General features: G+C 69.0%; 38 protein-coding genes, 1 tRNA gene and 22 pseudogenes. 19 read left to right on the top strand and 42 right to left on the bottom strand.

Annotation, left to right across the window (positions count from 1 at the left end):
* From ABZ919_RS38610 to ABZ919_RS38625, 4 genes and pseudogenes are all read right to left on the bottom strand, one after another.
* A pseudogene (locus ABZ919_RS38610) lies at positions 1 to 260 on the bottom strand (DNA-directed RNA polymerase subunit alpha); the annotation flags it as partial.
* A gap of 464 nt (positions 261 to 724) precedes the next feature.
* Positions 725 to 913: pseudogene (locus ABZ919_RS38615) on the bottom strand (aminoglycoside phosphotransferase); the annotation flags it as partial.
* A gap of 170 nt (positions 914 to 1083) precedes the next feature.
* Entirely contained in the window at positions 1084 to 1995 is a 912-nt protein-coding gene (locus ABZ919_RS38620; protein WP_361258073.1) for a peptidoglycan-binding protein, read from the bottom strand.
* A gap of 142 nt (positions 1996 to 2137) precedes the next feature.
* Positions 2138 to 2522 (bottom strand): annotated as a pseudogene (locus tag ABZ919_RS38625) (transposase); the annotation flags it as partial.
* Between the two features lie 188 nt (positions 2523 to 2710).
* Between ABZ919_RS38625 and ABZ919_RS38630 the strand changes: the two are divergent.
* Positions 2711 to 2782: transfer RNA gene (locus tag ABZ919_RS38630), tRNA-Arg, on the top strand.
* A gap of 1316 nt (positions 2783 to 4098) precedes the next feature.
* On the opposite strand, the gene ABZ919_RS38635 is transcribed toward ABZ919_RS38630, so the two are convergent.
* The 12 genes and pseudogenes from ABZ919_RS38635 to ABZ919_RS38690 form a co-directional block, all read right to left on the bottom strand.
* Positions 4099 to 6099: a hypothetical protein gene (locus tag ABZ919_RS38635; protein WP_361258075.1), complete on the bottom strand. Its 2001-nt coding sequence runs from the start codon at positions 6097 to 6099 to the stop codon at positions 4099 to 4101.
* Positions 6096 to 6293 carry a hypothetical protein gene (locus ABZ919_RS38640; protein ID WP_361258078.1) on the bottom strand — a complete coding sequence of 66 codons (198 nt, stop codon included), beginning with the start codon at positions 6291 to 6293 and terminating at the stop codon, positions 6096 to 6098. The genes ABZ919_RS38635 and ABZ919_RS38640 overlap by 4 nt, the downstream gene beginning before the upstream one ends.
* 942 nt (positions 6294 to 7235) lie before the next feature.
* Complete coding sequence (locus ABZ919_RS38645; RefSeq protein ID WP_361258081.1) at positions 7236 to 7436, bottom strand: hypothetical protein; 201 nt, start codon at positions 7434 to 7436, stop codon at positions 7236 to 7238.
* 134 nt (positions 7437 to 7570) lie between these two features.
* A complete protein-coding gene (locus tag ABZ919_RS38650) occupies positions 7571 to 8551 on the bottom strand; it encodes a cation diffusion facilitator family transporter (protein WP_361258084.1) in 981 nt (326 codons plus the stop codon).
* Between the two features lie 5 nt (positions 8552 to 8556).
* Positions 8557 to 8727, bottom strand: a pseudogene (locus ABZ919_RS38655) (acyl-CoA thioesterase II); the annotation flags it as partial.
* Between the two features lie 180 nt (positions 8728 to 8907).
* Positions 8908 to 9123, bottom strand: a complete 216-nt coding sequence (locus ABZ919_RS38660) for a hypothetical protein (RefSeq protein ID WP_361258087.1) — start codon at positions 9121 to 9123, stop codon at positions 8908 to 8910.
* 111 nt (positions 9124 to 9234) lie between these two features.
* On the bottom strand, positions 9235 to 9414 hold the full coding sequence (locus tag ABZ919_RS38665; RefSeq protein WP_361258089.1) for a hypothetical protein: 180 nt from the start codon (positions 9412 to 9414) through the stop codon (positions 9235 to 9237).
* Between the two features lie 297 nt (positions 9415 to 9711).
* On the bottom strand, positions 9712 to 10605 hold the full coding sequence (locus ABZ919_RS38670; protein ID WP_361258092.1) for a GNAT family N-acetyltransferase: 894 nt from the start codon (positions 10603 to 10605) through the stop codon (positions 9712 to 9714).
* Positions 10606 to 10917: 312 nt separating this feature from the next.
* Positions 10918 to 11214, bottom strand: coding sequence for a hypothetical protein (locus ABZ919_RS38675; protein ID WP_361258095.1), 297 nt, complete (start codon positions 11212 to 11214; stop codon positions 10918 to 10920).
* Positions 11215 to 11328: 114 nt separating this feature from the next.
* Entirely contained in the window at positions 11329 to 12024 is a 696-nt protein-coding gene (locus tag ABZ919_RS38680; protein ID WP_361258098.1) for a DUF4232 domain-containing protein, read from the bottom strand.
* A gap of 199 nt (positions 12025 to 12223) precedes the next feature.
* A pseudogene (locus ABZ919_RS38685) lies at positions 12224 to 12451 on the bottom strand (hypothetical protein); the annotation flags it as partial.
* 6 nt (positions 12452 to 12457) lie between these two features.
* Positions 12458 to 12756: pseudogene (locus ABZ919_RS38690) on the bottom strand (SpoIIE family protein phosphatase); the annotation flags it as partial.
* A gap of 3 nt (positions 12757 to 12759) precedes the next feature.
* Between ABZ919_RS38690 and ABZ919_RS38695 the strand changes: the two are divergent.
* Positions 12760 to 13068 (top strand): annotated as a pseudogene (locus ABZ919_RS38695) (DNA polymerase III subunit alpha); the annotation flags it as partial.
* 404 nt (positions 13069 to 13472) lie between these two features.
* On the opposite strand, the pseudogene ABZ919_RS38700 reads toward ABZ919_RS38695, so the two are convergent.
* Positions 13473 to 13541 (bottom strand): annotated as a pseudogene (locus ABZ919_RS38700) (DUF6233 domain-containing protein); the annotation flags it as partial.
* Positions 13542 to 13597: 56 nt separating this feature from the next.
* Between ABZ919_RS38700 and ABZ919_RS38705 the strand changes: the two are divergent.
* The gene (locus ABZ919_RS38705; protein ID WP_361258101.1) at positions 13598 to 13783 is read left to right on the top strand and encodes a hypothetical protein; all 186 of its coding nucleotides are present in this window, start codon (positions 13598 to 13600) and stop codon (positions 13781 to 13783) included.
* Positions 13784 to 14049: 266 nt separating this feature from the next.
* On the opposite strand, the gene ABZ919_RS38710 is transcribed toward ABZ919_RS38705, so the two are convergent.
* Both ABZ919_RS38710 and ABZ919_RS38715 read right to left on the bottom strand, forming a co-directional pair.
* Complete coding sequence (locus tag ABZ919_RS38710; RefSeq protein ID WP_361258104.1) at positions 14050 to 14445, bottom strand: nuclear transport factor 2 family protein; 396 nt, start codon at positions 14443 to 14445, stop codon at positions 14050 to 14052.
* Positions 14446 to 14768: 323 nt separating this feature from the next.
* Positions 14769 to 14936, bottom strand: coding sequence for a helicase associated domain-containing protein (locus ABZ919_RS38715; RefSeq protein ID WP_361258106.1), 168 nt, complete (start codon positions 14934 to 14936; stop codon positions 14769 to 14771).
* Positions 14937 to 15051: 115 nt separating this feature from the next.
* Between ABZ919_RS38715 and ABZ919_RS38720 the strand changes: the two are divergent.
* A pseudogene (locus ABZ919_RS38720) lies at positions 15052 to 15201 on the top strand (helicase associated domain-containing protein); the annotation flags it as partial.
* 275 nt (positions 15202 to 15476) lie between these two features.
* Here ABZ919_RS38720 and ABZ919_RS38725 read toward each other — a convergent pair.
* The 14 genes and pseudogenes from ABZ919_RS38725 to ABZ919_RS38790 form a co-directional block, all read right to left on the bottom strand.
* Positions 15477 to 16589, bottom strand: coding sequence for a catalase family protein (locus ABZ919_RS38725; protein WP_361258109.1), 1113 nt, complete (start codon positions 16587 to 16589; stop codon positions 15477 to 15479).
* A gap of 284 nt (positions 16590 to 16873) precedes the next feature.
* Entirely contained in the window at positions 16874 to 17119 is a 246-nt protein-coding gene (locus ABZ919_RS38730; protein WP_361258172.1) for an FAD-linked oxidase C-terminal domain-containing protein, read from the bottom strand.
* Positions 17082 to 17261: a hypothetical protein gene (locus tag ABZ919_RS38735; RefSeq protein ID WP_361258175.1), complete on the bottom strand. Its 180-nt coding sequence runs from the start codon at positions 17259 to 17261 to the stop codon at positions 17082 to 17084. The genes ABZ919_RS38730 and ABZ919_RS38735 overlap by 38 nt, the downstream gene beginning before the upstream one ends.
* Positions 17262 to 17490: 229 nt before the next feature.
* Positions 17491 to 17706, bottom strand: a pseudogene (locus tag ABZ919_RS38740) (FAD-binding protein); the annotation flags it as partial.
* A gap of 45 nt (positions 17707 to 17751) precedes the next feature.
* Positions 17752 to 18705 carry a sensor histidine kinase gene (locus ABZ919_RS38745; RefSeq protein WP_361258112.1) on the bottom strand — a complete coding sequence of 318 codons (954 nt, stop codon included), beginning with the start codon at positions 18703 to 18705 and terminating at the stop codon, positions 17752 to 17754.
* The gene (locus tag ABZ919_RS38750) at positions 18702 to 19046 is read right to left on the bottom strand and encodes an STAS domain-containing protein (protein WP_356317783.1); all 345 of its coding nucleotides are present in this window, start codon (positions 19044 to 19046) and stop codon (positions 18702 to 18704) included. The genes ABZ919_RS38745 and ABZ919_RS38750 overlap by 4 nt, the downstream gene beginning before the upstream one ends.
* 142 nt (positions 19047 to 19188) lie before the next feature.
* Complete coding sequence (locus ABZ919_RS38755) at positions 19189 to 21969, bottom strand: BTAD domain-containing putative transcriptional regulator (RefSeq protein ID WP_361258116.1); 2781 nt, start codon at positions 21967 to 21969, stop codon at positions 19189 to 19191.
* A 285-nt stretch (positions 21970 to 22254) separates the two neighbouring features.
* Positions 22255 to 23598 (bottom strand): NAD(P)-binding protein, encoded by a 1344-nt coding sequence (locus ABZ919_RS38760; RefSeq protein WP_361258120.1) that lies wholly within the window; start codon positions 23596 to 23598, stop codon positions 22255 to 22257.
* A 492-nt stretch (positions 23599 to 24090) separates the two neighbouring features.
* Positions 24091 to 24264: pseudogene (locus ABZ919_RS38765) on the bottom strand (DUF397 domain-containing protein); the annotation flags it as partial.
* Positions 24248 to 25396, bottom strand: coding sequence for a helix-turn-helix transcriptional regulator (locus tag ABZ919_RS38770; RefSeq protein ID WP_361258123.1), 1149 nt, complete (start codon positions 25394 to 25396; stop codon positions 24248 to 24250). The gene ABZ919_RS38770 and the pseudogene ABZ919_RS38765, both read right to left, overlap by 17 nt.
* A gap of 236 nt (positions 25397 to 25632) precedes the next feature.
* Entirely contained in the window at positions 25633 to 26115 is a 483-nt protein-coding gene (locus ABZ919_RS38775; RefSeq protein ID WP_361258126.1) for an ATP-binding protein, read from the bottom strand.
* Positions 26116 to 27065: 950 nt separating this feature from the next.
* Positions 27066 to 28475: an NAD(P)/FAD-dependent oxidoreductase gene (locus ABZ919_RS38780; RefSeq protein ID WP_361258129.1), complete on the bottom strand. Its 1410-nt coding sequence runs from the start codon at positions 28473 to 28475 to the stop codon at positions 27066 to 27068.
* Complete coding sequence (locus ABZ919_RS38785) at positions 28472 to 30277, bottom strand: DUF3556 domain-containing protein (protein ID WP_361258132.1); 1806 nt, start codon at positions 30275 to 30277, stop codon at positions 28472 to 28474. The genes ABZ919_RS38780 and ABZ919_RS38785 overlap by 4 nt, the downstream gene beginning before the upstream one ends.
* 3 nt (positions 30278 to 30280) lie before the next feature.
* Positions 30281 to 31750, bottom strand: a complete 1470-nt coding sequence (locus tag ABZ919_RS38790; RefSeq protein WP_361258135.1) for an AMP-binding protein — start codon at positions 31748 to 31750, stop codon at positions 30281 to 30283.
* 148 nt (positions 31751 to 31898) lie between these two features.
* Between ABZ919_RS38790 and ABZ919_RS38795 the strand changes: the two genes are divergently transcribed.
* The 6 genes and pseudogenes from ABZ919_RS38795 (at position 31899) to ABZ919_RS38820 (ending at position 36697) form a co-directional block, all read left to right on the top strand.
* A complete protein-coding gene (locus tag ABZ919_RS38795) occupies positions 31899 to 33170 on the top strand; it encodes a helix-turn-helix domain-containing protein (RefSeq protein ID WP_361258138.1) in 1272 nt (423 codons plus the stop codon).
* Positions 33171 to 33275: 105 nt separating this feature from the next.
* Positions 33276 to 34142 carry a metallophosphoesterase gene (locus ABZ919_RS38800; protein WP_361258141.1) on the top strand — a complete coding sequence of 289 codons (867 nt, stop codon included), beginning with the start codon at positions 33276 to 33278 and terminating at the stop codon, positions 34140 to 34142.
* A gap of 136 nt (positions 34143 to 34278) precedes the next feature.
* A pseudogene (locus tag ABZ919_RS38805) lies at positions 34279 to 34981 on the top strand (helix-turn-helix domain-containing protein); the annotation flags it as partial.
* Positions 34982 to 35472: 491 nt separating this feature from the next.
* Positions 35473 to 35652: pseudogene (locus ABZ919_RS38810) on the top strand (conjugal transfer protein); the annotation flags it as partial.
* 74 nt (positions 35653 to 35726) lie between these two features.
* Positions 35727 to 36008: pseudogene (locus ABZ919_RS38815) on the top strand (transposase); the annotation flags it as partial.
* A gap of 35 nt (positions 36009 to 36043) precedes the next feature.
* On the top strand, positions 36044 to 36697 hold the full coding sequence (locus ABZ919_RS38820; protein ID WP_361258144.1) for a class I SAM-dependent methyltransferase: 654 nt from the start codon (positions 36044 to 36046) through the stop codon (positions 36695 to 36697).
* A gap of 466 nt (positions 36698 to 37163) precedes the next feature.
* Here the strand turns inward: ABZ919_RS38820 and ABZ919_RS38825 are convergent, their stop codons facing one another.
* Positions 37164 to 37958 carry a PIG-L family deacetylase gene (locus tag ABZ919_RS38825; protein ID WP_361258147.1) on the bottom strand — a complete coding sequence of 265 codons (795 nt, stop codon included), beginning with the start codon at positions 37956 to 37958 and terminating at the stop codon, positions 37164 to 37166.
* Between the two features lie 405 nt (positions 37959 to 38363).
* Between ABZ919_RS38825 and ABZ919_RS38830 the strand changes: the two are divergent.
* From ABZ919_RS38830 to nrfD, 4 genes and pseudogenes are all read left to right on the top strand, one after another.
* Positions 38364 to 38837: pseudogene (locus ABZ919_RS38830) on the top strand (transposase); the annotation flags it as partial.
* Positions 38838 to 39065: 228 nt separating this feature from the next.
* Positions 39066 to 42356 carry a formate dehydrogenase gene (gene fdh / locus ABZ919_RS38835; RefSeq protein WP_361258150.1) on the top strand — a complete coding sequence of 1097 codons (3291 nt, stop codon included), beginning with the start codon at positions 39066 to 39068 and terminating at the stop codon, positions 42354 to 42356.
* On the top strand, positions 42353 to 43372 hold the full coding sequence (locus ABZ919_RS38840; RefSeq protein WP_361258153.1) for a 4Fe-4S dicluster domain-containing protein: 1020 nt from the start codon (positions 42353 to 42355) through the stop codon (positions 43370 to 43372). Before fdh ends, ABZ919_RS38840 begins: the two co-directional genes overlap by 4 nt.
* On the top strand, positions 43369 to 44430 hold the full coding sequence (nrfD, locus tag ABZ919_RS38845) for an NrfD/PsrC family molybdoenzyme membrane anchor subunit (protein ID WP_361258156.1): 1062 nt from the start codon (positions 43369 to 43371) through the stop codon (positions 44428 to 44430). The genes ABZ919_RS38840 and nrfD overlap by 4 nt, the downstream gene beginning before the upstream one ends.
* A gap of 125 nt (positions 44431 to 44555) precedes the next feature.
* Here the strand turns inward: nrfD and ABZ919_RS38850 are convergent.
* The 4 genes and pseudogenes from ABZ919_RS38850 to ABZ919_RS38865 all read right to left on the bottom strand — a co-directional run bounded on the left by ABZ919_RS38850 (position 44556) and on the right by ABZ919_RS38865 (position 47551).
* Positions 44556 to 45056: pseudogene (locus tag ABZ919_RS38850) on the bottom strand (YfbM family protein).
* A gap of 289 nt (positions 45057 to 45345) precedes the next feature.
* Positions 45346 to 46200: pseudogene (locus tag ABZ919_RS38855) on the bottom strand (IS256 family transposase); the annotation flags it as partial.
* Positions 46201 to 46255: 55 nt separating this feature from the next.
* Positions 46256 to 47070 (bottom strand): annotated as a pseudogene (locus ABZ919_RS38860) (IS5 family transposase); the annotation flags it as partial.
* A gap of 88 nt (positions 47071 to 47158) precedes the next feature.
* On the bottom strand, positions 47159 to 47551 hold the full coding sequence (locus ABZ919_RS38865) for a hypothetical protein (RefSeq protein ID WP_361258159.1): 393 nt from the start codon (positions 47549 to 47551) through the stop codon (positions 47159 to 47161).
* Between the two features lie 303 nt (positions 47552 to 47854).
* On the opposite strand from ABZ919_RS38865, the gene ABZ919_RS38870 reads away from it, so the two are divergent.
* Positions 47855 to 48226 carry an STAS domain-containing protein gene (locus ABZ919_RS38870; protein ID WP_361258162.1) on the top strand — a complete coding sequence of 124 codons (372 nt, stop codon included), beginning with the start codon at positions 47855 to 47857 and terminating at the stop codon, positions 48224 to 48226.
* Between the two features lie 132 nt (positions 48227 to 48358).
* Here the strand turns inward: ABZ919_RS38870 and ABZ919_RS38875 are convergent, their stop codons facing one another.
* Positions 48359 to 48631, bottom strand: a complete 273-nt coding sequence (locus ABZ919_RS38875) for a hypothetical protein (RefSeq protein ID WP_361258164.1) — start codon at positions 48629 to 48631, stop codon at positions 48359 to 48361.
* Positions 48632 to 49104: 473 nt separating this feature from the next.
* Here ABZ919_RS38875 and ABZ919_RS38880 point away from each other — a divergent pair.
* Positions 49105 to 49329: pseudogene (locus tag ABZ919_RS38880) on the top strand (ATP-binding protein); the annotation flags it as partial.
* A gap of 830 nt (positions 49330 to 50159) precedes the next feature.
* Here the strand turns inward: ABZ919_RS38880 and ABZ919_RS38885 are convergent.
* Positions 50160 to 51680 carry a helix-turn-helix transcriptional regulator gene (locus ABZ919_RS38885; protein WP_361258166.1) on the bottom strand — a complete coding sequence of 507 codons (1521 nt, stop codon included), beginning with the start codon at positions 51678 to 51680 and terminating at the stop codon, positions 50160 to 50162.
* Between the two features lie 1009 nt (positions 51681 to 52689).
* Between ABZ919_RS38885 and ABZ919_RS38890 the strand changes: the two genes are divergently transcribed.
* A complete protein-coding gene (locus ABZ919_RS38890; protein ID WP_361258169.1) occupies positions 52690 to 53214 on the top strand; it encodes a hypothetical protein in 525 nt (174 codons plus the stop codon).
* A 25-nt stretch (positions 53215 to 53239) separates the two neighbouring features.
* Here the strand turns inward: ABZ919_RS38890 and ABZ919_RS38895 are convergent.
* Positions 53240 to 53746 (bottom strand): annotated as a pseudogene (locus ABZ919_RS38895) (hypothetical protein); the annotation flags it as partial.
* A gap of 147 nt (positions 53747 to 53893) precedes the next feature.
* On the opposite strand from ABZ919_RS38895, the pseudogene ABZ919_RS38900 reads away from it, so the two are divergent.
* Both ABZ919_RS38900 and ABZ919_RS38905 read left to right on the top strand, forming a co-directional pair.
* Positions 53894 to 54007 (top strand): annotated as a pseudogene (locus tag ABZ919_RS38900) (transposase); the annotation flags it as partial.
* Between the two features lie 50 nt (positions 54008 to 54057).
* Complete coding sequence (locus ABZ919_RS38905; protein ID WP_361258178.1) at positions 54058 to 54354, top strand: transposase; 297 nt, start codon at positions 54058 to 54060, stop codon at positions 54352 to 54354.
* Here ABZ919_RS38905 and ABZ919_RS38910 read toward each other — a convergent pair.
* Positions 54296 to 54797 (bottom strand): annotated as a pseudogene (locus ABZ919_RS38910) (hypothetical protein); the annotation flags it as partial. The gene ABZ919_RS38905 and the pseudogene ABZ919_RS38910 overlap by 59 nt on opposite strands.
* Between the last annotated feature and the right edge of the window lie 218 nt (positions 54798 to 55015).

The following is a 55015-nucleotide window of genomic DNA, read 5'->3' on the forward strand; positions in this document are numbered from 1 at the left end:
GAGGAGACGACCAGCTGCTTGATGTTGAGGATCAGGTCGGTGACGTCCTCCTTGACGCCCGGCACGGTGGTGAACTCGTGCAGGACACCGTCGATCCGGATCGAGGTGACGGCGGCACCCGGGATCGACGACAGGAGCGTACGACGCAGGGAGTTGCCGAGGGTGTAGCCGAAGCCCGGCTCCAGCGGCTCGATCACGAACCGGGAACGGAACTCGTCGACGACCTCTTCGGTCAACGAAGGACGCTGAGCAATCAGCACGAGGTATTGCCTCCAGTACTCGGCGCCCGCTATCTGACGCCATAGACACCTCAAGGGTACGGGCCTTGCTCCCTTCCGGGGCGCCGAACCGCCAGACCGCACCCATTCGCCAGCCGGTCGGCCGACACAAAAGCGGCGCCACCCGGCTCACTGCTCCTGCGCGCTGGGCAAAGGGGCCCGACGTCACCATTAGCGACATGAACGGCCTATTCGCGCGGTTAGCCAGGGAGACCACCGGCATCCAGGACATCAAGCGCCTGGTCGACGCGCTGCCCTTCCGAACGGATAGCCGCAGACGGACAGCAGGTCACAGTGATCAAGCTACAGGGCGTCTTCGACTTCACCATGATGCCGGAACGTCGTACCGCTCCGCCCAGACGCCCGCTGACCCACAACCTCACGCAGCTGCCCCGGCCCCACACAAGACCGGGCACATCCCCGCGTTGATCGATCGATGCCGGACGTCAAAGGCCCTTCAAAACGCGCTCAAGGGCCGACCGGCCTGCGGGCCCCCAGTTCGGCTTGCCGCCGGGCAGGCCGCGGTCCCCGTTCTGGCCCATCAGCATCAGGAACAGGCTCTTCCTCGCGGTCAGCCCGCGCGCCCGCCGGACCGCCGCCTCGTCCGCCTGTGCGTAGCTGTCGAAGAACCGTGAGGTGGCTGCGGAGGAACGGCCCTTCGGCGCATCGTGTCCGACCTGCGAACCGCAAGTGGCGGCCGGGGCGTGAGGCGCCGCCAGGCGCGGGCGCCGGAAGGCAGTCGGGCACGGCCCCTGAGATTCGACAACGTGACGAGCGGCAATCCCGCCGGCAGGGCTTTCGTGAGCTACTGCGCCTGTTCGTTCCAGTGCAGGAGCGTGGCATGCACGTTCGGATACACCCTTGTGAGGGGCTGATCCCCGTGGGAGTGGGACAGGTACCACGGCAGGTTGGAGGTGTAAGGAGGCGTCGCGCCACCGTTCTGGTCGGACTTGAGAGCAGTGGCCCCGTCCATACCTGTCACCATGACCATGTGGGTACCTCCGTCCCAGCGGATGTAGATCAGATCGCCGGGGCGCGCCATGCTGGCCGAGGTCGGGTTGTTCAGGTCCAGGGGGATTTCCCGCGCCCAGCCCTGCTGGACCCAGTATTCAGCCGACTTTGTAACGTTGGCCCACGGGCCCGACGTCGCGTTGCCGTTGATGTACAGGCTGACCGCGTCGCGCAGGTCGTGTTCGTCGTACCAGTCAACGTTGTGGGGCATGCCTCCGGCGGCCAGCGCGTGCGAGGTGAAATCGGTGCACGGCTCCTTCTTGTATGGCGACTGGTACACGCCGGCGTTGTCGATTGCCCAACGTGCGGCCTTCGACGGGTCGAACGACGGCGGATAGTTCGCGGGCACAGGCTCGGGGATGGGCACAGTGTCGCGACGCGCATCGGAGAGGGTCTGTGCGGTCTTCGAGCCGACGATGCTGTCCCGTTGCAGGCCATACTTTCGCTGGAAGTCGGTGACGGCTTGGCGGGTCAAGGGACCGAACTGCCCGTCTGCGGCCAGTCCTGCCCCGTCGATCTGGTTCAGGTCCTGCTGGAGGGCGACGACGCAGCTTCCGGAGCTCCCCTGTGCGAGATCCGGGCAACCCGGGTAGGAGTCGGCGGCAGCCAACTGCGCTGAGGTGGCGAAGCCGGCTGCCGCGGCCACGCAAACGACCAGCAGGACATTGACCGGACGACGAAGTGCCGGAGTGCGTGAAATGCGCATAGATCCCCCCTTGTCCCTGGGGGTCATATTCCCACGCCGTCCGGAAACCAGGCCCCGGATTGCCGGGGCTCACGGGGGCGTGAGGAGGCGCGAAGAAGGCCACGCAACGGGACGACGTTCTCCCGGGGTTAAAGACGTCGTTTCAGTTGGTGAGTCGGCGGTAGCCGATGAGAGGTGCGGCGATGCCGACGAAGGCCAGGAAGTGCACGGCCTTGCGCTCGTAGCGGCGGTGCAGGCGGCGGCAGCCGGCCAGCCAGGAGACCGTCCTCTCGACGACCCAGCGGTGACGGCCGAGTCGCGTGGAGGACTCGATGCCCTTGCGGGCGATGCGGTGGCGGATGCGACGCTCGCGGAGCCATTTCCGCAGGTGATCGTAGTCGTAGCCCTGGTCGGCATGGAGCTTGGCCGGACGCCGGCGGCGGGGTCCGCGGCGGGGAGCGGATGGGCGGGATCCCCCGCACCAGCGGCTGCAGGCCGAGGCTGTCGTGCAGGTTGGCGCCGCAGATGCCCAGTGACAGCGGGACGCCGTTTCGGTCGGTGATCGTCAGTTTTAGACCGACAAAGCTGGTCTCTTCGCACCACTCCTGCTCCCCGCACCCGCGGGGATGGTCCCACGCTGACGGCCATCGGAGCCGTGTCCGATCGCCGCTCCCCGCACTCGCGGGGATGGTCCCACGCTGGTGTTCGTCGAGCCGTCGGCGTTGCGCTGCTCCCCGCACCCGCGGGGATGGTCCCGTGCTGACGGCCATCGGAGCCGTGTGCGCAGGTTCGAATCCTGCCGGGGGCACCCAGCATGAGGTGCCCAAAGACCCCGTCACCAGCGGAAACGCTGAGGCCGGGGTCTGCGCGTATGCGCAGCCGTATGCAGCGCCGAGCGGCACTGTGACGCCGTCTGTGGCCTATTCGTGGACAGGATCTTGGAGCATCGGCCCAGGTCAGCTCTAGCAAAACGCAAGGCCATCACGGAACCAGAGGCCTGACGCCTTGGGGTACCAGTCCCCCACCCTCTTGTAGAGCCCGCTCCAGGTACCGGCGCAGCCCGCCGACGACCATGAACCGGCTATCGGTCTCGTGGTCCCAGACGAAGACTTCACCCCGCTCCGGACACACCTCCAACTCACGCACGAAGCCGAACAGGCCGGCCCCGCAGACGTGCATCTGAGCCCCGGGCAACACCGCCGCGTCAACGTCGCGACCGCGTGCCGGGTAGTCCCGGCCAGGACCTCCACGACGAGCGCCGACATACTCAATGCCTAGGTCTGGCCTGCAGGAACGGACTACGCCTGCTGCTCTTCGGTTCTGCTGAGAGTGGGCATGCCGGACTTCCGCACCGGCACCCAGCCGTGCAAGGGCTCTGAGGGCAAAAAACAGTCCCCGGTAGTGCTGCACGTGTCCTGAAGCTTCAGTCGTCACTGTCGCATCGGTATCGCGCCGGCTTGCCGGGGGCCTGAACCACATCCTGTCCAGGTCACTAGGCCGGCTAGACGTCCTGACCGACTTTGTAACTCTTTCGGTGTTGTGGCCTACTCATTGGGTAGCGCACCAAATGTCGTGAGTCAATAGCTCTTCGGTAAATTCCAGACGGAACTTCCTGCGATCACCTTCGACTGGCGCGGCGCCGAGGCCGCGCAGAGTGGGGTGCGCCCGATGGATGCAGCGTCGAGGGTGTCGATGACGATGGGCGGTCCTCGGCGCTGGCGGGTTCGTCATGCGTCGCTTCATGGGAGCGCTGCCGATTCGACGCCGACGCCCGCGCCGGCTCGGGATGCCGGGTGGGATCGCTTGTGGCGGGATGTGCTCAGCCGCTGCCCTGACGTGCCCGATCACCGTCACGCTGGCCCGGTAGTCCTCCAGAGACGGCACGGGGCGCAGTGCCGTCCGGCGCGTACGGGCCCTCACCCCTTGCTGTCTTGCCGCGCCGGGCGGTACCGCGGGAGCGGGGGTCCGTGGCTGGCGAAGGCCCCGGCGGCCACTCGCCTCAGCCTGCCGCGCCCTCCTTGAGGCGCGGGACAGCTGCGGCGTGCGAGGACAAGCTGTTCACCACAGAGGGGTGAGGGGCGCCGGATGGTCTTCCGTCCGGCGCCCCTCGCGGCTCGTCGTGGTTCAGCGTGGAAGGGCGTGGCCCAGCTGGTGGACGGTGGTGATGGTGCTTGTGTGGGTGCGGTTTCCGTTGCTGTCGATGCCGAAGCGGCCGGTTGCGCCGGCTATGGCGCCGTTGCGCAGTGCGAAGAGTTCGTTCCTGACGGCGTAGCGGTTGGGCAGGCTGGTGGTGCTGTCGCTGTTCGCGGCGGCGTTGTGCAGGGCGGTCGCCACGGTGAGGACGGCGTCGTGGGCGACGAGGGCCCAGTAGCTGCTGGTGAGGTGGTCTGCAGCGAATTGCTGTCCGTGGTGGGGTGCGGTGAAGTCCTTCGCGAAGGCCTCGTAGAGATCGTGGTCGGGGTTGTCGGGGCTGCGGAACTGCGCCCTGCTGGGGAAGTTCGCGTACAGCACGCTGATCGGGGCGTCGTGTTTGTGGAGCGCCGGCGTGTTGGGGTCGAGGGATGCTGCGTCGGATCCGGTGATGACGGTGATGGGCTGGGCGTGGCAGCTTCTGCTTGCCAGGGCGTCGAGGAAGTCGGGGAGGTATTTGACGCGGGCGGCGTAGTAGACGGTGTCGACCGTCTTGCCGGTGTTGCAGAGGTTCTGGCTGATGGTGGGAAGGATGGCGCCGGGCCCGCCGCGGGGGTCGAAGGTGAAGTCGGAGGTGTTGTCGAGGTACTTCTTGAGGCCTTCGACGGTGTGGAAGCCGTGGTTGAGGGACTCGGTGTAGAGGTCCTTGGTCCCGTTGGGTGTCACCGTTGTGCTGACCAGGGCTGCGGTGCGCTGGGCGGGGCCGAGTTCTTTGCTGACGGCGGTGAGCTGGTCGCTGTTGGTCAGCGCGACGCGGGCCAGGCCGTTGATCGCCCCCTTGCCGTCGACGGCTCCAGTGGCGTCGAAGCCGTCGGCTGTGATCAAGTCACCGACCATGGGCAGGTCGGCCTTGCTCAAAGCTCGGGCGGCGTCGACGGATTCCTGCTGGCTGAGCCCCAGGCCGGTGACCGCCACCAGGCGGCTGTCCTTCTTCAGGGCGGTGAGCCGGCCGACGGCTTGTGCCCATTGCGCCTCAGCACTGCCCATGTTGGCCACGAGCAGCCGGATCTTGGGTCGGCTGTTCTTGCGGTTCTCCTCCTCGAGGGCGGTGTAAGCGCCCTCGAGTTCGGCGACGTACTGGCCGACGGTGAGGTTGTTCGCGCTCTTCGACGTCAGCGCGGTCAGGAACGCCACCGTCACGTAGTCACCGCTCTTGACGACATTGCGGTTTTCCGCGGCGATGGCCGTCATGACGGGCTTGAGATCCTTGCCGAAGACGGCTGAGTCATCGCTGCCGTCGGTGATGCCGGTGCACTCGCCGCCGGCCTGGGTGACCAGGTCCGGGTTGAAGGTCCCGCAGTGGTGCTGCTTGAACCGTTCCCGTTCCCGTTCCCGTTCCTGCACCTGCTGGTCGTGTATCCGTTGATCGTGCACTTCCTGCTGATGATGGTGCCATGTCCCCACCCCGACGGTGAGCGCAGCCGCCACGGCGCAGGCGACCACACCCACGCGCAGGCGCGAGCGTCCGGTCGGCAGCCGCCACCTGCCACGCTTGACGGGCAACAGAGGCGGATCGTCGGATGACGCCACTTCTTCTGGCGTCGGCTCTGCTGGTCCGGCTTGCTCTGGCCCACCTGGTGCACCAGCCGCTGCCGGCTCAACGGGAACGGCGTCTTCCGGTGGCGGATCCGCCGCGGGTGCCGCCTCGTCCAGCAGCCTTTCCCAGCACCTCAACCACCGCTGCCGTTCCACCTCGCTCACACCACAACCCAACAGATACTTGATCACGAAGCTCCTGACGGGTAACGCGTCCCTTCTCAGGGTCGCGTTAATCGTGGTGGTGGTCAGCCTTCCGGAGCCGTCATCACTGGCCTCTGCCACTGCCTTCTGAGTGACGCCCTGGCGCTTCTGCAGCTTTCCCAGCGCCTCGCGGAATTGCTGTTGCGAGCGAATGTGCTCGAAATTGGGCCACGCGTCCTGGCCGTCCGGCGTCATGAGACGACGCCTCCAGGCGCGTCGGCGGCCGGACGCCGCCCGCTCAGCCACAGGCCAATCTGCGCGGCCGCAGCTCCAGCGGCCGTGATCAGCCCGAGCGCGTCGCTGACGGAATGCCCGCTGACCACCAACACCACCAGCACCACAAAGATCACCGACAGGATGATGACGCGGTGGCGGACGGTGAGATCCACCCCGCACACGTGCTCCGGTGACGGCGCCGGCCGGCGCCGCGATCGCATAATGGACACGATTGCTCCCCTTCCTGGACGCGGCGATGGTCGCCGCAGCGATGACGGCCACATCCGGTTACCGGCCGTGATGCGGTCGTCGCTGAGAATTTCACCGTGGCCGTCCAGGCAGGGCAAGCTTCTGAGCGGAATACGACGCAACGGAAACATTCACCGTCATTCAAGGGGCCGCAACTCTCGCTTTCCGTCCGATTCGCAGCCCTTCCCCGGCGTCCCGACGGGGCACCAACCAGCTCAGAAAACCACCACGCTGTCACCGGAAACCGACCGAACGAGGGCTGCCTTGGCGGATCCTCCATGCCTGCCTGGCTCCCCGTGACCCGCCGTGACCTGCGTCTTCGCCGTTCGGAACGATTCCGAAGCTAAAAGATCTTGCAGCGCAGCGGAGACGATGGTGAGCTGGACAAGCGGAACGCCCGCACCCGAAAACCGCTGTGCTCCCCTTCCTGGGCGCGGTAGTGCCTCGTGCGGGCGGAAGAGGGGACTCCTGTTACCGGCTGGAGTCCCCTCGCCGCACCACCCTCGCAGGCAGAGAACACCTATTCCGAACTCCGCAACGAGCACCCCCACGCTGTAGAAAGACATTCGGAACCGCTTGCCGAATTTTCGACTCTGCGACATCCCGCGATAGTTCCTCTGAGCCCTACTGAGTCCTTGTCCCCGTGGCCAGAGTTTCTGCTCCCTTGGGGTGGTGTTCTTCGAGCACCCGGCCCCCACCCCTGGGCTACTCCGGGGCTCGAGACCGCTTCCACCCGCCGGGCCGGTACCCGTGCTCAGCCTGCAGGGTTCCAGCCGTCGCCATGTGCCGCCGCACCATTCCCGGCTTTGGTCTGCGAGCACCGGCATGCCCGGGAGGATCCGGCCGGCGAGTAGCCGCCGCCTGGTCTACCGGCAATCCGGCCAGCCGGCGAGCTCGTCGCCGACGTCCTCGTCGGCCAGGATGACGCGGGCACTGAGGATGCCGCCGTACTCGCCGACCCAGCGCCGGAACTTGTCCCGCGCGGTCTCCTCGCGGCCCCACCAGCCATGCTGCATCGGGCGGCCGCGGACGGTGAGTAGCAGGGGGTAGCGGCCGGAGCTGGTCATGCGAGGCGGATCCCTCTCCACCGGCCCCGCTCGCGGACGATCGCGCGCTTCGACTCCAGCTCGCCCAGCTGGTAGTCCGCGATGACTGTCACGGCCTCATCCCACCGTGCGCGCCTCGCGCTTACAAGCCGTTTTCACGAACCGGGGTTCAGGCCCTCGGAGCGCCGCTGCGCATGCCCGGGCGTCGGGTCCAGATACACCCGGCACACCGCCGGGAACGCCTCGTGCAGTCGCTGCTCGGCCCGCTCGCAGGCCCACTCGACCTCGGCGGCGGTCGACAGGTCACGGAAGTCGACCTTGGCCGCCACCAGGGCCTCCCCCGGCGCCTGCACCAGCGTCGTCAGCTCCAGTACCGCCTCGATGTGCTCCACCTGCAGGAGTTCCGCCCGGATCCGCTCCCGCACCGGCCGGGGCAGCGGCCGCCCGATGAGAAGCTCCACGTTCGACCGGCCGAGCTCCCAGGCGACGTACAGCAGCAGCACGCCGATGGACAGGGAGGCGATGCCGTCCCAGACCCCGGATCCCGTGAGCTGCCCGCCCAGCAGGCCGCCCGCCGCCAGCACCAGGCCGATCAGCGCAGCCGAGTCCTCCAGAACCACCGCCTTCACGGCGGTGTCGGGCGTGTGCCGCAGATAGAGCCGGAAGGGCATCCCGCGGCGGTCCGCGTCACCGCGCGCCTGGCGCACCCCGGTCCGCAGCGAGAAGCCCTCCAGCACGAAGGCGACCGCGAGGACGATGTACGACACCCGCGGGTCACCGAGCGTCTCGCCCCTCGTCAGGGTGTGGATGCCGTCATAGAGGGAGAAGACCGCGCCGCCGACGAAGGTGGCAACTGCGGCGAGCAGCGCCCAGACGTAGCGTTCGGGGCCGTATCCGAGGGGATGGTCCTCGTCGGGGGGTTTCCGGCTGCGCTTGAGCGCCGTCAGCAGCAACACCTCGGTGACCGTGTCGGCGACCGAGTGCGCGGCCTCGGAGAGCATGGCGCTGGAGCCGCTGATGAGGCCGGCCGCCACCTTGGCCATCGCGATGCCGAGGTTGGCGAGGGCGGCGACGACGACCGTGAGGGTAGTTCCGACGCCGGTGTCCCGCCGGTCCGGGTGCAGAGCTTTCGCCATGTCCCTCAGTGTTCCCGCGGAACCCGTACCACGCCCTCCTCGATGACCGAGATGGCCAGGCGCCAGTCCTACTAGATGCGGGCCTGACCGAGGCCGCGGCCGCCGTATGCCGGCGGGGACTTCTGGTCGTACAGCAGCCACTCGTCGGCCCGGAACGGCCGGTGGAACCACATCGCGTCTCTCCGAGCGCGGCAACCCCGGCCGGGTGGTGAGGGGCGGCATCGACAAGCGGGTGTCCCTGGTGCCGCTCGCTGTCCTGGCCCTCGAGGCCTATCTCGCCGAGCGCGGCAACCACGGCCCGAGGAGATCTGTCGCCGGCTGCTGCATCTGGTCGGACAGATGACCCGGAGGTGCAGCTATCCTGCCCGGTCGAGCGTGACTTCGATGTCGGTCGGAACTGACTGCCACATCACGCTGAGGAGCGGGTCCTGGTCGATGTAACGGCGTACGGCCGCGAGCGCGTCCGCGCTGGGCTTGCCGATGGCAGCGTGATCGAAGCCGCTGTTTCCGCCACCGCTGATGTGCAGGTCCGCCCAGGCGTGGTTGTCGGTGAAGCATGCCTGGAACCCCACCTTCCAGTACTGGAGCTGTCAGTACGGATCCTGCCGATCGTCGTCCTCGTTGACGGCCAGCAGTCGTCCAAGAGACTGCGCGGGCCGGTTCCCGGTCCAGTCCCAGACGCCTCACTCAACGATGAAGCCGTCCCCGTCGTCCTCGGGCCCCTCAATGCCCTCGACCGGTACCTGCACGAACTCCACGAAGGCAGCCCACGCCGCCTCCATGGTGCAGGCACCAGCGGCGACGCAAGACCGAACCAGTATCTGCTCGAACGCTGAGGCGCTGGACTGCCAGGAGATGGACATGCCGCCAGGCTTAGGCCGAGCGGGGCCAGCAGGCCCGCGAAAGGACTTCGACAACACAGCCCCGTCGCCCAGGCCGCTCGGCAGATACCCGACCGGGGAGTGCTCCGAGTTCGTGGTCCTACCCCGTCGCCGGGTCGAGGAGAGGTCACCGGACTGGATGATGAACGCCTCGCCGACATACGAGGGACTACGAACGGCTTATCCAGCACTCGGAGTCTGTCATCACGTGAGCCGACGATTACACCGGCTCACCCGCGGCGAGAAGAGAACTCGCCGCTCCGCTCTCACGCAAGCTGCCTAACCCCGCATCCCAGACGGCGTCGGCGGCCTGGTGAAAGTGAGCAGCCGGTCGACCTCGATGAAGTCAGCGAACAGATATGTGCGCAGGGCAGCGGCGGGATCCCACTCCGGGTCATCATGAGACTCATCCAGGTAGACGATCGTCTCGCGAGCACCGAACCCGAGGAGCACGTCCATAGCGTTGCCCAGCAGCCCCAGGCGCAAGTCCAGGCCGCAGGTATCCGGGGCGACCGTGAGGCTGCGGATCACGCCGACCCTGCCGACAGGACGCTCCACGATGGCCTGGGCCAGCACCCGCCCATAGCGGCGGACCTCAAGACGCTTGCCGGGCGGCGAGACGGTGTCCTTCAGGACCACGTCCCCGAGGTGGGGCAAGCCTGCGACGGGAAGCTCAGCATGCAGATACTGGCACCGCCCCAGACCGGTGAAGCCCACAGCCAGGAGGGCTTCGTGCGTAGCCCGGCTACGGCGCTCCGGCAGACCTATCAGGCCCCTGGTGAGGGCGGAGGCGAGCGGGAAGGCGTACACGAGACGGGCGCCGCTCCATTCCAGAGCCCGAGCGATCAAAGCCGTGGCCGTCTCGAAGCTGTCACGGCAGTGCAGCCACAAGATCAGCGACGCGTCGTCGCAGGGGCGCCCGGCACAGCAGACGATGCCGCCGATGCCGCCGTCGGGCGTGCACAGCACCGTAGTGACGAGCCCATCCAGCGCCGCCCACGCAGGCGGATCAGCTACTGAGCGGCCGGCCAGCGCGTCAGCGAGCATCAAAGCGGTGCAGATCGGCTGCCCAGGCAGCCGATCTGCCGCAAGCAACTCAAGCACCGCCGCCTCATCCGCCGACTCATACGGACGCAGACGGGGTGATCCCAACCGGCTCAAGCTGATCACCACGCCATACCTTTCTGGCGCTTTCGGCCTTATCCCAGCTTCCTCCCCACGGCCTAGCGACGCCAGCCTCCACCAGACCACCGTCAGTGTCATAGCCGAAAGATCGACATCATCGGCATACGGAACATTCCCTCACTGATCTTTGTCCGTCAGGACTTTCACTCCCGGGTTTCCCACTCCCCCGCCACCGAGCAGTTCCGCATCCGGCGGGCCGCCCGGAGCGACCTCGAACGCCGGGGTCACCTGAAGGGAGAACCGCCTGGGCGCTGTCCGCCTGCGCGGTCACCTTCACTGGACCCGTCTTCGTCCCCGCCGTCAGGACCGGGGCGGTGGCCAGGCCGGTGGATCGGTCGTCACAGACGCCGACTGGCTGCCGCCGGAGAACACCGCGTCGCCCTGCGTCACGGTGAAGGTGACCGAAGCGCCGGCGATCAGCGTCTTGCCGTCCGACGACCACACCTTCACCGCCAGCCCATCGGTGAAGGGCTCGCCCTGGAAGGCGCTCTGGCCATCCCCGGCCAGCGCCTGCAGCAGTCCCGTCGGCAGCCGCCACTGCAGCACCACCTGGCCCGACTTGTCGTGGACGGCGTAGGCCAGCGGTGGCCAACTCATCGCGGAATGTGCTTTATCAGTGCCTATCGTCCACGATCCGCTCACGGTAACGGAGGCACGCGCACGGTACCGCGGCGTGGCCTGGTGCCGGAGCACCGCCGTTGGTCCGGCGTACTACGAGGCACTTCCCGAGCCGGGCTGGACCGCGCTGACGCTCAGGAGACCGACCGTCCCGGCGCAGGCCGTCGAGTGGTAGGCGACGTAGCTCGGGGTGGTCTGGTCCGGAGGGTAGACCTGCAGGTACTGCACGGCGGTCGGGTGGCATTGCGCCGTAGGGTAGTTGCCGGCGTCCGTGATTCGCAGCAACGCGTTGCCGGTGGCCCCCGGTGCCAGCGTCACCAGTGCGTGGGGGGCCGTGGTGTTCCGTGCGGCGGCCGGGCCGATCTGATGGACCGGGCTGCCGCCGGCGAGTGACACCCCGGGGTAGCCATACAGGGTGCAGGTGGTCTGGGAGATGTTGGTGAAGTCGATCACCTGGTAGACGCTGCCGGCGGTGCCCTGACTGACACCCGCTCTGGCATTCAGATAACGAGTCGGGCAGGAGGCGGTGGGCCTGTGCGTTGTTCCGGCCGGTTGCGCCTGGGTGTTGGTGCCCGTGCTGCCGGCCTGAGCCGTGTTGGTCGCGGCCGGCGTTGTCGCGACCGACGTTGTCGCGGCTGGCACCTTCGTGGCCGACGCCCCAGTGGTCGTGGCTGCAGCGGTGCCACCGGAGGTGGCGGCTGAGCCCGAGCTGCAGCCGGTGGCGAGCACCGCGACGCAGATAAGCGCGGTGGTCGGGAATACTCGCCGGAGCGTGAACGGAGATGACATCGCGGTTGCCCTTCTGTTGCGCACAGCGGCTTGTTTGCCGTGTGACACTCAGGACGCCGCATGTGCCGCGCCGGTTGTACCGGATGCGTCCCAGTGGTTTCACTGTTATGTCACCCCGCTCAGCAGGCTGGACAGCGCAGCAGCTGTGGTGCCGATTGCCTGCGCGCCTCTTTCCCAGGTCCGTCCGGAGGCCTCCCCCGGGCATCACCCTTACGGGCCCTAGGTGGGCCATGTAGACCGCCAGTGGTCCGTGGTCCGTGGCCACTGTTGTGCGCAGCGCTCGGTTCGAGCCCATCTTGATGTCGACGGGCTGGGTGCCCTACAGCAGTGGCTAGGTCCACAGCCCAACCGTGCCCTGCACCATGTGGTGCGGGTACCCCTTCGCCGACTTCCTCTCGTACGTGCCCGTGGCCTGCGGGGTCAACTCCACGCCGTGTAGCAGGCCGGTCAGGGCGTGGATCAGGGCGTGCGGGGGCCGGCGTGTTCGGTGGCGAAGGCGAGCAGGGCATCGTCCCCCGACAGGAGTGGTGAACTTCGGCGATGCCGTCGCAGCAGAGTGTTGCCGGGGGCGAGCACGGTGGTGGCGGTGGCGAAGCGTGCGGAGGGCAGGATGCCGACCAGGAGGCCGCCGGGGGTGGGCAGGAAGTCGGGGGTGCCATCAGTCCGCGCGACGCGGACTGATGGGTGTCCGCCCGAGGCGAGGCGGACGGTGACGTTCCCCGTTGTGGGGTCGGCTACTTCCTGGCCGCGGCGCAGGTGGTTGCTGATGTACGCGCACTGGGCGTCCGGGTCGCCGCCCGCAGCTCGGGCGCTGGCAGCATGACCTGCCACGCTCTGTTCATAGCCACCGTCAGTCCACTCGAACACGGCCTGCTCTTCGAACGGTTCATCTCCGAGAGGCACACGTCGCTGCCGAACATCGGCCTCGATGTGGGGTCCGCGCGCCGACTGGGGGTCTCCGAGTAGATCATCGAACGGCTCGGGCGTGACCGGGCAGCGGTGACGGGCATGCCCGAGACCTACCGTGCCCCGCATGCCCTGCGGCTCCCTGTCAAGTTTTGCTTGTTGTGCCCCACGCTAACCGTCCGAGTGGAGCCCAGCAGGACGTCTCACAGTCACGAGAGCGTAGGAACGCAGTCCGCCGCATGCGGCCCACGAGGACAAACAGGGCACAGCCGGCGGCACTCGCGTGCGGATGAGGGGCTTCGTACTTCCGACGGCACCGCGGGCGCCGCCCTGCACATCTGGGCCGACCTTCAGCTGGCTTTGCAGCCGCTCCGCCGACCTGCGCCGGCTCGGCCACCGGAACTGCGGTTCTCCAGACTGATCGGTGTCTCACGAGACACCGATCCCGCGAGGTCGGCCGCTACCCCGACTTCGCTCACGACCTTGTCAACTGCGACCGAGCGATAGCTGGCCCAGATATCGCTCAGCCCCGCCTGCGACGCCTAGCCCAGGTCGGCCCGTGGTCGGCAGTGTGGGCAGGCGGCGACGCCATCCGCGAGAGCCTGACGCGCGGTGGCCTGATCGACGCCCCGGCGACGCCTGCCCGCGTTCCAGCAGCTACCGACATGTGACCCGTGACCAGTCCCTCACTGATCCCTCCCACGCAGCCGCCGCAAAAGCGGGCCGCGAACAAGCTCGCAAGCGGCCGGTCCCAGCCGACCAGCTCGACGTCGAACAGCGGCCGCTGGACACCTATGACCGGATCTTCGGCGTCATCGACGGCGGTCTGAGCACGGGTGAGGGAGTCGCCTGATGGCCACTACCAAGCAGACCTCGAAAGCCCGCGACGTCTCCTCCGAACTGGTCCGAACCACAGATCACCCCACAACCGGAACCGAAACAGCTGCCGTGACTACACCACCCCGCGGGACATGACCCGGCTCCGCCGTCGTGCGTCCAGCCGGCCACGTCCACTGCGCCCTCATACTCATCTGTTCATAATCCCCAAGGGGACTTCTCTGGCGCCCCAGCTATGGAATATCGCCGTCGGTCACACTGCAACCGACGGCGTTGACGAGCTCAGGGCTCGCTGAAGAAGGCGCTCATGCCTTCGACGTCCGACAGGTAGCTGTCGATGGCGGTGATGCGGCCGCATTGGATGGTCAGCACGGTCGCGAGGTGTTCGTCGAGCCTGCGTCCGTCGGGGGCAGTTGCCGTGTTGCGGAGCGAGAGGGCGGCGCCATGTGCGCCGACGAGCACGTGCAACAACTCGGTGTGCAGTCCCTGCCCAGCGATGTGCCGGGCTCTGCCCACGACCGCATCCTTGCCACGGATAGTGCCCGAGATGGTGCCGGTTCCCGGCATGGTCCAGGTGACGTCGTCGGCCAGCAGGCCGCTCAGCCTCTCCCAGTCCCGGGCCTGGAACTCGGCGAGGAAGCGCTCGGCGACCGTCAGGTCGGCACTGTTCTCGGACATGATCTCCCCTTCTTCAGCGGCCGTCGTCAATCCCCCATCGACCCTAAGCGGTTCGACACCGCAGCACGTGCCAGCAGCCTGGTGCCCTCACTACCCGCACTGTTTATGCGGTCAAGGAACAGGACGGCCCACCACCACATGCTCATCACGACGACGGATGGCACCCCGGCTGTCCGACGCCTCGTCTCTGACCGGGGATTCACATGCGGGCCGGGCGGCGGCCGTCGCCGACGACGACGTGGCGCAGGTAGTAGCGGTACATCTGCCCGGCAGTGATCAGCTCGATATCCATCGTCATGCAGACCACGCCACACGGTCCTGACCTACAAGAAAATCCGCTGCCGGGCCGGCCACTTTCCGATGCCCATGCCGTGGACGGTGATGCCGGGTGTGACGATCGTGGGGTCGCTTTCCTCGCGTACGAGTTCGCGTAGTGCGGCGTAGTGGCGTTGCCAGTCCGCCGGCCATGAGGGGTTCCAGTACTGGTCCACGGCCTCCAGCGCGGTCTTCCCTTCGGGGTGGTCGTGGAGGGCGCTGGGGCGGCGGAGGTTGGACAGCCACTGCCCGATCGGCCTGACCGTCCGTCAAAGCCTGCCAGACGTCGGCGAACGCCGGGAACAGCTCGGCATCACGCCGCTGGCCCCGGAGCCTGCGGAGCCCGCAAAGCCGTCCACGACGCCCGCAGGAGCCTTCGAGCGGGGCGTCGCGGCCCTGGCCCAGTACAAGGCACGCACGGGCTCCCTGACAGTCCCCCGCCTGCGCAGTGGGCGGTACCGCGGTCGCGCTGGTCGCGGCCTGGTGGCGGGAGCGGACACAAGGCGTCGGCCATCAGCGCCGTCGGACCGGACGGCGGCGGAGCGGACCCCGTGCCTGCAAGAGGGTGCCGGACGCGCGGCGCTCCGCCACGAGCGAGGCTCTGCGACGGGCCTAAATCCATGGACTCCCCGCTCCGGAACGCGAGGACGACCAGATCACACCGAGCCGGCGCCGGGAGTGCCCGGACACGTCCGGGCACTCCCGGAATGGAAAGCTCAGCCCAGCAGCTCAGCGCTGCCGGCCGGTTCGCGCCGCTCTTGTCCGTTGATGCGGTGCCTTTCGACGGACGAGCGCCGGTACACCTCCTGCCGCACCCTCTGGATCTCGCCGATGGGCCGGTGTTCCTCGCGTGATCGCCACGGCGTGATCGACGTGGCGTCGGCGGCCGCCAGGTTGTCGTTCCCGCCGATGTCCTGGCGCGGGAGATCCACACGGGCGACCGTCACCCAGGGGGACAGCTCCTCGGTCCACTTGACGGACGTGTTGTCCACCGGCATCCGGACCAGATCGGTGTTGAGCTGGACCTGCAGCTCGAAGGAGTGGTCTCGCTCCGCGGCCTCGGCCACCAAGGTGCGGCGGAATGCCTCGTTGTCCGCGCGCACGTCCACGATCTGGTGCGTGAGGGAGGCCAGGGAGGCGGCCGTCGGCACCGTACGGATCTTGGCGATGTGGTCGCCGTACCGGAAGGCGCCCATGCTGTTGTAGGTGTACGACAGCAGGTTCCTGCGTGGGACGGCAGTGAACGACAGCATGGCGAGCAGTTCGTCCCACAGCCAGCTGCCGGGATCGGTGAGCGTCTGTCGGCGGGTCAGGAACTCCGCCATCCAGGTCTTGCGGCGGGCTGGATCCACCAGGGCCTCGGGCAGTTCGGCGAACAGATCCTCGATCACCATGTAGTCGTAGGCGGTGTTTGCGAAGAAGACCTCGTTGTTGATCAGGTTGAGGTCGAAGGTGCCGCTGTCTCGTTCGTCGTCCAGCAGTGAGGGGCCGGCGACGCCGAACATCTTGATGCCCATTCCGCATGCCGCGCCCAGCTGGTGGTCGGGGCGGTGGTGGCCCAGGCCGTTCGAGTAGCGGACGACGGCGTCGTACACGGTCGGCCGGGCGAAGATGCCCTGCCCGTAGAAGCCGGGGTTGTCACCGACCGTCACCGTGGCCTTGAGCAGGCCGTAAGTCTTTGCGTGGGCAGCGCGGACAGCCCGGTCGACGTTTTCACGCTCGACCGAGGCGCGAGTACGGCGCGCCACCTGGGCGACGACTGCCTCCATCTCCTCCTGGTACGACGGACGTTCGATGGGACGGTATTCCTCGTAGCGGACGGGCTTCATGGTGCCGCCTCCCTGTCGTGGGTGTCTGCCCACAGAAACTAGTGTGCAATTTGATTGTGCACAATATAACTGTGGGCAATCGCACGCTGTCGACACCGGTCATGGGTACGCTCCCTGTGCGCGGCGACGGCGCCGGCCTCGATCACGGAACAACCGCACTCACCGCAAGGTCCCGACGGGCGTGGGTCATGCCAACGGCCGAATGAAGAGCTACGAGATGCTCCGCGACCACCGCCGGCGCGGCGCCGACCGCCGTCCCCCGAGCGCAGCCTTGCGTAACGCGCTCAGTACCCGCGGCCCGGGTTGAGGATACCGCCGGGGCCGAAGACGCCCTTGGTGCCGGCCATCAACTCCCGCTCGCTGGGACCAAGTTGTGCGTCGAGGTAACGTGTCTTGAGCGAGCCCACGCCGTGCTCGCCGGTGATCGTGCCGCCGAGCACGAGCGCGGCGGCCACGATGTCGTCGAAAGCGGCACGGGCACGGTCGGCAGCGTCACGGTCGGTGGCGTCGTGGACGACGGTCGGATGCAGGTTGCCGTCGGCGGCGTGGCCGAAGGAGTGCCCCGGCCGACTCGTCCAACCCCATCCGTGTCAGGCGGTTGACGGCGCGGATGCACGTGCGGTCCATGAGCTCCACCGCCGCCGGGTCGGCGACCGCCGCGATCCGCAGCACGCTGTCGACCGCCTGTTCGGGGCGTCGGAAAGGCGGCCACTGCGGTAGCGGTGGCCGCCGGGAACGGTCGCAGCCGCACGGTGGCGTCCACGATCACCGCGAGGGTGCCTTCGGAGCCGACGAGGAGCCGGGTGAGGTCGAGCCCGGTGACGTTCTTGCGGGTCGGCGGACCGGTACGGATCACGCGGCCATCGGCGAGCACAGCCGTCAGCGCGGCGACATGGTCGGCGGTGACCCCGTACTTCGCGCAGCACATGCCGCCTGCGTTGGTCGCCAGATTGCCGCCGATGGTGGAGATCGCCTTGCTTCCCGGGTCCGGCGAATACCACAGGCCGTGTTCGCGGGCGCGGGCGTCGAGAACGCCGGTGAGTACGCCCGGCTCGACGGTTGCCGTCCGGCCGGGCACGTCCAGGGAGAGGATCCGGTCCATCCCGGTGAGCGACATACGACGCAGTCGTCGACCGCACCCACCCGCTTCCCGGAGGCGCCTCTACTTCCTGCAGATCCGCAGGCGTACGGCGGTGCCCTTGGGCCCGGTCCGCACCTGAACGGTGTCGCAGAGCATGCCGACCCCCCAGATACCGAACCCCGACTTCAGGGCGGACTCCGGTGGCACCCAGCTGAGGAACTCCTCGGGCTGCCAGTGGCCGGAGTCGGTGATCTCGCATACGAGGCCGTTGTCGGGCCATACGCGCAGGGACACCGGCGCCCGGCCGTGACGGAGGGCGTTCGTCGCCACCTCGGTGACGGCGACGAGGACGTTGTACAGCCCGTCTCCCGCCACTCCGCAGTTCTTCGCCTGTTCAGCGACGAAGGCCCGTACCGCCTGCAGGTCGTCCGGACGGACCTCCATCGAAGCGGCGGAGTGCGGGGAGGGCGGCAGCGGCCGGTTGTCGACGTCGGCGACGAAGTCCCGGGGGTCCCGGTAGTCCGGGTTCTGCCGCAGCCGGGCGCCCTCGTGGATGTTGGGATGGGTCTGGCGCACCAGGGAGATGACCTCGGGGGCCAGAACCGAGGTGTTGTAGCAGCAGTAGCTCCGAAAATCCGCGTCGGCGAAGCCCATGTTGAAGATCGAGTCGTACCGGACCCACTCCACCGCGTCCGGGTACTGCGACCAGTCGGCCGACGCGACGACCCACGCCGGGCGCGAGCCGAGCGTCCTGGCGACGGCCATCATGCCGGCCATGGCCCGCACGGGAGTGCTGTAGAAGTCCGACGGATCGATGAACTGCACCGCCACGGCGTCCCGGCCGAGCGAGTCGCGCAGCACCTCGGCCTCCTGCCGGGGGGCGACCGCGAACGTCGGGTCGCCGGCCTCGATGCCCTCGCGCAGGTGGGGGATGGCGCCCGCGAGGAACTCCTCCTCGTCGCCGTACAGAAGAGCGTAGTGCTGGACTCCCTGACCAGCCTCCACAGGCTGATCCGCGGGTGCCTCGGCGGTCATGACATCTCCTTCCGCCCCTGGACGAGTCCGGGCAGACGCTCCCAACTGACTGTCTGGATCAGGTTTTCCATCTGTGGCGACAGGTTGTCCAGGACGAGCCGGACCCCGTTGCCGCAGCGCTCCACCAGGCACGTCAGCAGCCGCAGGGCGCCGAGGTCGATGAAGCGCAGCCCGCCGAGGTCGAGCCGTACATCGCCACCTTCGGCCGCCAGCGGGGACAGCGCCTCGATGACCTCCCGGTGCCGCGTCGCGTCGAGCTCCCCCTCCAGGCGCAGGCCGGGAGAATCGGCGGTCGGCGTGATCCGGAGCATTCGCTCGTCGGGGTGGGCAATGACTTCCATGAGGCCTACCAGGTTCTGGGTGGGTGAACTCTTGGAGTGGATCGAGGGCCCGACCGTAGAGGAAGCGGAGGCTTCCCGGAAGGCCCCGGACCAAACTACCCGGCGGCGTACTTCGCCGAGTTATAAGGCAATTGATGCGCTGTCACCTCGTGCTTCCCTCCGCGGCTTGTGGCCCGACCCGCAGTGTCAGGCAGGCAGGGAAGAACGCGCTCCAGGTGTATCCGCGCCAGCGCACGTACGCGCCGACGTTTCCGTCCGCGAGGATGGTGGCGCGTCTCATGTGCTCCTGCGCCTCCTGGATCCTGCCTTCGTCGAAGAGGATGAAGCTGATCTCGTTGAGGGCGAGGCTCTCCAGGGCCCGCTCGCCGGTCTCTCGCGCGTGCCGCAGGCTCTCCCGCAGGCAGGACAGGGCGTCCTCGGTCCGGCCCAGCCCAAGGTACGCCCGCCCTAGACTGCCCAGGCCGGTCATCTGGGCCATCAGGTCGCCGGCTTCCCGTGCCAGGGCGAGGTGCCGGTGCTGCACGGTGACGGCCTCCTCGTAGAGCTCGCGTTCGGCCAGCGCGTCCGCGAGGTTGCCCAGGGCCCGCAGCTCGCCGTCCCGGTCGCCGATCTCGCGCCAGAGCGTGAGCGCCGACTCCAGGCACTGCCGCATCTCGTCGTACCGCCGGTGCAGCCAGTACACCGCGGACAGGTGGTCCAGCCCCCACGCCTCGCTCTCCCGGTCGCCGAGGCGGCGGGCGGTGGACACGACGACTTCGGCCAGGGTGTGCAGCTCCCGGGCGCGGGCGTGCGGGTAGAGGTACCAGTGCAGCGGCCGCGCCAGCCGCATCGCGAGCCGGGCCGTGGGGTCGGTCTGGCCGGCGGCGTGTGTGACGGCGGCCATCAGGTTCGCGCGCTCGACGTCCAGCCACGCCTCGGCCTCGCGGCGGTTCCTGATCGGCGTCGTCGGCAGCGCGCCGTGGGCGGACGGGTCCTTGGCGGGGCGGTGCGGAGACTGCGGCGGCACGTTGAGGAAGGCCACCGCCCGCTCGGCCGTGGCGAGGTAGAAGCGCAGCACGCGTTCGAGGGCCCGTTCGCGCTCGGAGGCCGACTCCTCCGCGTACACCTGCTCACGTGCGAAGAGGCGGATCAGGTCGTGCATCTGGTAGCGGCCCGGGGCGAGGCTGTGCAGCAGATGCGCGTCGACCAGCCGCTCCAGCGCGTCCTCGGCCCCCCAGCTGTCGACGCCGAGCAGCGCGGCCGCAGCCTGCAGGCCCATGTTCGAACCGGGCAGCACCCCGAAGAATCGGAAGGCGCGTGCGGCGGCCCGGTCCGTGGGGTTCTCGCTGTGGCAGATGCCGTCGTAGCTGGCGTGGAAGCTGGCGCGCACCGACAGATCGCCCACCCGGATCTCGTCGAGGCGGTTCTGAGCGTCGGTCAGCCGTTCGACGAAGGCGCTCAGGGGCCAGCTGGGGCGGGCTGCCATGCGGGCGCCGACGATGCGCAGGGCGAGCGGGAGACGGCCGCACATCTGCACGATCGCGTCGGTCGCCTCGGGTTCCGCGGCCACCCGCTCCTTGCCGACGAGCCGCTCCAGCAGAGCGGTCGCCTGGTCGTGGAACATGACGCCGAGATGGAGATGGGTGGCGCCTTCCAGGGAGGTCAGGATCTCACGGCTGGTGATCAGCACCGCGCAGCCGGGACCGGCGGGGAGCAGCGGCCGGACCTGCTCGACGCCGGCCGCGTTGTCGAGCACCACCAGCAGCCGCCGGTCGGCCACCAGCGAGCGGAACGTGGCAGCGGCCTCCTCCGTGTTGGAGGGAATGGCCACCTCCGCAATGCCGAGCGTCGCGAGGAACCGGCCGAGCACCTCGCCGGGTTCGAGGGGCGTCAGCCCGGCGGTGGCCCCGTGCAGGTCGACGTAGAACTGGCCGTCCGGGAAGCGTTCGGCGAGCTGGTGGGCGGTGTGGATGGCCAGAGCCGACTTGCCCACCCCGCCAGCACCGTCGATCACGGCCATCGCCACCCGGCCCTCGTCGCCGTCCTGCAGCAGCTGGTGCAGCACCGAGCTCTCGCCTGCGCGGCCGACGAAGGTGGTGCTGAGGTGGGGAAGCTCCCTGGGCACCACAACGGGCCTGCGCTCGGCGGCCCTCGCGGGTTCGGCGGGCGGCCGGGCCTCGAGCAGCAACGACGCGTCGGCCCGCAGGATCTGCTGGTGCAGCTGTTGCAGGGGCGGCCCCGGCTCGATTCCCAGTTCCTCGGCCAGCTGGTGCCGCAGGTCCTGGTAGGCGGCCAGCGCGTCGGCCTGCCGGCCCGCCCGGTACAGGGCCAACATGAGCTGGCCCCGCAGCCCCTCGCGCAACGGGTGCTCGGCCACCAGTGCGTCGAGTTCGTCGAGGACGGCCTCGTGGCGGCCCAGCCTCAGCCGGGCCTCGATGCGCGACTCCCGCGCCTGCGTGCGATACCCCGCAAGGCGCATCGCCTCGGCCTCGAGGGCGGGCGTCGGCGGTACGTCGGCGAAGGGGGCGTCGCGCCACAGTCCCAGGGCCTCTTCGAGCCGCTCCGCGGCGGTCTCGGGCGCACCGCCGTCGAGCTCCCGCCCGCCCTGCTCGATCAGCTCCACGAACCGGTGGGCGTCGACCTCGCCCGGTGCCACGACGAGCCGGTAGCCGTGGGCCCGGTACCCCTGCGCGTGAGTCACCAGCAGTCGGCCCGACTCATCCCCCAGTGCCCGCCGCACCCGCGACACATAGCCCTGCAGGAGCTTGCCCACGCTCTGCGGAGGGCCGGCGCCCCAGAGTTCTGCGACCAGCCGGTCGGTGGAGACCACCTGGTTGGCGTCACACAGCAGCACCGCCAGCAGCATCCGCCACTTCGCCGGGGCGAGAGGGATCTCGTCGCTGCCGCGCCACAGCCCGAGAGGACCGAGGACCTGATACCGCATGCCACGCTCCGTCAGTCGTCACCCGTGCAAGGCAGGCCTGACGCAGGCCGGTTCCGGAGCCGGACACGTTCGGAAGCCGGGGAACCGGCCAGGAACAGCCACCATATGACCTCCAGCGGTGCCTCGAAAGCGCCGAGCGCGGGGTTCGAACATCCTGGGCGCAATCTCCGCGTGCGGCAAGGAATTTGCCGACTCGCGTGCGACCGGTGGGATCCATTCCCTTTTTTCCCTCCGCGCTCCGAGCGCGGCGCCGGTGCGCCGCGCTTCAGGGCCGGAGAGCGTACGTCACCCGCGGGCCGGCGACCGGCGGGCGGCCAGCAGGCTGCGGACGACCGTGGCGGGCCGCAGGGCCGCGCTCGGCGGAGCCAGCAGGTGCTGCATGTCGAGGACGACGCGGTGCGCGTCCACCGAGACATGGCTGGCCAGCAGCACCTGGCGGACATAGCGGTTCACCAGGTCGGTGCCGGGCGGCCGGCGGCCCACCGTCTCCGGGTACATGAAATCGCCGCCCGTCGCCACCTGCCAGGGGCCGGCGATCACCTTGGCCGCCGCACGGTAGTAGGCGCGGGCCATCCTTGAGGACGTGGTGCCGAACCGGTCCAGGCAGCGGCCGAGTTCCACCGCTTCCAGGGCGGCGACGCTCATGCCCTGCCCGTACACCGGATTGAAACTGCACAGGGCGTCACCGATCGCCACATAGCCCGAGGGAGGCTGCCGCAGCCGCTCGAAGAGACGCCGCCGGGCCTGCGGATAGGTGAACCGTCGCGCGTCCTCCTCACCCACCGGCTCGGCGCGGGCGACCAGTTCTCCGACGTGGGGGGTCGGCAGCTCGGCGGCGAACTTCGCGAACCCCTGCGGATCGACAGGCGCGTGGGTGCCGTGCCAGCCGGCCAGGGTGACCATCCACCGGTCGCCCTCGACGGGGAAGACGGCGGCCGCCCGCTTGTCGTGCGGGGGAACGCCGGCTATCAGGTAGAGCAGTACGTCGTCGAGCAACCGGTCGTCGGCACCGCGCCGCAGCACGCGGGTGGCGTATCCGACGTCCACCTTGACGGTGGCCACCTCGGGGGTCGAACAGCCCAGGGCGTGCAGCCACCGGTCGGACCGCGTACCGCTCTGTCCCGTCGCGTCCACCACCAGATCCGCGGCGAGGACCTCGCCCCCGTCCAGTTCGACCCCGGTCACCCTGCTGGCGGACCCGGTCAGCCCGCACACCGCGAGGAGGTCGCGGATCTCCACGGTGGGCAACGCGGCCACGCGGGCCCGTACCGCGTGCTCCAGGAAGGCGCGGCTGAGGCTGATCCCCTGCAGTCCGGTGGCACAGCGGGTCCGATGGCCCCCCATCTGGTGGAAGAGCAGGTCCGACCCGGGATCGAAGGGCACCGCCCCGCCCGCGACGAGGTCGTCGGTGAGACCGGGAAACAGCTCTTCGAGCGTGCTCTGCCCGCTGACCAGCAATGCGTGCGCATGGCCACTGTGCGGCACGCCTCGCCGGTCTCGCGCGTCCCCGGGCAGAGCGTCCCGGTCCACGACGGTCACCCGGGTGAACCGGTCGGCCAGCGCACGCGCCGCGACAAGTCCTGCCATCGACCCGCCGATGACCACTGCCTGTGCACCGACCGAACCCATGGTCGGACCTTCCTTCGAGGGAACCACCGGCCTCAGCCAGTGGGAGAATCGAATCCTTGGCGTGCCCGGCGCCGCGACGAAGACGCACCGGGCCGCGGCGCGCAGGGCGGCCGGGTCCCGCGCCGGGATCCGGCGTCGGCGGCTCGAGGGCGCGCCGTACATCCACGTGCGTGCGTGGGTCGCCTCACGGAGCCTCCACAACCCCGGTGAAAGTGGTGCCGCGACAGTTCACGGTACCGGGGCAGTCTAGAAGTGCGATGTGGCATGGGCCACTTCACGGACGGCGACCTGTGCCGCCAGCCAGTACGAGCGGCCCAGGGGAACGACTTCCCAGTGCCCGTCAGGCGCATGGCGGGGGCACGGACGTGGGGTGGCGGCCCCTGACGAAACGTCCTGCCGCTTCAGGAGGAGCCGCGGCGCGGCCGTTCGGGTGCGTCCGGCGGTGGACGGTGCCACCGGGCGGGTAAGTGCCCAACCCCCGCCGTCTCCCAGGGCCGTAAGAAATGCCTGCCACTGTTCCCGGCCGAATCCGAATGCCGGGCCATCGGGGTCCTTGCTGTCCCGGACGCAGACGGCGTGTCCGGCATCGGCGACCTCCACACAGTTCCCTCCGTTTCCCATGCTGTAGCTGCTCTTGCGCCAGTGCAGTTCAGTCGGGTCCACCATCGATTTCCTTTCGCAGCCGACTTATGAGGGTGCGCGAGTCCTGGGGGGACAGCGCGTTGGCCTGGATGAGGTTGAAGGCGAGCTGATGCTGCCGGAGATGATGGGCGTCGTTGGTCACCTGGCCGCCGATGAACGACTCCCCGTAGAGGACGTCCGGGCCTTCCCGGAAGCCCATGATGCGGAACGGGGTCATGCCCCCGGGGTGCTCGCGCACGCTGAACGGGATGACCTGAAGGTGCACCTTGGGCAGCTCGGCCAGGGTCACCAGGTGTCCGAGCTGCTCGCTCATGGTCCGGCTCCCGCCGACGCGCCGACGGAGCACCGCCTCGTCGAGGGTGATCATGATCTGCGGTGGGTCGTGTCTCTCAAGAATGCGCTGCCGGTCCAGGCGGGCGGTCACGTACTGCTCGATCTGCAGCGTCGGGGCCACCGGATGGGCGGTGGTGAAGACGGCCCGGGCGTAGGCCTCGGTCTGCAGCAGACCGGGAATGGCGACAGTCTCGAATTCCTGGACGAAACTCGCCTGCTGCTCCAACTCGATGACCTGCCAGAACCAGTCCGGATAGGCGGACTTGACGAGGGAGGGCCACAGAGCTGCCAAGGCGCCGTCCGCGCCGAGCAGCCGGTCGGCCTCGACGGCGAAGCCGCGGGAGGGCATCCCCTCGGCGTTCTCCACCCGCTCGACCTCCGCCTCGGCGCACCGCAACCGCTCGGCGACCTCCCGGCGGGCGAGTCCGGCCGCCAACCGATACCGCTGCACCGTGCCCCCGAAGCGGGCCAGTGCGGAGGGCAGGTTCTCACCGCGAGACTGCGTCGGGCCGGCCTCCGGCGCCCTCACCGGTACCAGTCCCCGGCCGGCCGGCGGTTGCCAGGCCACCGTCCCGTCCGGCCCGAGCGCGGCCCGAGCGATCGGCGTAGGCAGCCAGGACGACTTCGGCTGCCGCGGCGCCGCCGGAACGCGGCTGAGCAGCCCCCAGGAATGCACGCCCGGGCGGGCCACGGCGGACAGGGCCGCCTCGATACAGGCCCGTGCGCTCTGCTCCGTCGCACACGTACCGCACGGACCCTGCTGGTGTCTGCTGTCGCAGACCTGGTGCACCTCCCACGCGTACAGGTGGCTGTGTTCCAGCACGGATGAACTCCGGCCCATGCTTCCGGTCACGCCGTTCACTGGTCCTCCCTCAGGAACTGCGGCCCGCCCGACCACCGGTGCCGGCTCAGGCCGATGCCGGGTGTTCGGAGGTGTATTCGTCTTCTGCTGTTCGCGTCTTGTCGTTCGCGTCTTCCGCCGTGTGCGTCGCCGGTCGCCGCCCGGGGTACGGCGATCGGTACGGAGCCGCGACGCGGCCCCTGGCCGGCCCACGCAGGTCATCGAGGCGGCGTCCCGCCGCTCCCGTCGATGGCGACGGTGCACCAGGTGGTCTTACGGCCGCGGCGGTCCCGGCGTGCACCCCAGGCGGACGCGATCGCCTGCACGAGGAACATCCCTCGGCCCTGCTCCTCCTGGGGACCCGCCCGGTGGACGACGGGCTGTGCCGCGGACCCGTCGGTGACCTCCACCAACAGGCGGTCACCGATCTCCATCAGGTCCAGGGTGATCCAAGTGTCGGGTGCGTACTTGATCGCGTTCGCGAGCAACTCGCTGACGAGTAAGCGGCTGTCGTCGACGACTCCGGACGGGCACCCCCAGGAGAGGAGGGCCTCGCCCACCGCCGCGCGCGCCTTGCCGACCTCGGACGCCGCCGACCGGAGGTGGAGGTGCACATGCCGGCCGAAGCCGAGGTTGCAGTCGGAGCACACGAAGCTGTGGAAGCCGGTCGTCCCCGCCTCGGCGCCGGTGTCGATCGGCATCCGGAAGCCCGCCGCCTCACGGTCGTCACGGGGGTACGGCGTGGCCGACCGCTGCCGAGGCACCTGCCCGCCATGCGACTGTTCGTGAGGTACCGCACGGTGATGCGGATCATGAAGATAGGTCATGACACGCCCCTCTGCCGCAGTGGGCGGGCGTGGGGGCCGCTGACGCTCGGGATCTGCGGGCAATGGTGCGATCGGCGCTTCGGCGCCCCGGCACGGCGTCGACGCGGAGCGCGCTGACCGGGGGCCCGCCGTCGTCGACACCCGGTATCCCGGGCGAGGGACGTTCGCTCCCTGCGTTTCCAGACATCGATGCCCTCCCGACAGCCGTTCACCGAGGCAGCGGCTCCACCGCGGCTTGTCCGAGCTTCACCCTGCACGACCGGGGGAGAGCGGCGGTATATCGGCGGTATCCGTCCGGTCGCGGGCAGCGCGTCCGTCGTCCGACCCGAGTGGCGCGCCGTCAATCGCTGCGGCCCGAGGAGACGAACGGCGCGTACGGCGCTGACCTACCGACCGGAGCCAGTCGGCAGGACCGTTCAAAGCGGCGGGGGCGGGGTCATCCGCTCCAGGGGACTCGTGCGAGAACGAGTCCGCGGACGTCGGCGGCGCCGGACGCCCGGAGCCGGAGTGCGACGTGCTGGAGCTGGGACCCGCTGGTGAGAACGTCGTCGACGAGGAGAATGGTGGCGCCCTTGATGTCGTTGGCGTCCCCGGTCCACGTCAGGGCTGCGGCACGAGCGGTCGCGGCCGCGCGCTTGTCGTCCAGGTCCTTCTCGACGGCCCGTGCCGCTGCGGGTGGGACAGGCAGCCAGTGCCAGGCTGGGCAGGAGCCGTTCGTGCAGCCAGCACACGGCGTTGACGCTGACTGTGTTGCCGAACTGCTGGATCGCCTCGCCCAGCGGATGACATACCCGGCGGGGAAGCGCTGGAGCACCTTGATCTCCTCAGAGCCGGGCGAGTGCGCGCTGCGCGGCGTTGTAGCCGCACATCCCGTGGGCGCCGGCGCCGGGCGGGGTCGCGGCGGAGCAGAGGTAGACCCCAGGTACGCCGGTGGCGTATGGGTCGGGCGCCGGGCGCGGCCGGAACACCAGCTGCCAGGCGTCGTTGGCACCCGTCACGATGTCACCGGCCACGTAGTTGGCGTTGTGCCGGCTCATCTGCGTCGTGGAACGTACGTACGTCGCCCGGATGCGGTCGCGGAAGCCGGGGGCGAACTGTTCGATCCGCGCGGTGATCGCCTCGGTCGCGTCGCCGGTGAAGCCGGCCGGCACGTGGGCGTAGGCGTATAGCGGGTGTACGTCGTCGGCCGAGCGGGTCTTGTCAGCGAGGTACTGCTGGCCGACAAGGACGAACGGCCGCGCCGGCATCCGGCCGGCGGCCACGTCCTTCTCGGCGGCCGCCATCTCCTTCACGCCGCCGCCGAGGTGCACCGTGCCGGCCGAGCGCGAACCCTCGTGCGCCCACGGCACGCCGCCTTCGACGGCGAAGTCGACCTTGAACGCGCCGGGCCCGTGGCGGTACCTCAGGTACGCGCGGCGCACGTGGCGCGGCATCCGGTCGCCCGCGATCCGGGCGGCCGCGGCTGGCGAGGTGTCCAGCATGACCAGGTCCGGGCCGCCCAGCTCGTCGAGTGAGGCCACCCGGCGGCCGGTCTCGAACTGCACGCCGTGCTCGGCCGCGCGGGCCAGGATCGCGTCCCGGATCGCGGCCGAACCGCCCTCGGCGACCGGCCAGCCGAAGGCGTGCGCGGCCGTGGTCAGCGCGACCCCGATGGCCGAGGAGGCGAGCGTGTCCAGGGGCCGGAAGGAGTGCACGGCGACGCCGGTGAAGAGCGCTTGGGCCTCCGGTGTGCGGAGGCGGCGCGCCAGCAGCGTGGCCGGCAGTCCGGCGTAGGCTCCGAACCGAGCCAGGTGGAGCGGGTGCCGCGGTATGTGCAGCACCGGCTGCAGGAACTCCTGGCTGATCGTCCCGAACCGCTCGGTGAGCGGCCCGAACGTGTGCTGCCACCCGGGGCCCCCCTTCCCGAGCCCGGCGGCGGTCTCGGCCACCGACCGCACTGCCACCGCGCCACGCCCGTCGTCGAGCGGGTGCGCGAACTCGGCCGGGGCCCAGCGCCAGGTCAGGCCGGCCCCGGCCAGGTCGAACCGCTCCGCGAAGGCCGAGCACGGCGCCAAGGGGTGCATGCCTGAGCACTCGTCGTGGACCAGGCCGGGCAGGGTCAGCTCGCTCGACCGGATGCCGCCGCCGAGGACGTCCGCGGCCTCGATGACGCGGACCTGCAGGCCCGCCGCGGCGAGCGTGAGGGCGGCGGCGAGCCCGTTGGGCCCGCTGCCGACCACAATCGCCGTCGTCATGCGAGGGCCTCCTCACCGCTTGCCGTCGGGTACGCCGGGTGGTGCTCCGGGTGCCGCCATGTGACCTCGAGCGGGATGGGCCCGCTCGGCAGCCAGGGCTGCTGGTCGACGAGGTCGCGCACGTCCCACCGGCCGCGCTCGACGATGCCGAGGGCCGCGTCCATCACGAAGTACTCCTGCAGGGGTCGGTGAATCGGCTGGGACTCCACCCAGAAGACCACGAACTCTCCGGGGGCGAAGTGCAGCCGCCGCTGGATCGCCTCGATCAGCTGGTCGTCGTGGAGGTGGCCGTCGCCGAAGTTCCAGCCGACGACCAGGTTGGCGCCGACCTCGCCTTCGCGCACGGTGTACGTGTCGAGGTCGTCACCGAGATAGGCCCGCGCCACCGACAGCAGCCCCTTGCCCTGGCTGTGCATCGAGCGCCAGGCGATGAACATCTGCATCGCCATCTCGGCCATCGGGGCGGAGTAGCCGAGAGCCTGCAGTTGCCGGTTGTGCGTCTGGACCGGGATCGGCAGCTCGTTGAGCCGCTCTTCGGCACCCGGCGCCAGGGCCCAGACCGCCGACGCCCAGTTTCCGGCGTACTGCCGCATCGACGGCAGGAAGGAGACCAGGTCCGGGCGCAGGTTGCCCAGCACCGGGAAGAACAGCAGGGCACTTGCGATCACCGGCAGCATCCACGGCTCGCTGAAGTCGAGCAGGCCGTAGCCTTCGCCGGCCGGGTGCCCGGCGAACAGGAAGATCCCGATGTACGCGAACAGGATGTTCCACTCCAGCGGCACCGCCAGCGGGAACGTCGAGGTGATGAACAGGTGGAAGAGCACCATGCACACCACGGCGACGAGGGTCAGTTCCTGGTTGGTGCTGAACAGCAGTACGAGCGGGACGACGAACTCGGCGAGTGTACCCATCACGTGCGCCATGAAGTGGGCCAAGCCGGAGGGACGCAGGTCCTCGGGCGGGTTCTTGTAGTGCCTGAGCCGCATCGCCCTGGGCGTGAACGGCGCGTTCGACACCATCGGAGGGACGACGAAGGAGAAGTGGCGGGTGAACTTGGAGACGGCGGCACCCACCCAGACGGTGACGATGATCAGCTTCGCAGCGATGATCATGTCGGTGAAGTCGAGTGTGGCGCAGACGACCATCACCGGGACGTACTGCTCGCCTCGCGCCGCCAGGAAGGGAACCTTGTCCCGGAGGCCGAGCAGCGCGAGCAGGACGGCCGGGACCGCGAACAGCACAGGCCGTACCAGGCCACCGGTCACGTCGGGCCGGCCCGCCAACAGCGCGTCGGTGCCGGCGCCGGGCAGCACGATCGCCACGGCCAGGCTGACCAGGATCGCGGCGTACAGCAGGGCGTCGACGACACCGCGCTGGTCGCCGCGGGTGAAGGGCACCACGCGCGGCCACGGTGGGAGCCGGATCGTGCCCGGCCGCAGCCAGTAGCGGGCTCCGCCGTACATCGGCTTGAAGTGGCCGGTGAGCGGGCCCCAGGCGCCCCCGACGCCGACGACCTCCAGGAGTGCCACCCACAGCACGAGTTTCTGGTAGACGATCGGCTCGTCCCACCACTGGCGCACGTCGAGCAGGCCGCCGATGTCGGAGGTGGTGGTTACGACCAACAGGCCGCCGATCGTGGAGAGTCCGACCAGCTTGAGGATGTAGAGCAGGTGCAGCACCCGCGGGCTGCCGAAGCCGTTCTGGGCCCAGAAGGCGCTCAGCACCTTCACCCGCTCGAAGAACGGGCGCTGCACGAACTCCTCGGGGTCGACCGCGGGGAAGACGGGGGTCTTGAAGGCCATGCCTCACACTCCGGTGGTGACGGTCTCGTGCTGCCGGCGCAGCGCAGGCTTGTCGATCTTGCCGACGGGGTTCTTGGGGAGGGCGTCGAGGATGCGCACGCCCACGGGCACCTTGTAGCGGGCCAGGTTCAAGGCACACGCCTCGGCCAGGTCCTCCGCAGTGACGGCGGCGCCGGGCTGGAGCGCCACGTAGGCGAACGGGACCTCGCCGAACCGCTCGTCCACCTGGCCGATCACGGCGGCCTCGCAGACGCCCTCGCGGGAGAGCAGGACCGCCTCGATCTCTTTGGGGTAGATGTTCTCCCCACCGCGGATGATCATGTCCTTGATCCGGTCGACGATGCGCAGGTAGCCGTCCTCGTCGAGGACGCCGACGTCGCCGGTGTGCAGCCAGCCATCGCGCAGGGTCTCGGCCGTGGCCTCTGGTCGCTTCAGGTAGCCCCGCATCACGTTGGGCCCCTGGATGACCACCTCACCGCGCTCGCCGCGGGGCAGGATCACGCCGTCGGGGGCCATGACCTCCACGCGCACCCCTGGGAAGGCCGGGCCGACCGTGCCGACCCTGCGCTCGTCCCACCAGCGGTTGCTCGTGGCCGCGCAGGTGCACTCGGTCAGGCCGTAGCCCTCCGCCAGCACGAATCCGAAACGCTCCTCGACCGCGTCGAGCAGCTCCTTCGAGGCCGGCGCGGCCCCGCACGCGGCGAACCGCACCGAGGAGAAGTCGGCGTCGCGCGGCTGCCCGAGCAGCATGGCGTAGATCGTGGGCACGCCCGAGAAGTACGTCGGGCGGTGCCGCTCGACGGCGTCGAGGAAGCCGTCGACGGTGAACCTGCCCAGCACCGTGAGCCGGGAGCCGGTGCGCATCGGCGTCAGGAAGCTGACACAGAGCGCGTTGACGTGGAAGAGCGGGAGGAAGAGCAGGCAGTGGTCGTCGGCGGTGAGCCGCATGAGGTCGGCCATCATCGAGGTCATCGCCTCGAGGTTGGCGTGGTCGAGCATCACGCCCTTGGGCCGGCCCGTCGAGCCGCTCGTGTAGACGAGCAGGGCCAGTTCGTCCGGTGACGTCCGCGCCGCGGGCAGCGTCGTGCCCACCGGCACACGCCGCAGCTCGTCGGCGGCGAGGCTGGGCCGGCCGCCGTCGGGCGCGCTCGGGCCGAGGTTCACGACGAGGCCGCTGTCGGCGTCCGTGATCTGGTAGTCAGCCTCCTCGGCGGTGAGCGCCGGGTTGACCGGCGTCGCGGCCGCGCCGAGCCGCCACGCGGCGACCATCGCGACGAGGAGCTCGACGCGGTTCGGAAGCATAACCGCGACGACCGAGCCACGCCCGATGCCGCGCTCGGCGAACTGCTCGGCCGCAGCCTCAACCCACGCGGCGAACTCCGCGTAGGTGAGCTCATGCCGCTCGTCGCGGACGCACGGGCGGTCGGCGTGGGCCGGGTCGGCGGACCAGGGGAGATAAGCCAGGGTCGTCATGGAGGGGTTCCCGTCCTTCCAGGGGTGCTGGGTCGAAGGTAGGGACACCTGTGACGGCCGACACTGTCCTCGGAAGACAAGGAATAGGGGCAGAATGGTCCCCCAGGGCCGCATTCCTTGGCCGGTGGGGCTGTGATGGAGGGACGGGATGGCACAGCGATACGACGTGGAGGTGCCCGCCGACGTCGGCGTGATCGGTACGGCCCTCGCCGAGCAGCTGCCGGACCTCACCACGGCCATGACCACCGCCCTCGAGGAGCAGATCCCGGAACTGCCGCAGGACCGGATGACCGGGGCGCTGCTCGCGCGGAGCGTGGAGAGCAACCTGCGCGCGGCGAGCGCGCTCTACCGCGGCGAACTGGAGCTCGGCGCGCTCGCGGCCCCCGCAGAGGCCCGGGAGTACGCGCGCCGGCTGGCCCAGCGCGGCGTCTCCGTCACCGCGCTGGTGCGCGCGTACCGGCTCGGACAGCACCTGCACCTGACCTGGTCGGTCGAGGAGCTGGTCCGCGAAAACCCCGACCCGAAGCGGGCGTTGGCCGCCGTGCGCGCCTTGCTCAGGCTCAACTTCGTCTACATTGACACGATCTCCGAGCAGGTCATCGCGGAGTACCAGGCCGAGCGGGAGCGCTGGCTCTCCCACCGCAGCACGGTCCGGGCGGAGACCCTGGAGCGCATCCTGGCCGGAGAGGCGGTCGACGGATCCGCCGCAGAGGCCGCGCTGGGCACCCGTCTGCACCAGCAGCACCTGGGCGCGGTGCTGTGGACCGCGAGCGGGCACGACACACCGGGCTACCTGCCGCACCTGGAGTCCGCAGCCGGCCGGCTCGGGCACGCCCTGGGCGCCGTGGGCAGCCCGGTCTTCTGGGCGAAGGACCGGGCCTCGGCCTGGGTCTGGTTCCCACTCGGCCGCAAGACGACGGCCGATGCGGTGGCGGCCGCTGCGGCCCTGGACCAGCGCACCACGCCCCGCGTGCACGCGGCGCTCGGCGCCCCGGCCCGGGGACTGGCCGGCTTCCGGTACACCCATGAGGACGCCCTTCAGGCTTTCCGGCTGGCCACGTCCGGCAGCGGCGAGCCGCCCCCGCTCGTCAGCTACACCGACCCAGGCGTCCGCGCCGCCGCGCTCCTCGCGGCCGACCTCCCCCGCACCCGCCGCCTGGTGACCACCTCGCTGGGCGGGCTGGCCGCCCGGACCGAGAGCGCCGCCCGGCTGCGCGAGACCCTGCTCGCACTGCTCCAGGAGCGCGGCAGCCTCGGAGCCGCGGCCGACCGTCTGCACGTCCACAAGAACACCGTGAAGTACCGCGTTGCCCGCGCCGTCGCGCAGCGCGGCCGCCCGCTGGAGGACGACCGCCTCGACCTGGAGCTCGCGCTGGTCGCGGCGCACTGGCTGGGGGACGCGGTGCTGCCGGAGGGCTGACCCCCCGGGGGGACCTGGGCGGCTTCCTAGTGCCGTGTCGGGCAACGTTTGCCTCGGATGAAGGGTGATCTCCCGGCGGACTCCCCGGACCGTTAGGTTGACGAGATGAAGATTCTTCATCTGTCCGATACGCACCTCGACCGTGCAGGGGGCCCCGACACCGACGGTGCCGATGGCACCGCGGCACTGCGGCGCCTGCTCGCCGACCTGGTCCACCTGAACGACCTTGATGCTGTCATCGTTACGGGTGACGTCGCGGACGACGGATCCAGTGAGGGGTACTCGCGAGCTCGTGAACTCCTTGGCGGCTACGCGAAGGAGCGGGGCGCACCGGTGTTCTACGCGACCGGGAACCATGACGAGCGGGCGGCGTTCACCGAGGTGCTCGGCTGCGGCCACACCCGCCCCGACGCGGTCTGCGACGGGCCCGACGGCGAGCGGGCCGCGGCGAGCACGATCGACGGCTGGCGCGTGGTCACCCTCGACTCGCTCGTGCCGGGCAAGGGTTACGGCCAGATCAGCCGTGCCCAGCTTGACTGGTTGCGCGAGGTACTGGCCGCGCCTGCGCCGCATGGAACGATCTTGGGCTTCCATCACCCGCCGATTGCGCTGGAGGTCGAGGTGCAGCGGGCGCTGGGTCTGCAGAATGCCGACGAGTTGGCCGCGGTGATCCTCGGGACCGATGTGCAGCTCATCCTCTGCGGCCACTTTCACCTTCAGATCTTGGGGCATCTGGAGCAGGCGACGGTCTGGGTCACGCCCGGGGTGGTCAGCCGCATCGACCTGACCGCCCGGCCCGGCACCGAGCGCGCCGTGCACGGCCCTTCGGCCTCCCTGGTCCAGCTCGGCACGGCGAACGGACCGCTCATCCACACCCTTCATGCCCGTGACCCCCGCGTGGGCGAGACGGTCTACGAAGCCGATGAGGAGGAGATGCGGCAGGTCATCGAGGACCTCGGCCCCACCGGGTGAGTCCGAAGTGAATGTAAGCGGCGCCAGGCGGATGTGACGTCGGTGGGTACAGGGGTGGGCGGCACGCATCGGCCATGCCGGCCTGGCGGCCGAACCGGTGCGCGTGCGCGAGATTGACGATGAGGAGGGCCGGAGCCTGCTGCGGATCATCCGCCGCGGCACCAGCTCGGTGGTGACCTGGCGGCAGGCCCAGATGGTGGTGCTCTCAGCCCAGAGCATGCCGGTGGCGAAGATCGCCGGGGTGTCGTTCACCAGCACGGACCGGGTCCGCGACGTGATCCACAACTTCCGCACCGACGGCTTCGCCTCGCTCTACCCGTAGTACAAGGGTGGCCGGCCGAAGACCTTTACCCTGCCCGAGCGCCGCGAGATCAAGAAGATGGCCAAGTCCAGGCCCACCGAGCACGGCCTGCCGTTTTCCACCTGGAGCCTGACCAAGCTGGCAGACTTCCTGGTCGCCGGGGGGCGGTCGACGACATCAGCCACGAGGCCTGCCCATCCTGCTCCGCGAGGAAGGCGTCTCCTTTCAACGCCTGAAGACCTGGAAGACCTCCGGCGATCCGGACTACCCGGCCAAGAAGGCCCGTGTCGAGCACCTGTAGGCCATCGCCGACGGCGAGGTCATACCCGAAGAAGGCGCGCCCGACGTGGTGTTCTGCATAGATGAGTTCGGGCCGCTCAACCTGATGCCGCACCCGGGACGGCAGTGGGCCGAACGCAGTGGCAGGCGCAAGGACCCCGACCGCGTACCCCGCCGCAGGCGCCGGGCCACCTACAACCGCTACGGCGGGGTACGGCATCTCTTCGCCGCCCTGGCCCTCACCCGCGACAGGTTCTACAACGGGCCCGACCTGGGAGTTTCGACCATGCCTCCTAGCAATCAGGTTTCGGAGAGCCAGGCGGCTGCTCCGATTGCGGCCGGCGCCCGGCTGGAGTCGATGCGGCGCCGCGTCCGCCTCTCGCGCCTGGCGGTCTGGACACTCATCGCGGCCGGCCCCGTCGCCCTGGCCGTCGCCATCGCCTCAACCCCGACCAAGGTTCAGGCGGCCACGGCGGCCAAGCCCACCACCGTACGCACCGCGGCCGCCGCCGACCCGGGCGGCTCTGCGCAAGTGTTCCTCAGCGCGTGGCTGCGCAGCCGCGCCGATGACGCGACGACTGCGCAGGCGCGGCTTGCGCAATCGATGGCCCCGGACGTCGAGCTGCCCGATCCGGCAGCGGGTGCGCAGCCGGCGCCTCAGTTGGTGACGGCGGTGCGCAGCGCGAAGGCGGCGTGTGGGCGGTGACGGTGGCTGTGCAGTACTCCGACGGACGGTTGCGGTACTACACGGTGCCGGTCGCTGCGGACCGCTGGGGTACCTCGTTCGCCGTCACCGGTGCGCCCGGCGTGGTGGCCGGCCCGGTCCGGGCCGAGGTGCCGAAGTCGCCCTGCGGGGTGAGCGTTGCGGAAGGCGATCGGTCGTCCGCTATCGGGGAGTTCGTCGCCGCGTATCTGACCGGTGCCGGAGAGGTGAGCCGCTACCTTGCGCCCGGTGTGCACCTGTCGGCCCTCTCCCCCGCCCCGTACACGGCGCTCTCCGTCAAGAGGAATTGCTGGCGTTCTTCGACTTTCCGGCCGAGCACTGGATCCATCTGCGGACCACGAATCCGATCGAGTCGACGTTCTCCACCGTCCGGCTGCGGACCAAGGTCACCCGCGGGGCCGGCTCCCGCACCGCCGCCCTGGCCATGGTCTTCAAGCTCGTCGAGTCCGCCCAGCAGCGGTGGCGGGCCGTGAACGCACCCCACCTCGTTGCCCTCGTCCGTGCCGGAGCCCGCTTCGAGCGCGGCCGGCTCGTCGAACGCCCTACCGCCGTGGCAGCATGATCGGCTTCAGCCAAGCGCCCAGAGAGGCATCTGCCATGTCCAACCTCGACAGCCAGGTTCCCTACTGGGATGCCGCCGCGGCCACGAAGACGTTCACCCACCCGCTCCATCTGCCCTGGCTCGACGGGATCAGCAGGCACGCCGCGATCCTCGACTACGGATGCGGCTACGGCCGCATCATGGAGGAGCTCGAACAGCGCGGCTTCGGCAATCTCACGGGCGTCGACGCCTCACCGGAAATGATCAGTCGGGCACGCCGCCTGCACCCCACCATGCGCTTCGCCGCCCTGGAGGCACCACCGGCCTCGCCCTGTCCAGACGCAAGCTTCGACGCGGTTCTGCTCTTCGCCGTGCTGACCTGCGTCCCCGGCGATGAAGCCCAGCACCGGCTGATCGCCGAGCTGAACCGCATCCTCAAGCCCGGCGGGATCATCTACATCAGCGATCTTCTGCTGCAAGACGACGAACGCAACCGCAGCCGTTACGGCCGCCATGCTGATCACTACGGCAGCTATGGCGTGTTCGAAACCGGCGACGGTGCGGTCTGCCGCCACCACCCCCGCGAGTGGTTCTCCACCCTGCTTGCCGGGTTCCAGACCATCGACACCCGGACTATCACGGTGCCCACCATGAACGGTCACGAGTCAACCGGGATCCAGATCCTCGCCCGCAAGCCCACACCGCCATGAGCGCAGCTCAGATCCACAGGTATTGACCATTACTCCCGACTGGTCAGCCGGACGAGAACCACGGAGATGGCGCCTGAGGTTGACGCCGAGACCAGCGTTACCGAGAGGGTGTCCACGCAACTGTCTCCTTCGCAACGGGCCCATACAGCGGCCGAAGCGCGTTTGTATGGAAAGGGTCCACTGGCACGGACACCCTCTCAAGACCGCAGCCTGGTAGCTGAAGCCAGCAAGCCCAGGCACGGCCGGCATAACCTGCACCGCACAACAAGCGCACCAGATCGAGCGGGGGACAGCGGGGAACCACGGTGAAAGCGGTCGGCCCCGCCAGGCCCCATCTCGGCCGTTCGCACAGGTCAGTGTCAAGACGGGCCCCATATGGCCGCAGCTTCCCAAGCTGGTCTTCGCCCTTGCCCACTCGTTGCGCCGATCCACCCCGACAGGGCCCGCCCATGAGCCGAGCCGGACGCTACGACGTCTGCTGGAAGATGTCGCCGACGGCCTTGCCTGTGGTCGTTGCCCCGGCCTCAACGAACCATTCCGTGCCGAGCAGCCACCCGAAGACGGGGGCCGGAAGACGAACCAGCATCCTCATCACGGGAGCAAGCCGGCCAGTCCCCGATACCTCTGAGCGATGCGCGGCAAGTGCCGCCTGTTTCTGCCCGGCGAACCCACGGACATCGATTGTGTGAGTGATGGCCGCGCGCGGGCTGTAGGCGGTGCGCAGCGCGTCTGCGTCGAACCGAAACGGGATCCTCAGCAGGCGGACCAGTTTCGTCAGACGGTCCACGACATCGCGCGGCATAGTCGCCTCCAACACCCGAGGAACCCTGGCCAACTCGGCGGCACGCTTGCCGACCTCGTGCACCTTGACGTGATCGCGGTGGCCGTATCCACCGTTGGCGTCGTAGCTGAGGAGCAGCTCTACGCGCTCCTCGCGGAGGACGGCGGCCAGCCGCTCGGCCGCTTCCTCGGTGTCCGCCCGGACAAAGCGTGCGCGGTCCGGTGGATCCGGATAGAGAACCGCGCCGTGTCCGCTGTTTGCATATCCCAGGTGCACCACACGTGCCACGCCCAACACGGCCGCACTCGCACGAAGTTCGTCCAGGCGCGGCGCCTCACCCTGCGGAGCAGCGTCCATCAGGCCATCCGTGGCCACCACGATCACGACGCGGTGCCCATGGGCCGCGACGCGGGCGAGGGTGCCACCCGTCAGCAATACCTCGTCATCCGGATGCGCGTGAAATGCCAGGACGGTTGCCATGGACCCATCCTGAACCACGGCGCTCATCGGTGTCTCATGCCCCTTCCACATGGTCCGCCGGACGGGGCCCAGATTGCGCTGACATCCAAGAGTGACATCAACGACCGTGTACACCGACGCACTTGCGCAGTCAGGCTCGGCCGGGATGCCCTTGCGGCTCCGCTGCCGAGCCCTCCCCTGACCGCGGCGTACGGGATGGGAGCTGGGGAGAGTGGTGGGAGAGCTGGGGTTCAATTCTGGCCGAACGAGCCGCGTCGATGGGTGGGGAGGACGGTTGCGTCCAAGGAAGTGGTGTACGGGTTCGACCTGATCCGGGGGTTTGCTCCGGCGTCGGGATGATGCCCGCATGGATGAACGGCCACCGGCTGATCTTCGAGGTGTCGAAGCCCGAAGGAGATCAGCACGATGACCGCACCCGACTGTCTGCCCCTGCACGCTCTCGCGGAAGACAACCTCGCCGTGGCGAGTCCCGATCTGCTGCGCGCGATGGTCAAGACGTTCGCCGACGCACTCATGTCCGCGGAGGCCGACGCTCTCTGCAACGCCGAATACGGGCAGGTCAGCGACGAAAGAGTCAACCACCGCAACGGATATCGCCCGCGCGAGTGGGACACCCGCGCCGGCACCGTCGAACTCGCCATCCCCAAGCTCAGGTCCGGCAGTTACTTCCCGCACTGGCTACTGGAACGACGACGCCGGGCCGAGCAGGCCCTCATCTCGGTGGTCGCCACCACCTACCTGCTCGGTGTCTCAACCCGCCGCGTCGAGAAACTCGCCGAGTCCCTCGGCGTCACGCAGCTGTCGAAGTCCCAGGTGCCCGCGATGGCCAAGCACCTGGACGAGCAGGTCGCCGCCTTCCGCAACCGGCCAATGGAGTCGGACTCTACTCATCCCCTGACCAGGCAATTCGAGAGCCTGATCCGGCAGCGATCGGTGAGGCGGCTCACACGGGCCGGGCGTCGCGGGCACCGGCCCAGTCAGGCGCTCCGCACTGATCCATCGGCGCCGTCGTTGCACCGGTGCCTCACCGCCCGACGTCGACTTGCACTCGGTCCCCGCGCGAGTAGCGTTGATCAAGGCGTATGCCACCCATGAAGGAGCGAGCGTATGGGCCTGGAACGGTGGATCGGTCAGTGGCCCGTATACCGGCAGCTCACCGGCCCCGACCGGCTTGGCCGGGGCAAGGCGGCGGAGTCCCCGCGCTCGGCAGTTCTCGGACCCCGCACCGACCGCGCGGACCGAGTCGCGGACTCCGTCTGCCCCTATTGCGCCGTGGGCTGCGCGCAGCGTGTCTACGTCAAGGACGACCGGGTCATCCAGATCGAGGGCAACCCGGACAGCCCGATCTCGCGCGGCCGGCTGTGCCCGAAGGGATCCGCCAGCAAGCAGCTCGTCACCGGCCCGCAGCGTGAGCAGAAGGTCCGCTACCGTCCGCCGTACGCCACCGAGTGGCAGGACCTCGATCTGGACACGGCCATGGACATGGTGGCCGACCGGGTGCTGGACGCCCGTCGCAGGGGTTGGCAGGACACCGACGACTCCGGGAACACACTCCGCCGCACCATGGGCATCGCCAGTCTCGGCGGCGCGACGCTGGACAATGAAGAGAACTATCTGATCAAAAAGCTGTTCACCGCTCTGGGCGCGCTCCAGATCGAGAACCAGGCGCGTATTTGACACTCCGCCACGGTTCCCGGTCTGGGAGCCTCGTTCGGACGCGGCGGCGCCACCGACTACCAGCAGGACCTGATCAACGCCGACTGCATCGTCATCATGGGCTCGAACATGGCCGAGGCCCATCCGGTCGGCTTCCAGTGGGTGATGGAGGCCAAGGCACGCGGCGCCAGGGTCATCCACATCGATCCGCGCTTCACCCGGACCAGCGCGCTGGCCGACCAGCACGTCACGCTGCGGGTCGGCACCGACATCGCGTTCCTCGGGGGCGTCATCAACCACATCCTGTCCAACGACCTCCATTTCAGGGAGTACGTCCAGGCGTACACCAACGCCCCGTTCCTGCTGAGCGATCGTTACCAGGACACCGAGGACCTGGACGGACTGTTCAGCGGCTACGACCCGCACACCGCCTCCTACGACCCCTCCAGCTGGACGTACGAGGGCATCGAGGCCGAGGAGCGCCCGGGCAAGCGTCACAAGGAGCAGGCCGCGGCCTACCAGCACGGTGCCGGGGGCCCGGTCGTCGAGGGAGCCGTCGGAGACATCGCCGCCGACCCCACGCTGCAGCACCCACGCTGCGTCTTCCAGGTGCTCAAGCGGCACTTCGCCCGCTACACCCCGGAGATGGTCGAGCGGATCTGCGGGGTGCCCCGGGAACGGTTCCTGGACGTGTGCCGGGCCTGGACGGAGAACTCCGGCCGGGAACGCACCGCCGCGCTGGTGTACAGCGTCGGCTGGACCCAGCACTCCGTCGGCGCCCAGTACATCCGGACCGGTTCGATCATCCAGCTGTTGCTGGGCAACATCGGCCGCCCCGGCGGAGGCATCTACGCCCTGCGCGGGCACGCCAGCATCCAGGGCTCCACGGACATCCCGACCCTGTTCAACCTGCTGCCCGGCTACCTGCCGATGCCGGACACCACCCACGAGAACCTGACCGCCTACCTGGACGGCATTCGCCGCCCCGACCAGAAGGGGTTCTGGGGCAACGCCGACGCCTACTTGATCTCCCTGCTCAAGGAGTACTGGGGTGAGGCGGCGACAGCGGAGAACGACTACTGCTTCGACTACCTGCCCCGCATCAACGGCGATCACGGCACCTACCGCACCGCCATGGACATGGTCGACGGGAAGGTCTTCGGCTACTTCCTGCTCGGTCAGAATCCCGCGGTCGGGTCCGCGCACGGCCGCCTCCAGCGCCTCGGCATGGCCAACCTCGACTGGCTCGTCGTCCGCGACCTGACCATGATCGAGAGCGCCACGTTCTGGAGGGACGCCCCCGAGGTCGAGACCGGGGAGATCGTCACCGAGCGCTGCCGCACGGAGGTGTTCTTCTTCCCCGCCGCCTCGCACGTGGAGAAGGCCGGCACCTTCACCCAGACCCAGCGGATGCTGCAGTGGCGGGACAAGGCCGTCGAACCAAGCGGCGACCAGCGGTCGGAGCTGTGGTTCTTCTACCACCTCGGCAGGCGCGTCAAGGACAGACTGGCCGGCTCGACCGACGACCGCGACCGGCCCGTGCTCGACCTTTCCTGGGACTACCGCACCGAGGGCGACGAACCGTCCGCGGCGGACGTGCTGCGCCATATCAACGGCATCGACCTGCGGACCGGCCGGACCGTCGGCGGCTACCCGGACCTCAAGGCCGACGGCAGCACGGCCTGCGGCTGCTGGATCTACAGCGGCGTGTACGCCGACGAGACCAACCAGGCCCGGCGCCGCAAATCCCGCTTCGAGCAGGGGCCCTACGATGCCGAGTGGGGCTGGACCTGGCCGTTGAACCGGCGGGTGCTCTACAACCGTGCCTCCGCCGATCCGCAGGGCAGGCCCTGGAGCGAGCGCAAGGCCCTCGTCTGGTGGGACGAGGACCGCGGGGAGTGGACCGGACACGACACCCCGGACTTCGAGCAGGACAAGCCGCCCCGCTACCGGCCTCCCGAGGGCGCATCGGGGCCGCAGGCCCTGAGCGGCGAGGACGCGTTCATCATGATGTCCGACGGGAAGGCGTGGCTGTTCGCGCCCACCGGCCTGGCGGACGGCCCGCTGCCCACCCACTACGAGCCGCACGAGTCGCCCGTGCGCAACCTCCTGTACGGCCAGCAGGCCAACCCCACGAGGAAGGTCTACGGGCGCCGTGACAACCCCTCCAACCCGGCTCCCCCCGAGGCGCACGGGGAGGTGTTCCCCTTCGTGTTCACGGCGTCGCGGCTCACCGAGCACCACACCGCCGGGGGCATGAGCCGCCAACTGCCGTACCTGTCGGAGCTGCAGCCCGAGCTGTTCGTCGAGGTGTCGCCGGAGCTGGCGGCCGAACGCGGCCTGCGCCATCTGGACTGGGCCCACGTGATCACCAGCCGGACAGCGGTGGAGGCCCGCGTCTTCGTCACCGACCGGATGGCGCCGATTCGTGTCGAGGACCGGACCGTCCACCAGGTCTGGATGCCCTACCACTGGGGCAGCGTCGGGCTCACCACCGGCGACGTCGTCAACGACCTGGTCGGAGTGGTGGCCGACCCGAACGTACTGATCCAGGAGAGCAAGGTCCTGACCTGCGACATCCGCCCCGGACGACGGCCCAGGGGCCCCGCCCTGCTCGCATACGTCCAGGACTACCGCCGCCGGGCCGGGATCACACCGGAAACCGGCACCCGCATCGTGACGACGGGCGACGACCACAGGCCGACCCACACCGAGCCCCACCGGAGGGAGGATTCCCCATGACGGACGAGCACAGTCTGTACGGGCCCCTCGAGGACCCCGCCGCGGACGCCGGCCACCGCGACCACCCGCCCAGGGTCGGCTTCTTCACCGACACATCCGTGTGCATCGGCTGCAAGGCGTGCGAAGTCGCCTGCAAGGAGTGGAACGACGTCCCGGAGGACGGCCTCGACCTGCTGGGCATGTCCTTCGACAACACCGGCATGCTCGGCGCGAGTTCCTGGCGGCACGTCGCCTTCATCGAGCAGGAACGCCCACTGGGACGACAGGACCCCGGCCTGTCCGACCTGCCCACCGGGCCCTCGGCCGCCGAGCACACCGCCGAGGTCGTCTCGGACGCCTTGCGGGACGCGCCCCGGGGCGGTGGCGAACTGGGCACCGAGCCCGTCGACCTGGGCTTCCCCTCCTTCGACCTGCCCGGCGCCGGTACCGGCGCGGACACCCGTACCGACTTCCGCTGGCTGATGTCCTCCGACGTGTGCAAGCACTGCACCCACGCCGGATGCCTCGACGTCTGCCCCACCGGAGCGCTCTTCCGCACCGAGTTCGGCACCGTGGTGGTGCAGCCCGACATCTGCAACGGCTGCGGCTACTGCGTGTCCGGCTGTCCCTACGGGGTCATCGACCGGCGGCCCGACGACGGCCGGGCCTGGAAGTGCACCCTGTGCTACGACCGCCTGCGCGGCGGCCTCGAACCCGCCTGCGCCAAGGCCTGCCCGACCGACTCCATCCAGTTCGGGCCGCTCGACGAACTGCGGGAGCGGGCCGACCGGCGACTGGAACAGTTGCACGAGGCGGGCGTGAGCGAGGCACGGCTGTACGGGCGCGATCCCGAGGACGGAGTGGGCGGCGACGGCGCCTTCTTCCTGTTGCTCGACGAACCGGAGGCCTACGGACTGCCGCCGGACCCCGTCGTGCCCACGCGTGACCTGCCGTCCATGTGGAAGCACGCCGCGGTGGCGGCCTCCGCTCTGCTCGCGGCCACCGCCGCCGTCTTCGTCAGGGAGGGTCGCCGATGAACGACGACGACGGCCCCCTGCGCGAGCCGCGCAGCGACGCGGGCGCCGCCGACCTGCATGGGCCCACGTTCGGCGCGGGCCGCGACCGACACGAGACCCAGGGCGTCGTAGCGGACTCGGAGTTCCGCTCCTATTACGGGCGGCCGGTACTGAAACCGCCGGTGTGGGAGTGGAAGGTGCCGGCCTACCTGTTCACCGGCGGCCTGTCGGCCGGTGCCGCCCTGCTAGCCGCCGGCGCCGACCTGACCGGCCGTCCGGCCCTATGCCGCGCCGGACGCCTGGGCGGCTTCGGTGCCCTGCTGGTCAGCAGCTACCTGTTGATCGCAGACCTCGGTCGTCCCGAACGCTTCCACCACATGCTGCGGGTGGCCAAACCCAGTTCACCGATGTCCGTCGGCACGTGGATCCTTGTCGCCTACGGACCCGGCAGCGGCCTGGCCGCCATGACCGAGCTGCTGCCGAGCTCCCTGCGCGCCATGCTGCCCGGCCGCCTGCCGGCTCGGGTCGGCCGGTTGGGAGGCCTGTCCTCGGCCGCGTTCGCGCCCGCTCTGGCGTCCTACACCGCGGTGCTGCTCTCCCAGACGGCTGTGCCGGCCTGGCACGAGGCACGCCGGGAATTGCCCTTCCTGTTCGCGGGGTCCGCGGCGGCGAGTGGCGCGGGGCTCGGGATGCTGCTGGCCCCCCTGCACGAGGCGGGCCCCGCCCGACAGCTCGCGGCCCTCGGGGCGAGTGCCGAACTCGTCGCCGCCCGGCTGATCGAACGCCGGCCGGGCCTGGAGACCAAGGCCTACACCAGAGGCCGGGCCCGTCGGCTGCGCCGGGCATCCGAATACCTCACCTTCGCCGGTGCCCTGGCCGCCGTCACCGTCGCCCGCCGCAGCCGCCCCGCCGCTGCCGCCGCCGGGCTCGCCCTGCTGGCCGGCAGCGCCCTTCAGCGGTTCGGCACCTTCGACGCGGGCGTCGCCTCGACCAAGGACCCGGCCTACGTCGTGGTTCCCCAACGCGCACGTCTGAACGCCCGTGGCGGGCAGCACCGGCATGGTGACCAGGCCGAATGACGCCTGGGCTTCCACAACGGGCCCGCCCCCAGACGTCGAGACCCCTCCGCCGCAGGTCAGGCCCACAGGGAGTCTGAGATCATCTCAGCTTCCCAAGCTGAGGTCTCATCGCCGTCGAGGGCCCGTCAGTCCAGCCAGACGAGCATCGCGTCGTCCGCCCTGGCAGCAGCCTCGAAGAACTGTGTGAGGCCGTCGTACCAGGGGCGCCCCCATTCCAGTGAGCCGGGCTCACTTCATCCAAGGGGATAGACCTCGGCGCTGGTCAGTTCGGCAGGATCCACGCCGCTGACGAGCTGGTCATAGCTGGTAGCCCTCAGAGCTTCCGCCGCGAGCCGGACCCGGTCAGGCCGTAGGTACCTCGGAGGCCCGTAGCCCCAGTCCTCGTCCTCGGCGAACGGCTCCTCGCCGTGGATCACGTTCACGGGGAACTCTGCGTGCGCCAGCAGGAAGCGGAGCATGTCCCAGGTCTTGTACGTGCTGAAGTGGCGCGCCTCGGCCGGCGCAGGCTCCGTCTCTTCCTCGGCATCCTGGACCTCTTCTACGAAGCCCAGAGCCCAGTCGGGGTCTTGGATCGCTCGATCAAGCTCAGCAGCAGTGACACGCAGGTACTCACCGATCATGCTCATGGTCCGAGACTAGGCGTGGCCACTGACAAGGGCCGCCGAACGGGCCATCTCAGTTTCCGTCTCATTCAGCCCGGTTCACCGACTTCCCACCAAGACCGGGCGCCGATCCCAGTCTAGTGACGAGCCCCCGATGTGCCCAGGTGAACGCTCCCGCACATCGTCCAGCACCGCACCAACACGGTTGGAAAGCGTACGTCTGCTTTCGCTGCGCGCTGCTCGGTACGCAGTCGACGCTGGCAGGGGTCTGTCAAACGAACGGTGTAAACAGGGTGGTTGAGTTACCGGCGGAGGAGTTCCGCAGCAGGTGGACCACGCAGGTCTGCACGATGGTGCGAGGCGGGACCGTCTCCACCGCCTCGGGCAGACCCTTGAGCCCGTCGCAGACCAGCATCAGTACGTCGCTCACGCCGCGGTTCTTGATCTCGGTGAGGATGTGCAGCCAGTGCTTGGCGCCCTCACCGCCGTCGCCGGCCCCCAAGTCCAGGATCTCCCGCCGGCCCTCGACGGTGACGGCCAGGGCCACATAGACGGGGCGGTTGGCGACCGCGCCGTCACGGATCTTCACGTGGATGGCGTCAACGAAGACCACCGGATAGACGGGGTCGAGAGGGCGGCTCTGCCACTCGGCCATGCCCTCGAGGACCTTGTCGGTGATGGTAGAGATGGTCTGCCGGGACACCTCGGCTCCGTAGACCTCCGCCAGACGGGCCTGGACCTCGCCGGTGGTCAGGCCCTTCGCGGCCAGCGAGATCACCATCTCGTCAACGCCGGTCCGGCGCCTCTGCCGCTTCTTGACGATCTTCGGCTCTCACGAGCCGTCCCGGTCGCGGGGCACGGCTATCTCCACCGGCCCGACCTCGGTCAGGACGGTCTTTGAGCGCTTGCCGTTGCGGGAGTTGCCCCCGTCCTTGCCCGCCGGATCGTGCTTGTCATAACCGAGGTGGTCGGTGATTTCGCCCTCGAGGGCGGACTCCAGCAGCCTCTTGGTCAGCTGCTGGAGCAGTCCGCCCTCACCGGTCAGCTGCAGGCCCTCTGCCTGAGCCCGGCTCACCAGCTCGTCGATCAGCTGGTCGTCCACGGCCTTCGCCGACACAGCCGCTGCCAACTCGACAGCCTCGTGCTCGGCCACGTTGTCACTGGTCATCGATGCATCTTCCATGATCGGGAGTTACACCGAACGATTTACAGTCCCTGTCCCATGTGGTGAGGCGGAGGAGTCGCTTGTAGCAGCACAGGGCTGCGGCGAGGCCGAGAAAGGCCAGGTAGTTGCGGGGATCGCGCTCGTAGCGGGGGCTGAGCCTGCGGTAGCCGGACAACCAGGACATCGTCCGCTCGATCACCCAACGACGGCGCCCCAGGCGCTCGCTGGACTCGATGCCTTTACGGGCGATGCGCACGCCGATGCGCTTGCCGCGTAACCATTTCCGCAGGTGGGGGATGTCGTACGCCTTGTCGCCGTGCAGGCGCTGAGGCTTGAAGTGGCGGCCGCGGTGGGGGTCGTGTCTCGTTTGGTGACTCTCGGCCATGGGCTTCAGCGCCTCGCTGTGGTGGGTGTTGGCGGCCGAGACGCCGACGACCAGGGGCAGTCCGTTCGCGTCCGGCAGGACGTGCATCTTGGAACCCGGCTTGCCCCGGTCCACGGGGCTCGGAGCTGTGAGTTCGCCCCCTTTTTAGCCCGCACGTGAGCGGAGTCGAGGACCACCCGCGAGACGTCGATGAGGCCGGCGGCATCGAGTCGGTGCAGCACCGCCTCATGCAGCCGGCCCCACACCCCGGCCCGCGACCAGATCAGGAACCTGCGGTGCGCGGTCGACTTCGATATCCCGAAACACGGCGGCAGAGCCCGCCAGGCACAACCGCTGACGAGCACGTAGATGATCGCCGCGAACAGCGTCTCATCAGGCGTGTCCTGCGTTCCGCCGCCCTGTGGCCGCACCTTCGACGGTGGGGTCAGCGGCTCGGCGATCTCCCACAGCCCGTCCGGAACAATCCAACTCCACGTACCCCGCCCCATAGACAGCCCAACGAGCGATCACCACATAGGACACGGTCTGAAGGGGGTGTCGCAGCTCAGCCCTAGGTTGCAATGCACCTGCTTGCGGTCACATTGTGGGAGGGACGGCCTGGGTCAGGGGTTCCAGGTCTCCGTACAGGGCGGCGTGAAGCGCGGCGGCGAGTTCGCGGGCTCGTTCTTCGTTCCGCACCCCGTGCATCATGAGGTAGACGGGTCCCGTGTAAGCGCCCCAGTCGACCTCGTGCCTTTCCACGAGGCGGTTGATCGCGGCCCGGACTTCCTCGTTGACTGAGTCGGTGACTACGTGGTCGGAGCCGGCAGTGAGTGTGTCCGCCTTCACGGTCCACCGGTTTCCTTCGCATTCGATGACGATGAACACGGCGCCGTCCACCATGGCGTTCCGGTACGCGTTGCGGAACGCGCCGGTGCCGGTGGCGACCGGGATGAGGTGGGCGGGGCACGGAACCGGCAGCGGCTGCACGAGGAATATTATTACAAGCGGTGAGCTTCGATCGCGTTCAGTGACGCACGGGTCGTGCGGCGGCAACCCCTGATCCACGGAATGGCCGAATCACCTCAATGGACGGCGGACGCGCGTGAGGTAGGGAAGGCGTGGCACTCGGACCGCAGCGACGATAGGCACAGGTGCGCTGCTCAGGACCCAGCGAAGCTTCCACCGGTTCAGAGTAGGAGCCGTCGTATAGCGCCTGCTGCCGCTGGCGTCAGGGGTAGGCTCATTGCGCGGGCATGAACACGACAGTACGGCCCGCATTCGCAATGTGCCGTGAGTGGACAGGTGGTGGTCGTGACTGCTGGCCCTGCAGTGGAAACATTCCACACTGACCCCTGCCTGGTGGCGCAGGTGCGCGGTGAGATGGACCATCTGACGAACCCGATCATCACGCCGCAGATCTTGGAACTGGTGAACTCCGGTGCTCAATGCATCGTGCTGGACATGTCCGGTGTGCAGTTCTGCGATTCATCGGGATTGAACGTCCTTCTCGCCGCGCGTCGAGACGCGGAGCGGGCCGGAGCGACGTTGGCCCTGGCATGCCTGCCATCGTTTCTGCGCCAGTTGCTTCGGATGACCGGTGTTGACCAAGTCCTGCGTCTGTACGACACGGTCATGGACGCTGAGGCAGCCCTAGTCGGATAAGGACGTGGCTCGCATGGGCGAGCTTGTTGCTATCGCCCACCGACACAGCAGCCGGATTACTCACCTGGCTGCCAACGCCCCGACAAGCCGAAACGGTCCGGCGGCCCCGGACCGCCGGACCGCTAGGAGAGATCAAGACCCGAAGCTGGTGATGGACACCGGGCTGTTGGAGCTGCCCTCGTTGTGCACTACCGGACAGGACGTCTTCTGCTCGGTGTCCTTGGTCTTGACCTGAACTCCGCAGAAGGGCGAATCGTCCCAGTTCATCGTGTTGATGTTGCTGAGTACGGGGATGTTGTCCCCCCCGCCGTTGTCCTGGGGGTCAGCGCTGGCCACCCCGATGCCGGCGAAGAGGATTCCGCAGGTGGCCGCGGCCACCGCTGCAATCTTCTGGACGGTCCTCATGTGTTCTCCTCCGCTGCTGCGCCCCTGATCGGGCACATACCTGGAGAACGATGCGCATAAAGTATCAGAGCGTAACGTCATTCATCTTTTGATCACTCCTACGGCCGTATAAATCACGAAACTGTTGGACGAACTGAGCGGGCAATAGGCCTCGTTGCCCGTCGCGCCTGGCGTGACGCTGTTCAAGCCCGAGTTATCCCTGGGGCCGCCTGTGGGACGTCGGAGGACGCTCAACGACAACCAACGCCGACAACCGTCGACAGCTAAGCCGCAGGTCGCAGCGTTGATCGACAGCACTGCCGCAGGTCACAGACTCGGCCCGTGACTTCTTCGGCTCCTGAACCAAGGGATTGAAACTCCAAGTCGCTACACCGACCTCGTTGGTCATCTCGCCCCTCAACCATTGCGTGGGGTGTGCTCTCTGGGGTAGACGCGTGAGGATACATACGGGGGATCAGTCCATGGCAGGGCGAATGGAGATTCACGACAGCACCGTTGAGGTGACGGTCTGGGACAGCGAGCCGACGCTTCCCATCGCTCGAGCGGCTGACCCCGGCCGCGTCGGACAGCATGGACTAGAGATCGTCATGGCGGTGTGCCGCAGCTTTGAAGCCCACCGCGAGCCAGTCGGCAAGCGGATCACTGTCACCATCGCGCTGGAAGACGACCCCGGTGGTGACGTAGCCGGGCGCCGGTTGCAGCCACAGCTGTTCAAGAGACCCGGGCCGACGCGGCACGTCTGTGACGTACACGTGTGGACGGCTTCACAGTGGTGCTTGTCCTGCAACCATCAGCCGTCACCCGTGACACTCCATCCGCATCAGCCGCTTAGGAGAGTGACCCCAGGCGGGGTCAGGCGCCTGCCCTCTTGGGGGAGGCTCGCGGGCGCCACCGTGCAGGGGCAGGCCCGCTTCCCCCCGTGGTGGGTCTGCCTCTGCTCGCAAGAGCCCGGCCTGGGCGCCCAAACACGTGGCAGGGCGCCCAGACCGTTCGCTGCTGAGTTGGTAGATCGTCAGAGCCTGGGCCGACCCCAACGCCACCGGCGCCGGCTGCTGCACCAGCCAGGCCGGTGACGAGACCCCGGCATCGGCCGGATGCGCCCGCGGTCAGTATCCGAACGGCCCGCTCGTGCGTCTCGGTTTCCGTCTCATTCAGCGACGGTCACCACCGTTCGGCAGGGTACGGGCATTGGCTCGCACCGAGCACCTGGAGGGGCGCGAACGCAGGTGAACGACCCGGCACCTACCCTGCTGGACCACCAACAGGCTTGGAAAGCGTGCACTTGTCCAGCATGCCCCGTTTGCTCTCCCTCATGAGAAGTACCGTACGGACGTCGACCCGCGAGCCCCAGTGCTCTGCATCCGGTATTGCATAGGACAGGCGTCAGCCGGAGCCGACACCGGACCTGAGGGGAATGCAGCGGGCCTTCCTGGCCGAGGCGGCAGCAACCGGCCCCTCCAGCAGCATGGGCCTGGGTGACGGGGAACGGTCACATCGCGGAAATGGCCCGAACAGCTCCCACATTCCCTCAAGAGTCGGTGGGTACCCACTGACGCACACCGTGGTCGTTCGTGCCGTACCAGTAGTGGGGCAGGCCCTTGATGCTGCTGGTGCGGAACGGGTGGCCGTGGTCGTCGATGCGGACCGTGCCGGTGCGGCCCTGGGATGACCAGTCGAGTTCCAGGTACCAGTTGCAGTCATAGGCCTCGGTCGTCGCGGTGACCTGCAGCACCTCCGGGTCCTCGGCGGAGACGCGGTAGGGGAACTGCACCGCGGGGACGGGCTTTCCGCTGTCGTTGCCGGGGCGCGCGTGGGCGATCGGGCGGTCGACGTCCAGGTTCACGGAGAAGTTGCGGGGCGGCAGATCACTGCCGCAGCCCTGGCCCATGGCGTACGCGTTGCCGGTGACCGGGGTGCCGCGGCTGACGATACGGACCCGGAGGGCCGCGAGGACCACGGCCGTGGACGACTTCCCCTGCACCGAGATCTGCACCATCGTCTGCCGCCCAGGCACCGCCTGCTGCGTCGCTGCCCACACTCCGGCGTCCTGCTCTACCGGCGGCGGGGGCACCTGGGCCGGCTCCTTGCCGATGACGTAGTCGTGCCCGCAACCGCCGTCCCAGATCTGCGAGTCGGCGGTCCACGCGAGCGGCACACCGGTTGGCACGGGGGCGTCGCTCTTCGTCTCCGCCGACGATCCGCCCTTCGACTCGGGGCTCCCTGAAGGCCGTACTCCTGTGGAGGGCGAGGCCGAAGAACGGCTGCGGGAGGGGCTGGCCGCAGTGGCCGAGGGGTGGTGTGACGTACCGCTTCCTGTCGTACGGGACTGACCGGGGGCCTTGGCGGAGTTGTCGTGAGACCGGTCGGCCGACAGCGCCGACATACTGCCCAGCGTCACCAGCAGTACGGTCGCCGTGGCTGCGCCGACGACGGTACGGCGACGGCGGTACCAGGGCCGTCCGGTTGAGCGGACCGCATCCGACTGGGCCGTCGACTCGCGGCTGCCCGGTCCGGGAGCGTCGGGAGCAGCCAGTGCGGCGTCGGGGGCGCCCGCATCGAGTCGCGGTGGTGAACCGCTCGTGCTGCCCCCGCCACCACCGATGCCTTCGGCGCCACCACCCACACTGCACGTGCTGCCACCCGCACGCCCCGCCGTCGGGCTGTCCGGACCCGAAGCCCGCTCGTCCCCTGTCGGCTTCAGTGCCCCTTCGGTCTTTGTCGGCTCCGCTGCCTCCTCACCCGCCCTCGGCCGCTGTCGTGCCGTCACCGCGAGCAGCCACAGGCGGTGCAGATCGAGGCGTTCCTCCGGGGTTGCTCCGCAGAAGGCGGCCAACCGCTCCACCGGAGCGTAGTCCTGCGGGACCGTCTCGCCCGCGCAGTACCGGTGCAGCGTGGAGGTGTTCATGCCGAGACGGCGGGCCAGGGAGCCGTAGCTCCGGTCCGTGCGGTCCTTCAGCCGGCGCAGCAGCGCCGCGAACTGCTCGACGTCGTCCTCGGTCGACACCGCTCCCCCAACCTCCCACGTGTGCCCGTATCTCAGGCGGTCCATATACCTGCACGTCAGATGGGCTGGGATGGTTCCACCCTCACCGGGCGGGCGTCCGGCGTTGCGCCGAGCCGTCGTGACGGCTGATGCTCTTGGTGTCGCACCGACCAGAACCGGACCGGCCAGTCGGCGGCGGGCGACAAACGACACTCATGCACTCATCCACGGGAGACACCCATGCCCCAGCGCACCCGAGCAGGCCCGCCCCTCGCACTCACCGTCACGGGCTCGCCCTCGGCACGACGCTCGCCACACTGGCAAACGTCGCGGCCAAGGCGTCGGCTTCCTCACGGCGGCCCAACTCCCGTCGTATCCAAGCTCGTCCTGAACGGCCGGCAAGGTCAGCGCCTGCGTACCGGAGGCGGCGGAACAGGACCGCTGTCTACGCATGGCGCTGGGCGGCGACAGCCCGGACCTGGTACCGGGAGTTCCGCACCGAACTCGCCAGGAGCGACCGTCCGTCAGGTCAGCGTGCAGTTGTCCAGGACGGCTGTGGCGAAGGGGCGCTTCTCGCGGCCGAGCAACGACATCAAGTCCTGTGCGCACGCATCGAGAGGCCGGCCCGGAGACCGAGGCCACGCTGAAGGACTACGGCACGCTGCCTGCCGATGAGGGCAGGCACGGATACGGCCTGCACCGGTGACCTCCTGAGACGTCTTTGACACCCGTCTCGCGACTTCGGGCATGCGCCGGTGAAGGCCTCCAGGAAGACGGCCGTCACGGGCCGTGGACAAGCTCCGCTGACCGCATGACGGGGGCCGCCCTCCGCCACGGGGGTGGGGAGGGCGGCCAATCGACCACTGACAGGGTCATACGGCGCGTTTCAGCCGGACTTGGTGTCGTCGATCGCGCCCCGAGCCGCGACAGGGGGGAATGCGTCCGCGCAGCAGTAGACGTTCATGGCTCCGGGGCGGCTCCCGCCGACCCGAAAAGGCGATAGCCACACGACGGCCCCGGCACGAAGACACCGGGCCGAGAGCAACCACATATGGACCAGAAAAGGAAGATGCACATGAACAGGAAGTCCCCCGCACACCGCCGTCCGGGCCGCCGCGCGGCCGTCGCCGCCGGCCTCGTCCTGGCTGTCGGACTCGGTGTGTCGACACAGGTGTCGGCACAGGCATCCGTCCATGCTCCCGCAAAGTCGTCCGCCGCCGCACCGCAGTCCGTCAGCGGCACAAGCGGCCAAGTGGTGACCCGGGTCGCCGACTTCTACGGCGCGTACATCGACGCGATCGGCGACTACACGGACCCGGACGCCACGCTGGAAACGGTGCTCCGCAAGCACTACCTGACGCCCGACTTCGCCAAGCGACTTGCGGCCTGGGAGAAGCAGCACGGGGCAGACGGTGTCCTGCGTGCCCAAAACGTCCCGCGGAAGTGGACGGTGACCGACAACGGCGCCGTGGGTAACGGCCATGAGGTCATCGTCACCCTGACCTTCGGCAGCGGGGAGACGACGCAGAAGATCAAGCTTTTCGTGCTGGTGGAGCGGTACAACCACATCGTCGACATCGGCACCACGAGCAACCAGTGACAGCGGAGCCGCTCCACCTGGTCTGTCATACATGCGGGTCTTGTACATGGAATCCGTACAACTCGATGGCCTCCGCGTCGACATCATCGGGCTGTGGACGGCCTTCCTGGATGAAGCCGCAGAGCGAACGCAACGCGTCCTCGCCCAGGTCCAAGGGGTAAAAGGGCAGGGGGTAGGACTCTTCCTCCTCGTCGGACCAGGGGACGATGTTGGCCGACCGGTCTCCAGCCCAGTAGGGCAACTCAAAGGGGAGCGGTTCGCCGATGTTCTCAATGGTGCCGCTGTCCGGGGACAGGCTCAGGGAACGGACGAGGCGCCCGTCCTCCCAAACGGCGAACGCCAGCCAGTCGACGACGCTGTGCATCGCATGCAGGACGAGTCGTCGGCTGGCGCTTGCTGCCACGAGGTGTTCCGGGAGTTGGGACGGGGCGTCGATCATCACCCTTTGGTCGCCGATGACATCCACGCCCGGCCAGCTGGCCGCGTACGCCGTTCCCTTCGGGGGGTAGACGCCGTCCCAGAGGTTCGAACCCCCGCATTCCTTGATGTCCCAGCCTGGGTAGAGCCGGGCTGGGCCGTCCCCGGCCCGTGCGAGGCCGCCCGACGCTGACCAACGACGACAGAAGCCCACGGCATCTGAGCAGTTCAGAGCCGTGGGCTTCGTCAGTCCCGCTGGTCATACGACGCCGGGAAGAAGATCAATGGGCGCAAGCGCCACCTGCTCACCGACACCCTCGGGCTCCTGCTGACCGTGCTCGTCACATCGGCCTCCACGACCGACCGGGACGCTGCCCGCATCCTGCTCTGCCCGCGGCAAAGAATCACTTCCGGCGGCTGGCGCGCATCTGGGCCGACGGCGGTTACACCGGCCACCTCACCGACTGGACCACCCAGCACCTCGGAGTCGTCCTTGACATCGTCCGCCGCAGCGACGATGCCAGCGGCTTTGAGGTCCTGCCCCGCCGCTGGGTCGTCGAAAGATCCTTCGCCTGGCTCCTGCGCAGCCGGCGCCTGGTCCGTGACTACGAACGGCGCACCGACACCAGCGAGAGCATCGTCCTGTGGTCGATGACCATGCTCGTGAGCCGCCGCCTGGCCGCCCAGGGCCGGCAGCGTCCTGTTCCGACGCGGGCAGCATGAAGCTGCCCGGTTTCTCCTCTCCAGCCCGGTTCCACCAGCCGTTTCAGCCGTGCCCTGGCCCCTTCGACGCGGGAGGCGGAGGCGCTGTCCCAGCCCAGCACTACTGCTGCACCGCCGGGCACCCAGCCCATCGGCTCCCGCCTCCAATGCGGCGGCCATCAACGCCTGGTAGTCCACGGACAGCACCTCAGTCCCGGCCGCGCCGACCCGGTGAGGCACCGCCCGGCGCGGACCCACCGGCTTCCTCTGCGACACCCCGCCAGCCACTACGGCGGGCGCCTCCTCCTCGGCCAGTGCCTCCAGATACTGCTCCAGCCCGATCACTCGGCGCCTGAGCACCTCTTTCGCGTCTTCCAGAGCCGCCCGCACCCGCTCAGCTCGGTTTCAAGCTCCTCCACCCGCACCGCCGCGGCCTTCTGCCGCGCTTCCAACACCGCCCGCATCGACGGCATCCGCCACCCCCACGACATCTCGGTCAGCAACGGACCGAGACTCCCGCGACAACTGGGCTTTCACGCCTGACCAGCAGAAACCACACACGAGGTTCGGAAGGAGAACGACCTCTAAGCTTGGCGTTTAACCTCGCGGGTCACTCGTCCTGCTGACCTGCGGTTCTTCACGGGACAGCGGAGGCGGCCGTTCTCCACGCTTCGAGATGTCG

It is taken from the genome of Streptomyces sp. NPDC046759 (assembly GCF_040645475.1).
In the GTDB taxonomy this organism is placed as follows: domain Bacteria; phylum Actinomycetota; class Actinomycetes; order Streptomycetales; family Streptomycetaceae; genus Streptomyces.

Coding starts and splice junctions, on each gene's coding strand:
- ABZ919_RS38785 (WP_361258132.1), bottom strand. CDS start 30,277: ATGGCCTTCAAGACCCCCGTCTTCCCCGCGGTCGACCCCGAGGAGTTC.
- ABZ919_RS38755 (WP_361258116.1), bottom strand. CDS start 21,969: ATGCGGTATCAGGTCCTCGGTCCTCTCGGGCTGTGGCGCGGCAGCGAC.
- ABZ919_RS38750 (WP_356317783.1), bottom strand. CDS start 19,046: ATGGAAGTCATTGCCCACCCCGACGAGCGAATGCTCCGGATCACGCCG.
- ABZ919_RS38665 (WP_361258089.1), bottom strand. CDS start 9,414: ATGTCCATCTCCTGGCAGTCCAGCGCCTCAGCGTTCGAGCAGATACTG.
- ABZ919_RS38890 (WP_361258169.1), top strand. CDS start 52,690: ATGAACAGGAAGTCCCCCGCACACCGCCGTCCGGGCCGCCGCGCGGCC.
- ABZ919_RS38635 (WP_361258075.1), bottom strand. CDS start 6,099: ATGACGCCGGACGGCCAGGACGCGTGGCCCAATTTCGAGCACATTCGC.
- ABZ919_RS38760 (WP_361258120.1), bottom strand. CDS start 23,598: ATGGGTTCGGTCGGTGCACAGGCAGTGGTCATCGGCGGGTCGATGGCA.
- ABZ919_RS38885 (WP_361258166.1), bottom strand. CDS start 51,680: ATGGACCGCCTGAGATACGGGCACACGTGGGAGGTTGGGGGAGCGGTG.
- ABZ919_RS38820 (WP_361258144.1), top strand. CDS start 36,044: ATGTCCAACCTCGACAGCCAGGTTCCCTACTGGGATGCCGCCGCGGCC.
- ABZ919_RS38875 (WP_361258164.1), bottom strand. CDS start 48,631: ATGAGGACCGTCCAGAAGATTGCAGCGGTGGCCGCGGCCACCTGCGGA.
- ABZ919_RS38800 (WP_361258141.1), top strand. CDS start 33,276: ATGAAGATTCTTCATCTGTCCGATACGCACCTCGACCGTGCAGGGGGC.
- ABZ919_RS38680 (WP_361258098.1), bottom strand. CDS start 12,024: ATGTCATCTCCGTTCACGCTCCGGCGAGTATTCCCGACCACCGCGCTT.
- ABZ919_RS38650 (WP_361258084.1), bottom strand. CDS start 8,551: ATGGCGAAAGCTCTGCACCCGGACCGGCGGGACACCGGCGTCGGAACT.
- ABZ919_RS38710 (WP_361258104.1), bottom strand. CDS start 14,445: ATGTCCGAGAACAGTGCCGACCTGACGGTCGCCGAGCGCTTCCTCGCC.
- ABZ919_RS38795 (WP_361258138.1), top strand. CDS start 31,899: ATGGCACAGCGATACGACGTGGAGGTGCCCGCCGACGTCGGCGTGATC.
- nrfD (WP_361258156.1), top strand. CDS start 43,369: ATGAACGACGACGACGGCCCCCTGCGCGAGCCGCGCAGCGACGCGGGC.
- ABZ919_RS38675 (WP_361258095.1), bottom strand. CDS start 11,214: ATGAGTTGGCCACCGCTGGCCTACGCCGTCCACGACAAGTCGGGCCAG.
- ABZ919_RS38790 (WP_361258135.1), bottom strand. CDS start 31,750: ATGACGACCCTGGCTTATCTCCCCTGGTCCGCCGACCCGGCCCACGCC.
- ABZ919_RS38725 (WP_361258109.1), bottom strand. CDS start 16,589: ATGAAGCCCGTCCGCTACGAGGAATACCGTCCCATCGAACGTCCGTCG.
- ABZ919_RS38780 (WP_361258129.1), bottom strand. CDS start 28,475: ATGACGACGGCGATTGTGGTCGGCAGCGGGCCCAACGGGCTCGCCGCC.
- ABZ919_RS38775 (WP_361258126.1), bottom strand. CDS start 26,115: ATGCCGATCGACACCGGCGCCGAGGCGGGGACGACCGGCTTCCACAGC.
- ABZ919_RS38840 (WP_361258153.1), top strand. CDS start 42,353: ATGACGGACGAGCACAGTCTGTACGGGCCCCTCGAGGACCCCGCCGCG.
- ABZ919_RS38645 (WP_361258081.1), bottom strand. CDS start 7,436: ATGACCAGCTCCGGCCGCTACCCCCTGCTACTCACCGTCCGCGGCCGC.
- ABZ919_RS38745 (WP_361258112.1), bottom strand. CDS start 18,705: ATGACCGCCGAGGCACCCGCGGATCAGCCTGTGGAGGCTGGTCAGGGA.
- ABZ919_RS38620 (WP_361258073.1), bottom strand. CDS start 1,995: ATGCGCATTTCACGCACTCCGGCACTTCGTCGTCCGGTCAATGTCCTG.
- ABZ919_RS38825 (WP_361258147.1), bottom strand. CDS start 37,958: ATGGCAACCGTCCTGGCATTTCACGCGCATCCGGATGACGAGGTATTG.